59 protein-coding genes (1 of these 59 only partly in view) are annotated in these 54,060 nt (G+C 64.4%); 36 read left to right on the top strand and 23 right to left on the bottom strand.

What is annotated here, in order from left to right; all coding sequences use genetic code 11:
• From tkt to A3AS_RS0132970, 8 genes are all read left to right on the top strand, one after another.
• On the top strand, positions 1–147 hold the final stretch of the coding sequence (gene tkt / locus A3AS_RS0133015; RefSeq protein ID WP_018321764.1) for a transketolase. The gene continues 1,872 nt to the left of window position 1, outside the view; only the last 147 of its 2,019 coding nucleotides appear in the window; its start codon lies off the left edge, out of view; its stop codon occupies positions 145–147.
• 12 nt (positions 148–159) lie between these two features.
• A complete protein-coding gene (gene fba, locus A3AS_RS0133010; protein ID WP_018321763.1) occupies positions 160–1,245 on the top strand; it encodes a class II fructose-bisphosphate aldolase in 1,086 nt (361 codons plus the stop codon).
• Positions 1,246–1,283: 38 nt separating this feature from the next.
• Positions 1,284–2,744, top strand: a complete 1,461-nt coding sequence (locus A3AS_RS0133005; protein WP_018321762.1) for a form I ribulose bisphosphate carboxylase large subunit — start codon at positions 1,284–1,286, stop codon at positions 2,742–2,744.
• 11 nt (positions 2,745–2,755) lie between these two features.
• A complete protein-coding gene (locus A3AS_RS0133000; protein WP_018321761.1) occupies positions 2,756–3,160 on the top strand; it encodes a ribulose bisphosphate carboxylase small subunit in 405 nt (134 codons plus the stop codon).
• A gap of 99 nt (positions 3,161–3,259) precedes the next feature.
• The gene (gene cbbX / locus A3AS_RS0132990; RefSeq protein WP_018321759.1) at positions 3,260–4,192 is read left to right on the top strand and encodes a CbbX protein; all 933 of its coding nucleotides are present in this window, start codon (positions 3,260–3,262) and stop codon (positions 4,190–4,192) included.
• Entirely contained in the window at positions 4,189–4,926 is a 738-nt protein-coding gene (rpe, locus tag A3AS_RS0132985) for a ribulose-phosphate 3-epimerase (RefSeq protein ID WP_018321758.1), read from the top strand. The genes cbbX and rpe overlap by 4 nt, the downstream gene beginning before the upstream one ends.
• Before the next feature lie 272 nt (positions 4,927–5,198).
• Positions 5,199–7,049, top strand: a complete 1,851-nt coding sequence (locus A3AS_RS0132975; protein ID WP_245283340.1) for a bifunctional diguanylate cyclase/phosphodiesterase — start codon at positions 5,199–5,201, stop codon at positions 7,047–7,049.
• Between the two features lie 276 nt (positions 7,050–7,325).
• Positions 7,326–7,538: a hypothetical protein gene (locus tag A3AS_RS0132970; RefSeq protein ID WP_018321755.1), complete on the top strand. Its 213-nt coding sequence runs from the start codon at positions 7,326–7,328 to the stop codon at positions 7,536–7,538.
• A 20-nt stretch (positions 7,539–7,558) separates the two neighbouring features.
• Here the strand turns inward: A3AS_RS0132970 and A3AS_RS0132965 are convergent, their stop codons facing one another.
• A complete protein-coding gene (locus tag A3AS_RS0132965) occupies positions 7,559–8,395 on the bottom strand; it encodes a universal stress protein (protein ID WP_018321754.1) in 837 nt (278 codons plus the stop codon).
• Between the two features lie 208 nt (positions 8,396–8,603).
• Here A3AS_RS0132965 and A3AS_RS0132960 point away from each other — a divergent pair, with 208 nt between their 5' ends.
• Together A3AS_RS0132960 and A3AS_RS0132950 are read left to right on the top strand one after the other, a co-directional pair.
• On the top strand, positions 8,604–10,139 hold the full coding sequence (locus A3AS_RS0132960; RefSeq protein ID WP_026202614.1) for a Do family serine endopeptidase: 1,536 nt from the start codon (positions 8,604–8,606) through the stop codon (positions 10,137–10,139).
• A 271-nt stretch (positions 10,140–10,410) separates the two neighbouring features.
• Positions 10,411–10,773, top strand: a complete 363-nt coding sequence (locus tag A3AS_RS0132950) for a hypothetical protein (protein WP_026202613.1) — start codon at positions 10,411–10,413, stop codon at positions 10,771–10,773.
• A 12-nt stretch (positions 10,774–10,785) separates the two neighbouring features.
• Here the strand turns inward: A3AS_RS0132950 and A3AS_RS0132945 are convergent, their stop codons facing one another.
• A complete protein-coding gene (locus A3AS_RS0132945; protein ID WP_018321750.1) occupies positions 10,786–11,073 on the bottom strand; it encodes a DUF6496 domain-containing protein in 288 nt (95 codons plus the stop codon).
• An 80-nt stretch (positions 11,074–11,153) separates the two neighbouring features.
• The gene (locus A3AS_RS0132940) at positions 11,154–11,348 is read right to left on the bottom strand and encodes a DUF3072 domain-containing protein (protein WP_018321749.1); all 195 of its coding nucleotides are present in this window, start codon (positions 11,346–11,348) and stop codon (positions 11,154–11,156) included.
• 115 nt (positions 11,349–11,463) lie between these two features.
• On the opposite strand from A3AS_RS0132940, the gene A3AS_RS0132935 reads away from it, so the two are divergent.
• The gene (locus A3AS_RS0132935; RefSeq protein WP_018321748.1) at positions 11,464–11,685 is read left to right on the top strand and encodes a hypothetical protein; all 222 of its coding nucleotides are present in this window, start codon (positions 11,464–11,466) and stop codon (positions 11,683–11,685) included.
• Between the two features lie 17 nt (positions 11,686–11,702).
• On the top strand, positions 11,703–11,909 hold the full coding sequence (locus A3AS_RS0132930) for a hypothetical protein (RefSeq protein ID WP_018321747.1): 207 nt from the start codon (positions 11,703–11,705) through the stop codon (positions 11,907–11,909).
• Between the two features lie 112 nt (positions 11,910–12,021).
• Here A3AS_RS0132930 and A3AS_RS0132925 read toward each other — a convergent pair whose 3' ends face one another.
• Together A3AS_RS0132925 and A3AS_RS0132920 are read right to left on the bottom strand one after the other, a co-directional pair.
• Complete coding sequence (locus A3AS_RS0132925; RefSeq protein WP_018321746.1) at positions 12,022–12,270, bottom strand: hypothetical protein; 249 nt, start codon at positions 12,268–12,270, stop codon at positions 12,022–12,024.
• Between the two features lie 94 nt (positions 12,271–12,364).
• Positions 12,365–12,622 carry a hypothetical protein gene (locus tag A3AS_RS0132920; protein ID WP_018321745.1) on the bottom strand — a complete coding sequence of 86 codons (258 nt, stop codon included), beginning with the start codon at positions 12,620–12,622 and terminating at the stop codon, positions 12,365–12,367.
• Positions 12,623–12,764: 142 nt separating this feature from the next.
• Here A3AS_RS0132920 and A3AS_RS0132915 point away from each other — a divergent pair, with 142 nt between their 5' ends.
• Entirely contained in the window at positions 12,765–12,986 is a 222-nt protein-coding gene (locus A3AS_RS0132915; protein ID WP_026202612.1) for a hypothetical protein, read from the top strand.
• Positions 12,987–13,083: 97 nt separating this feature from the next.
• Here A3AS_RS0132915 and A3AS_RS0132910 read toward each other — a convergent pair whose 3' ends face one another.
• Positions 13,084–14,571: an HWE histidine kinase domain-containing protein gene (locus tag A3AS_RS0132910; protein ID WP_018321743.1), complete on the bottom strand. Its 1,488-nt coding sequence runs from the start codon at positions 14,569–14,571 to the stop codon at positions 13,084–13,086.
• A gap of 13 nt (positions 14,572–14,584) precedes the next feature.
• The gene (locus A3AS_RS0132905; protein WP_018321742.1) at positions 14,585–20,881 is read right to left on the bottom strand and encodes a HAMP domain-containing protein; all 6,297 of its coding nucleotides are present in this window, start codon (positions 20,879–20,881) and stop codon (positions 14,585–14,587) included.
• Between the two features lie 276 nt (positions 20,882–21,157).
• Here A3AS_RS0132905 and A3AS_RS48620 point away from each other — a divergent pair, with 276 nt between their 5' ends.
• Positions 21,158–21,451, top strand: coding sequence for a hypothetical protein (locus A3AS_RS48620; RefSeq protein WP_018321741.1), 294 nt, complete (start codon positions 21,158–21,160; stop codon positions 21,449–21,451).
• A gap of 18 nt (positions 21,452–21,469) precedes the next feature.
• Here the strand turns inward: A3AS_RS48620 and A3AS_RS0132895 are convergent, their stop codons facing one another.
• Positions 21,470–21,982, bottom strand: a complete 513-nt coding sequence (locus A3AS_RS0132895) for a DUF4142 domain-containing protein (RefSeq protein ID WP_018321740.1) — start codon at positions 21,980–21,982, stop codon at positions 21,470–21,472.
• Between the two features lie 94 nt (positions 21,983–22,076).
• Here A3AS_RS0132895 and A3AS_RS49440 point away from each other — a divergent pair, with 94 nt between their 5' ends.
• The 3 genes from A3AS_RS49440 (at position 22,077) to A3AS_RS0132885 (ending at position 22,816) form a co-directional block, all read left to right on the top strand.
• On the top strand, positions 22,077–22,271 hold the full coding sequence (locus tag A3AS_RS49440; protein WP_018321739.1) for a hypothetical protein: 195 nt from the start codon (positions 22,077–22,079) through the stop codon (positions 22,269–22,271).
• Between the two features lie 122 nt (positions 22,272–22,393).
• Positions 22,394–22,525 (top strand): hypothetical protein, encoded by a 132-nt coding sequence (locus tag A3AS_RS49865; RefSeq protein ID WP_256375115.1) that lies wholly within the window; start codon positions 22,394–22,396, stop codon positions 22,523–22,525.
• A gap of 69 nt (positions 22,526–22,594) precedes the next feature.
• A complete protein-coding gene (locus A3AS_RS0132885; RefSeq protein WP_018321738.1) occupies positions 22,595–22,816 on the top strand; it encodes a hypothetical protein in 222 nt (73 codons plus the stop codon).
• A 255-nt stretch (positions 22,817–23,071) separates the two neighbouring features.
• Here the strand turns inward: A3AS_RS0132885 and A3AS_RS0132880 are convergent, their stop codons facing one another.
• A complete protein-coding gene (locus tag A3AS_RS0132880) occupies positions 23,072–23,320 on the bottom strand; it encodes a hypothetical protein (protein WP_018321737.1) in 249 nt (82 codons plus the stop codon).
• Between the two features lie 172 nt (positions 23,321–23,492).
• Here A3AS_RS0132880 and A3AS_RS48615 point away from each other — a divergent pair, with 172 nt between their 5' ends.
• Both A3AS_RS48615 and A3AS_RS45895 read left to right on the top strand, forming a co-directional pair.
• Complete coding sequence (locus tag A3AS_RS48615) at positions 23,493–23,651, top strand: hypothetical protein (protein WP_018321736.1); 159 nt, start codon at positions 23,493–23,495, stop codon at positions 23,649–23,651.
• Positions 23,635–23,829, top strand: coding sequence for a hypothetical protein (locus A3AS_RS45895; RefSeq protein ID WP_084674962.1), 195 nt, complete (start codon positions 23,635–23,637; stop codon positions 23,827–23,829). The genes A3AS_RS48615 and A3AS_RS45895 overlap by 17 nt, the downstream gene beginning before the upstream one ends.
• On the opposite strand, the gene A3AS_RS0132870 is transcribed toward A3AS_RS45895, so the two are convergent.
• The 7 genes from A3AS_RS0132870 to A3AS_RS0132840 form a co-directional block, all read right to left on the bottom strand.
• Entirely contained in the window at positions 23,800–24,285 is a 486-nt protein-coding gene (locus A3AS_RS0132870) for a hypothetical protein (protein WP_049815055.1), read from the bottom strand. The two genes, A3AS_RS45895 and A3AS_RS0132870, sit on opposite strands and share 30 nt — an antisense overlap.
• On the bottom strand, positions 24,285–24,632 hold the full coding sequence (locus A3AS_RS0132865) for a DUF3147 family protein (RefSeq protein ID WP_018321734.1): 348 nt from the start codon (positions 24,630–24,632) through the stop codon (positions 24,285–24,287). Before A3AS_RS0132865 ends, A3AS_RS0132870 begins: the two co-directional genes overlap by 1 nt.
• Positions 24,629–25,207, bottom strand: coding sequence for a phosphatase PAP2 family protein (locus tag A3AS_RS0132860; protein ID WP_018321733.1), 579 nt, complete (start codon positions 25,205–25,207; stop codon positions 24,629–24,631). Before A3AS_RS0132860 ends, A3AS_RS0132865 begins: the two co-directional genes overlap by 4 nt.
• 90 nt (positions 25,208–25,297) lie before the next feature.
• Complete coding sequence (locus A3AS_RS0132855; RefSeq protein ID WP_018321732.1) at positions 25,298–26,188, bottom strand: SDR family oxidoreductase; 891 nt, start codon at positions 26,186–26,188, stop codon at positions 25,298–25,300.
• Positions 26,189–26,395: 207 nt separating this feature from the next.
• A complete protein-coding gene (locus tag A3AS_RS0132850; protein ID WP_018321731.1) occupies positions 26,396–26,947 on the bottom strand; it encodes a DUF4142 domain-containing protein in 552 nt (183 codons plus the stop codon).
• 88 nt (positions 26,948–27,035) lie between these two features.
• Positions 27,036–27,263, bottom strand: a complete 228-nt coding sequence (locus tag A3AS_RS0132845; protein WP_018321730.1) for a hypothetical protein — start codon at positions 27,261–27,263, stop codon at positions 27,036–27,038.
• An 8-nt stretch (positions 27,264–27,271) separates the two neighbouring features.
• Positions 27,272–29,068, bottom strand: coding sequence for a thiamine pyrophosphate-requiring protein (locus A3AS_RS0132840; RefSeq protein WP_018321729.1), 1,797 nt, complete (start codon positions 29,066–29,068; stop codon positions 27,272–27,274).
• Between the two features lie 141 nt (positions 29,069–29,209).
• Between A3AS_RS0132840 and A3AS_RS0132835 the strand changes: the two genes are divergently transcribed.
• The 8 genes from A3AS_RS0132835 (at position 29,210) to A3AS_RS0132800 (ending at position 37,304) form a co-directional block, all read left to right on the top strand.
• Positions 29,210–29,584 carry a PRC-barrel domain-containing protein gene (locus A3AS_RS0132835; protein WP_018321728.1) on the top strand — a complete coding sequence of 125 codons (375 nt, stop codon included), beginning with the start codon at positions 29,210–29,212 and terminating at the stop codon, positions 29,582–29,584.
• Positions 29,585–29,605: 21 nt separating this feature from the next.
• The gene (locus A3AS_RS48610) at positions 29,606–29,764 is read left to right on the top strand and encodes a hypothetical protein (RefSeq protein WP_018321727.1); all 159 of its coding nucleotides are present in this window, start codon (positions 29,606–29,608) and stop codon (positions 29,762–29,764) included.
• 200 nt (positions 29,765–29,964) lie between these two features.
• A complete protein-coding gene (locus A3AS_RS0132825) occupies positions 29,965–31,113 on the top strand; it encodes an HlyD family secretion protein (protein WP_026202610.1) in 1,149 nt (382 codons plus the stop codon).
• Positions 31,110–32,729, top strand: coding sequence for a DHA2 family efflux MFS transporter permease subunit (locus A3AS_RS0132820; protein WP_018321725.1), 1,620 nt, complete (start codon positions 31,110–31,112; stop codon positions 32,727–32,729). Before A3AS_RS0132825 ends, A3AS_RS0132820 begins: the two co-directional genes overlap by 4 nt.
• 315 nt (positions 32,730–33,044) lie before the next feature.
• A complete protein-coding gene (locus A3AS_RS0132815; RefSeq protein ID WP_018321724.1) occupies positions 33,045–34,046 on the top strand; it encodes a nitronate monooxygenase family protein in 1,002 nt (333 codons plus the stop codon).
• 105 nt (positions 34,047–34,151) lie between these two features.
• Complete coding sequence (locus A3AS_RS0132810; protein WP_018321723.1) at positions 34,152–34,559, top strand: hypothetical protein; 408 nt, start codon at positions 34,152–34,154, stop codon at positions 34,557–34,559.
• Between the two features lie 154 nt (positions 34,560–34,713).
• Positions 34,714–36,288 carry an alkaline phosphatase gene (locus A3AS_RS0132805; protein WP_018321722.1) on the top strand — a complete coding sequence of 525 codons (1,575 nt, stop codon included), beginning with the start codon at positions 34,714–34,716 and terminating at the stop codon, positions 36,286–36,288.
• Between the two features lie 197 nt (positions 36,289–36,485).
• The gene (locus A3AS_RS0132800) at positions 36,486–37,304 is read left to right on the top strand and encodes an aldo/keto reductase (protein WP_026202609.1); all 819 of its coding nucleotides are present in this window, start codon (positions 36,486–36,488) and stop codon (positions 37,302–37,304) included.
• Between the two features lie 178 nt (positions 37,305–37,482).
• On the opposite strand, the gene A3AS_RS0132795 is transcribed toward A3AS_RS0132800, so the two are convergent.
• Positions 37,483–37,719 (bottom strand): hypothetical protein, encoded by a 237-nt coding sequence (locus A3AS_RS0132795; RefSeq protein ID WP_026202608.1) that lies wholly within the window; start codon positions 37,717–37,719, stop codon positions 37,483–37,485.
• Between the two features lie 95 nt (positions 37,720–37,814).
• Positions 37,815–38,267 (bottom strand): hypothetical protein, encoded by a 453-nt coding sequence (locus tag A3AS_RS0132790; RefSeq protein ID WP_026202607.1) that lies wholly within the window; start codon positions 38,265–38,267, stop codon positions 37,815–37,817.
• A 158-nt stretch (positions 38,268–38,425) separates the two neighbouring features.
• Here A3AS_RS0132790 and A3AS_RS0132785 point away from each other — a divergent pair, with 158 nt between their 5' ends.
• Together A3AS_RS0132785 and hpaD are read left to right on the top strand one after the other, a co-directional pair.
• Positions 38,426–38,698, top strand: a complete 273-nt coding sequence (locus A3AS_RS0132785) for a helix-turn-helix domain-containing protein (RefSeq protein ID WP_026202606.1) — start codon at positions 38,426–38,428, stop codon at positions 38,696–38,698.
• An 18-nt stretch (positions 38,699–38,716) separates the two neighbouring features.
• The gene (gene hpaD / locus A3AS_RS0132780; RefSeq protein ID WP_026202605.1) at positions 38,717–39,571 is read left to right on the top strand and encodes a 3,4-dihydroxyphenylacetate 2,3-dioxygenase; all 855 of its coding nucleotides are present in this window, start codon (positions 38,717–38,719) and stop codon (positions 39,569–39,571) included.
• Between the two features lie 352 nt (positions 39,572–39,923).
• Here hpaD and A3AS_RS0132775 read toward each other — a convergent pair whose 3' ends face one another.
• Positions 39,924–41,159 (bottom strand): PLP-dependent aminotransferase family protein, encoded by a 1,236-nt coding sequence (locus A3AS_RS0132775; protein ID WP_018321716.1) that lies wholly within the window; start codon positions 41,157–41,159, stop codon positions 39,924–39,926.
• A gap of 88 nt (positions 41,160–41,247) precedes the next feature.
• On the bottom strand, positions 41,248–41,775 hold the full coding sequence (locus A3AS_RS0132770) for a DUF3124 domain-containing protein (RefSeq protein ID WP_026202604.1): 528 nt from the start codon (positions 41,773–41,775) through the stop codon (positions 41,248–41,250).
• Between the two features lie 67 nt (positions 41,776–41,842).
• Here A3AS_RS0132770 and A3AS_RS0132765 point away from each other — a divergent pair, with 67 nt between their 5' ends.
• The 4 genes from A3AS_RS0132765 (at position 41,843) to A3AS_RS0132750 (ending at position 47,238) form a co-directional block, all read left to right on the top strand.
• Entirely contained in the window at positions 41,843–43,573 is a 1,731-nt protein-coding gene (locus A3AS_RS0132765; protein WP_018321714.1) for a cation:proton antiporter, read from the top strand.
• Between the two features lie 177 nt (positions 43,574–43,750).
• Complete coding sequence (gene ribB, locus A3AS_RS0132760; RefSeq protein WP_018321713.1) at positions 43,751–44,827, top strand: 3,4-dihydroxy-2-butanone-4-phosphate synthase; 1,077 nt, start codon at positions 43,751–43,753, stop codon at positions 44,825–44,827.
• A 127-nt stretch (positions 44,828–44,954) separates the two neighbouring features.
• A complete protein-coding gene (locus A3AS_RS0132755) occupies positions 44,955–46,169 on the top strand; it encodes an acyl-CoA dehydrogenase (RefSeq protein WP_018321712.1) in 1,215 nt (404 codons plus the stop codon).
• A 151-nt stretch (positions 46,170–46,320) separates the two neighbouring features.
• Positions 46,321–47,238, top strand: coding sequence for an MBL fold metallo-hydrolase (locus tag A3AS_RS0132750; RefSeq protein ID WP_018321711.1), 918 nt, complete (start codon positions 46,321–46,323; stop codon positions 47,236–47,238).
• Between the two features lie 62 nt (positions 47,239–47,300).
• Here the strand turns inward: A3AS_RS0132750 and A3AS_RS0132745 are convergent, their stop codons facing one another.
• The gene (locus tag A3AS_RS0132745) at positions 47,301–48,155 is read right to left on the bottom strand and encodes a DUF1499 domain-containing protein (protein WP_018321710.1); all 855 of its coding nucleotides are present in this window, start codon (positions 48,153–48,155) and stop codon (positions 47,301–47,303) included.
• A 287-nt stretch (positions 48,156–48,442) separates the two neighbouring features.
• Positions 48,443–50,071, bottom strand: a complete 1,629-nt coding sequence (locus A3AS_RS0132740) for a fatty-acid--CoA ligase (protein ID WP_018321709.1) — start codon at positions 50,069–50,071, stop codon at positions 48,443–48,445.
• Between the two features lie 65 nt (positions 50,072–50,136).
• Here A3AS_RS0132740 and A3AS_RS0132735 point away from each other — a divergent pair, with 65 nt between their 5' ends.
• A complete protein-coding gene (locus tag A3AS_RS0132735; protein WP_018321708.1) occupies positions 50,137–51,270 on the top strand; it encodes an extensin family protein in 1,134 nt (377 codons plus the stop codon).
• Between the two features lie 36 nt (positions 51,271–51,306).
• On the opposite strand, the gene A3AS_RS0132730 is transcribed toward A3AS_RS0132735, so the two are convergent.
• Complete coding sequence (locus A3AS_RS0132730; RefSeq protein WP_018321707.1) at positions 51,307–51,993, bottom strand: L,D-transpeptidase; 687 nt, start codon at positions 51,991–51,993, stop codon at positions 51,307–51,309.
• Between the two features lie 337 nt (positions 51,994–52,330).
• On the opposite strand from A3AS_RS0132730, the gene A3AS_RS0132720 reads away from it, so the two are divergent.
• The gene (locus tag A3AS_RS0132720; protein ID WP_018321705.1) at positions 52,331–53,308 is read left to right on the top strand and encodes a magnesium transporter CorA family protein; all 978 of its coding nucleotides are present in this window, start codon (positions 52,331–52,333) and stop codon (positions 53,306–53,308) included.
• 204 nt (positions 53,309–53,512) lie between these two features.
• Positions 53,513–53,731 carry a hypothetical protein gene (locus A3AS_RS45890; protein ID WP_038972668.1) on the top strand — a complete coding sequence of 73 codons (219 nt, stop codon included), beginning with the start codon at positions 53,513–53,515 and terminating at the stop codon, positions 53,729–53,731.
• Positions 53,732–54,060 lie beyond the last annotated feature (329 nt).

Here is a 54,060-nt window from a genome sequence, read left to right as displayed (position 1 = left end):
CGCTGGATCGGCACTGAGGGCGAATTCGTCGGCATGCGCGGCTTCGGCGCCTCGGCGCCGGCGCCGGTGCTGTACCGCGAATTCGGCATCACACCGCAAAGCATTGCGGAAGCCGCCCGCCGGGCGATCGCTCGCAAGCGACAATAAGGAGGACTTCACGTGGCCCGTATCACCCTTCGCCAACTGCTCGACCACGCCGCCTCTCACGGCTATGCGGTGCCGGCGTTCAACATCAACAATATGGAGCAGGGCATCGCGATCATGCAGGCGGCGGCCGAGGTCGATGCGCCCGTCATCATCCAGGCCTCGCGTGGCGCGCGCAGCTACGCCGGCGATCTCATGCTCTCGCACATGATCGATGCGCTGGAGCGGACCTATCCGGACATCCCGCTCTGCATGCACCAGGACCACGGCAATGACGAAGCGACCTGCGCCTCCGCCATTGCGCACGGCTTCACCTCCGTCATGATGGACGGCTCGCTCAAGGCCGATGCCAAGACGGCGGCCGATTACGATTACAACGTCGCGATCACCCGCCGCGTCGTCGATCTCGCCCACTGGGTCGGCGCCTCCGTCGAAGGCGAGCTCGGCGTGCTCGGCTCGCTCGAGCACGGCGGCGGCGAGCAGGAGGATGGCCACGGCGTCGAGGGCACGGTCAGCCATGATCAGCTCTTGACCGATCCCGACCAGGCGGTCGACTTCGTTCGGGCCACCAAGGTCGATGCGCTCGCCATCGCGATGGGCACCTCGCACGGCGCCTACAAGTTCAGCCGCAAGCCGGACGGCGACATCCTGGCGATGCGCGTGGTCGAGGAGATCCATCGCCGCCTGCCGAATACGCACCTCGTCATGCACGGCTCGTCCTCGGTGCCGCAGCCGCTGCAGGACATGTTCAACCAGTTCGGCGGAGAGATGCCCCAGACCTGGGGCGTGCCGGTCGAGGAGATCGTCCGTGGCATCAAGAGCGGCGTGCGCAAGGTCAATATCGACACCGACTGCCGCCTCGCGATGACGGCCGTGTTCCGCAAGGTCGCCGCTCAAACGCGCTCCGAGTTCGACCCGCGCAAATTCCTCAAGCCCGCAATGGACGCGATGCGCGAGCTCTGTCGTGATCGTTTCGAGCAGTTCGGCACCGCCGGCCACGCCAGCAGGATCAAGGTCATTCCCTTGAGCGAGATGGCGCGGCGCTATCGCGCCGCCGAGCTCGATCCGCGCATCGATGCCCGCGAGCCCGTTGCGGCTTAGTCAATCGGAAACAACAGAGAAAACAACAGGAGAGAGACATGAACGCACATGCAGGCACGGTTCGCGGCAAAGAGCGCTATCGCTCCGGTGTGATGGAATACAAGCGCATGGGCTATTGGGAGCCCGATTACACGCCAAAGGACACCGACGTCATCGCGCTGTTCCGCGTGACACCGCAGGAGGGCGTCGACCCGATCGAGGCCTCGGCTGCGGTGGCAGGTGAATCCTCGACCGCGACCTGGACCGTGGTGTGGACCGATCGCCTGACCGCGGCGGAGAAGTATCGCGCGAAATGCTACCGCGTCGATCCCGTGCCGGGCACGCCGGGCTCGTATTTCGCCTACATCGCCTACGACCTCGACCTGTTCGAGCCGGGCTCGATCGCGAACCTCTCGGCCTCGATCATCGGCAACGTGTTCGGCTTCAAGCCGCTCAAGGCGCTGCGGCTGGAAGACATGCGTTTCCCTGTCGCCTATGTGAAGACCTTCCAGGGGCCGGCGACCGGCATCGTGGTCGAGCGCGAACGGCTGGATAAGTTCGGCCGGCCGCTGCTAGGCGCGACGGTGAAGCCGAAGCTCGGGCTTTCGGGCCGCAACTATGGCCGCGTGGTGTACGAGGCGCTGAAGGGCGGACTCGACTTCACCAAGGACGACGAGAATATCAACTCGCAGCCCTTCATGCACTGGCGCGACCGTTTCCTCTACTGCATGGAGGCGGTGAACCGCGCGCAGGCGGCTTCGGGCGAGGTCAAAGGCACTTACCTGAACGTCACCGCGGGTACGATGGAGGACATGTACGAGCGTGCGGAGTTCGCCAAGGAGCTCGGATCGTGCATCGTCATGATCGACCTCGTGATCGGCTACACCGCGATCCAGTCGATGGCCAAATGGGCGCGGCGCAACGACATGATCCTGCATCTGCATCGCGCCGGTCACTCCACCTATACGCGGCAGAAGAGCCATGGCGTGTCGTTCCGCGTCATCGCCAAGTGGATGCGGCTCGCGGGTGTCGATCACATCCATGCCGGCACGGTGGTCGGCAAGCTGGAAGGCGACCCCAACACCACGCGCGGCTATTACGATGTCTGCCGCGAGGACTTCAATCCGACCAAGCTCGAGCACGGCCTGTTCTTCGACCAGAACTGGGCGAGCCTGAACAAGATGATGCCGGTCGCCTCCGGCGGCATCCATGCCGGCCAGATGCATCAGCTGCTCGACCTGCTCGGCGAAGACGTCGTGCTGCAATTCGGCGGCGGCACCATCGGCCATCCCATGGGCATTGCGGCCGGCGCGATCGCCAACCGCGTGGCGCTGGAAGCGATGATCCTCGCCCGCAATGAGGGCCGCGACTACGTCCACGAGGGTCCCGAGATCCTGGCCAGGGCGGCCGAGACCTGCACACCGCTGAAGGCCGCGCTCGAGGTCTGGAAGGACGTGACGTTCAATTATCAATCCACCGACACGCCGGACTTCGTGCCGACCGCGCTCGAAACCGTCTAGGGAGACGCAGCATGAAACTCACTCAGGGTTGCTTTTCGTTCCTGCCCGATCTCACCGACGACCAGATCTATAAGCAGGTGCAGTATTGCCTTGGCAACGGCTGGGCGGTGAATATCGAATTCACCGACGATCCTCATCCCCGCAACACCTATTGGGAGATGTGGGGCCTGCCGATGTTCGACCTCCAGGACGCCGCCGGCGTGATGATGGAGCTCGCGGAGTGCCGCAGGGTGTATGGCAACAAGTACATCCGCATCAGCGGCTTCGATTCCAGTCATGGCTGGGAATCGGTGCGGATCTCCTTCCTCGTCAATCGGCCTCCGCATGAGGCGGAGTTCGAGCTGGTGCGGCAAGAGGTGGGCGGCCGCGCGATCCGTTACACCACTGTGCGGAAACCAGCCCACGCGTCGACTTAACGATCCGCTTCCGCGCGGAGCTCTCCCTGCTCCGCATCCTTGGCGGACCAACTGCTTCGCCGCTCCCCCGCGGCGAAGCTCTTTTCTTCGAGGGTAGCCATGCTCGATGTTCCCCACGCAACCACGACTGAGCCCAACGAGACCCAATTCGATCTCCGCAAGGAAGCCGAGGCGGCCGGGATCACCGACACGCTGCAGCAGCTCGAGCAGGAGTTGATCGGATTGAAGCCGGTGAAGAACCGCGTGCGCCAGATCGCCTCGCTGCTGCTGATCGAGCGCATCAGGCAGCGCGCGGGCCTGGCATCGGCTCCGCCGACGCTGCACATGTCGTTCACCGGCAATCCCGGCACCGGCAAGACGACCGTCGCGCTGCGCATGGCCAAGATCCTGCACGGGCTCGGCTTCGTGCGGCGCGGGCAGGTGATCTCGGTGACGCGCGACGATCTCGTCGGCCAATATATCGGCCACACTGCGCCGAAGACCAAGGAGATCCTGAAGAAGGCGATGGGCGGCGTGCTTTTCATCGACGAAGCCTATTATCTGCATCGCCCCGACAACGAGCGCGACTACGGTCAGGAGGCCATCGAGATCCTGCTCCAGGTGATGGAGAACCAGCGCGAAGACCTCGTCGTGATCCTCGCCGGCTATGGCGAGCGCATGACGAGCTTCTTCGCCTCCAACCCCGGCTTCCGCTCCCGCATTGCCCACCACATCGAATTCCCTGATTATGCCGAAGCCGAGCTGCTCGTCATTGCCGAGCTGATGCTGAAGGAGCGGGGCTATCGCTTTTCGGCCACGGCCCGCGAGGCGTTCGAGAAATATATCGCATTGCGCCGGACCCAGCCGTTCTTCTCCAATGCGCGTTCGATCCGCAACGCCGTCGACCGCATCCGCTTGCGGCAGGCCGATCGCCTGGTGTCCGACCTCGACCGTATGCTCGATGTCGACGATCTCGAAACTATCGATCCCATGGACGTCCTGGCGAGCCGCGTCTTCAGCGGCGGCGCCGATGCGCGGAGTGCAAAGCCATGACCAGAGAGATCATGATTGCTCCCTCGATCCTGGCCGCGGATTTCGCGCGCCTCGGCGAGGAGATCGCCGCAATCGACACGGCCGGCGCCGATTGGATCCATTGCGACGTCATGGATGGACACTTCGTGCCCAACATCAGCTTCGGTGCCGATGTCATCAAGGCGATCCGCCCGACGACGAAGAAGATATTCGACGTGCATCTCATGATCGCGCCTGTCGATCCCTATCTCGAGGCGTTCGCAAAGGCCGGGGCTGACGTCATCACGATTCACGCCGAAGCCGGCGCCCATCTCGACCGCTCGCTGCAGGCCATCCGTGCCCTCGGCAAGAAAGCCGGCGTCAGCCTGTGTCCCGCGACTCACGAGAGCGCGATCGAATATGTGCTCGACCGCATCGATCTCGTGCTGGTGATGACGGTCAATCCGGGATTTGGCGGCCAGTCCTTCCTCGAATCCCAGCTCGAGAAGATCGAACGGATCAAAGCCATGATCGGCGACCGGCCGATCCGGCTCGAGGTCGATGGAGGTGTCACGCGCGACAATGCCGCTGCCGTGGCGGCAGCGGGTGCCGATACGCTGGTGGCGGGTTCCGCCGTGTTCCGCGGCAAGAGCGTTGCCGAATATGCCGCAAATATCGAGGCCATTCGCATGGCCGCCGAGACGGGCCGGATTACTAAGCTGCAAGATATTTCTACGCAGCCGCTGCGCGTCAGCGAGGCAGGCCGTAGCCGGTAGACTACGGAAGGCGCAAGCCGTGGAAGATCCGCCCGTGCCGGTTGTCCCACGGCGTGGCACTTATCTCGGGGGTTCCACGGAGGTTGCGGCAAAAAGCGATCGCGTCTTTCAGGTCGGGGTAACCAACGCATTCGAGGCGAAAATTCGATTAACGCCCGCGCAATGCTGTGCATCGCAACCTGCGTGCAGGAATGCCAAGAGAGCGCGGGGATGCGGATCAAGGCTATTGCCAGGCATGAGGCCTGCACGCGGCATGGGGCGATGGCGTGAGCATGCATCGCTTGTTCGCCGAGCAGCTTCGCTGCGCGACCGATGCGGCCGGACATGTCGACGTCCTCAAGCTGGGCGAGCTTGTCAGCGCGGCCTATGACGCGAGCGATCGCGACCGCCAGCGGATGACCGACGCACGCGCTCACACGCACGATGAGGTCGAGCTTGATCTGCTGCGAACCCAGGAATTCCTCGACACCATCGTCGAGAACATTCCGATCGCCGTCTTCGCGAAATGCGCGAAGAGTTCGCGCTATATCCTGCTCAACCGCGCCGGGGAAGACTATTACGGCGTGCCGCGCGAACAGATGCTCGGCCGAACACCTGAAGAGATATTCCCGGCCGACGTCGCGCGCGTGGTCATTGAACAGGATCGTCGAGTCGTTGCCAGCGGCATGCCGATGTTCCTCGAGGAGCATCTGCTCGACATCGGCGTCAAGGGCCACGACCGTGTGGTCAATTCACGCAAGATGCTGATCGCGGATGACGCCGGCGAACCGCAATATCTGGTCGGTGTGATCGAGGACGTCACCGAGCGCGTCACCACCCGCGAACGCATCAGCCATCTTGCGCATCATGATGCGTTGACCGACCTGCCGAACCGCAGCGCCTTCAACGCCGTGCTCGGCGAACGGCTGGAGCGGGCGCAGGAGGCGGCGACCAGTTTTGCCGTGCTCAGCCTCGATCTCGATCGCTTCAAGGAAGTCAACGACGTGTTCGGCCACCCCGTCGGCGATCTGCTGATGCGGGCAGCGGCGGACCGCCTTGCCGAGGAAGCCGACAGCGCCTTCGTCGCCCGTATCGGCGGCGACGAGTTCATGATCCTGATGCCCGATGACATCAGCCGCGATGACGTTCTGGCGCTCGCCGAGCGCCTGGTCGAGAGCATCGGCCAGGAGCTGGAGGTCGACGACTATCTCTCCCATGTCGGCCTTAGCGTCGGCATCGCGTTCTATCCGGACGACGGCGTGAATGCCGCCACGCTGCTCGCCAACGCCGACTCGGCGCTCTATCGTGCCAAGCGCGAGGGCAGGGGCCGGGTGCGCTTCTTCGAATCCGAGATGGACCAGGAGCTGCGCGACCGCAGGCTGTTGCAGCACGATCTGCGACAAGCGCTGGAGCAGAACCAGTTCCTGGTCTACTTCCAGCCGCAGGCGCGGGTGGATGGCGAGGTCATCGGCTTCGAGGCTCTGCTGCGCTGGAACCACCCGACGCGCGGCTTCGTGCCGCCGGACCAGTTCATTCCGCTCGCCGAAGAGAACGGGCTGATCGTCCAGATCGGCGAATGGGTCTTGCGCGAAGCCTGCCGCGAGGCGGCATCCTGGCCGCGGCCGCTGCAGGTCGCCGTCAATCTGTCGCCGATCCAGTTCCAGGCCGGCGATCTCGAACGTTCGATCCACCAGATCCTGCTGGAGACGGGGCTGACGCCGACGCGGCTCGAGGTCGAAATCACCGAGGGCGTGCTGATCGGCGATTTCACCCGCGCGCTCAATCTGCTGCGGCGGCTGAAGGCGCTCGGCATCCGCATCGCGATGGACGATTTCGGCACCGGCTATTCCTCGCTGTCCTATCTCCAGTCGTTCCCGTTCGACAAGATCAAGATCGATCGCAGCTTCATCTCCAATCTCGAGGCGACGCCGCAATCGGCCGAGATCGTCCGCGCGGTCCTGAGCCTCGCGCACGCGCTGCATATCCCGGTCATTGCCGAGGGGGTGGAGACGGAAGCGCAGCGTGCCTTCCTGGCGGGGGAGGCCTGCGAGGAGATGCAGGGCTATCTGGTCGGCCGACCCGCCCTGATCGAGCGCTATCTCGACCTGGTCGGCATGACCGTGGAGAGCCGGCTCTACGCCTAGAGCGCGATGCGATTAGAATGAATCGTCATCGCGCTTTAGGTTGTTATTTAAGTATAATCCGGAATACCGCTGCGCACTTTTCCGGATCATGCTTTAGTCCCTGGCTCCGGTGGCGGGTTACCGAGTTAGTCATCGACATTTGGAACCTTCCCGGATACGCGCTTCCCAAGAACGAGCCGAGGTCAGGCGCGCGACGCGCAGCAAATCTTTTGCACAATCGCCATCGGCCTGACGCAAATCGGGGCAATAAGCCTTGTGAGTGCGAGGGAGGGTCTCATGGAGAACGTACGTCGCTACCGGGCGCTGGCGTCCCTCTGTCGTCAGCAGGCGGCCTACCGGCCGCTTCAGAACTGGGAACTCCTCGGCCAGGCCGAACATTTCGAATATCTCGCTGAGGTCGAGCTCAAGGCGCATTTCGACGCGTGCAATGTGCAACACGAAGAGGGCGCTGCCGCGCCCGCGACGTGGGAGACCCCGGTCGCGGCGTGACGGCGCCGGGCCGGCCCGGCTCAATGCGACATCAGCGTCGGGACCGTCATGGCCTGCAGCATGGCGCGGGTGACGCCGCCGAGAACGCGCTCCTGCAACCGCGAATGGCCGTAGCCGCCCATCACCAGGAGATCGAGCCCCTCATCGGCCGCCAGTGACAGGATGGTCGGCTGGATGTCGGCGCGCGTCGCTGACAGGCCGACCGCGCGGGTCGACAGTCCGCGCCGGCCGAGGTGTCTTGCCAGACCGTTCGCTGAAGCTTCGTCGGAGACCGCGGCGGCCTCGTTGATGGTGATGATCACGATCGCATCGGCGCGCGCCAGGAACGGCGCCGCGTCGTGCACGGCGCGAGCCGCGAGGCGGCTGCCGTCCCAGCAGATGCCGATCCGGTTCGCCTTGAAAGGTCCATGGAAGGTGTAGGGCAGGAACAGCACCGGGCTGCCCGCCTGGAACAGGATCTCGCCCGGCACGTCGTTGTCGAACGAGCTTTGCGCCGGATCTGGCTGCAGCACGACGGTGAGGTCGTGCAGTCGCGCCATCTCACCGAGCGAGCCGGCCGCATCCACCGGGATCGCGCCCAGCGCGCGGCAGCCGTAGGAGATGCCGGCGTTCGCCGCTTCGATGCCAAACACCGCGAGCGCGGCCTCGGCCCGCTCGACTGCGCGCTCGCGCTCCAGTTCGAACACGGCCGCCACCGCGGCGCCGCCTTCCATTACGTAAGCCGCACTGGTTGCGACATAGCCGATCGCAACTGCGTCGAGATGGGCGTTGACCTGCGCCGCGAGCGAAATCGAGCCTTCGATCGCGCTGCGCATGGGGCGTTCGGTGGGGATGTGAACGAGAATGTCCTTGTACATGGCGCGCCTCCGATGAACATCAGCCGGTGGCCGCAGTTTTTCACCGCCGGAAGGGCCCGCGTTGAGCTGCATCAAATGCGCAGGGGAGGACTTCCGCTGGGGCGCGCGCATTGTTTGCCAAGATTTAATCGGATGGACGGGACGTCGTAAGGTGACGATGGCCATGTTGGAGGCAAGGCGACACCTTATCCAACATGGACATTTCGACATGAACGATCGCGTCAATTCCGACACCACGACGTCCCGCAGAATCTTGAGGCCCCGCCGGCTTGCGCTGCTCGGCACCGTGGCCGCGCTCGGCGTGGCCGTGCTGGCGGCTGCTCCCGGCTCGTCGCCGTTCGGTCCGAGCTCCTTCATTACCCCGGCCCAGGCCGCCGAATCCGCCGCGACGCCGCCTGGCTTCGGTGACCTGGTCAGCAAGGTCAAACCTGCCGTCATCTCGGTGCGGGTCAAGATCGACCAGGACAACGACAAGAGCGCGATGCTGCAGCAGAACCGGATGGATCAGGACGAGGACACCCCGTTCGACCAGTTCTCGCGGCAGTTCGGCTTCCGTGGCCCGGGCGGCATGAACGGCATGCCGCGCCAGCGCCATCAGATGATTACGGGCGAAGGCTCCGGCTTCTTCATCTCCGCCGACGGCTATGCCGTGACCAACAACCACGTCGTCGACCATGCCGAGTCGGTGCAGGTGACCATGGATGACGGCACGAGCTACACCGCCAAGGTCGTCGGCACCGATCCGAAGACCGATCTCGCGCTGATCAAGGTCGACGGCAAGAAGGATTTTCCGTTCGTCAAATTCTCCGACCAGAAGCCGCGCATCGGCGACTGGGTGGTCGCGGTCGGCAATCCCTTCGGCCTCGGCGGCACCGTGACTGCCGGCATCGTCTCGGCCAGCGGCCGTGACATCGGCAACGGCCCCTATGACGACTTCATCCAGATCGATGCGCCCATCAACAAGGGCAATTCCGGCGGCCCGGCCTTCGACATGAACGGCAACGTGATCGGCGTGAACACTGCGATCTTCTCGCCCTCCGGCGGTTCGGTCGGCATCGGCTTCGACATTCCGGCCTCGACCGCAAAGCTCGTCGTCGCGCAGCTGAAGGACAAGGGCGCGGTGACCCGTGGCTGGCTCGGCGTGCAAGTGCAGCCGGTTACCGCCGAGATTGCCGACAGCCTCGGCCTGAAGGAGGCGCGCGGTGCGATCGTCGACAATCCCCAGGATGGCAGCCCGGCGGCGAAGGCCGGCATCGAGGCGGGTGACGTCATCACCGCCGTCAACGGCACCGCGATCAGGGATTCCCGCGACCTCGCCCGCACGATCGCGACCCTTGCGCCTGGCAGCTCAGTGAAGCTCGACGTCTTCCACAAAGGCGACAGCAAGACGGTGACGCTCGCGCTCGGCGAACTGCCGAACGAAAGGCAGGCCAAGGCCGATGTTGGCAAGGACCAGCCCGGCCCCGGCACGCCGCGCCTCGGTCTTGCTTTGGCTCCGGCCGGTGACGTCCAGGGCGCTGGCCAGAAGGGCGTTGTCGTCACCGAAGTCGATCCGCAAGGGCCTGCGGCGCAGCGCGGCATCCAGACTGGCGACGTCATCCTCAATGTCGGCGGCAAGGCCGTCGCCAATGTCGGCGACGTCCGTTCCGAGCTGGCGCAGGCCAAATCGTCCGGCAAGCGTAGCGTGCTGTTGCAGGTCAGAGGCGCACAGGCGACCCGCTTCGTCGCGGTCCCACTCGCCTGAGGCGAACCTCGATCGGCATAGATCAAGAAAGGCGGCCCTCGTGGCCGCCTTTTCCGTTCGGCTTCAGGACTGCCGGGAAGCGATCGATAACATTCTCGTTAACGGCAGCGACGATGACGCGGTTCGTCCGAAAAAGCCGTGTTCGCTCATCAAAGTTCCGAACCGTGCAGGTCGCCGGTGGCAACGATGCCACCGGGACGCAAGCGTGGAACTTCGAACTTGCCGCCGGCTTCTGGAACTGGCCGCTGGTTCGCATTTGATCGGTGCCGACATGGATCGATTGAAGCTCTCGCTGAGGAGTGCGCTGCTCGTGGCGCCATTCGTGCTGTGGGGCGGAGACGCTCTCGGGCGGGACGACGGCCGCTACGCGGATTCACCCCTGAAGCCCTGGTTCGACAGTTTGCGCAGCCACCTTGGTCCGTGCTGCTCGGATGCGGATGGCTTTGCCGTCGCCGATCCCGACTGGGAGTCGCATAACGGGCATTATCGCGTGCGTCTCGACGGCGAGTGGATCGAGGTGCCGGACGAAGCCGTCATCACCGAGCCGAACCGGGCCGGCCGCACCATGGTGTGGCCGGTGAAGACCGCGTTCGGGGTTTCGATCCGCTGCTTCATGCCGGGCAGCATGATCTGACGCGGGCCACCGTCAGCGCTTGCTGGATTTGCGCTTCGACGATTTCTTGCTTGTCTTCTTCGTCGTCCTCTTCTTCGACGTCTTCTTGGAAGTCTTCTTGGCAGCCTTCTTCGGGACCTTCTTGCCCTTCTTGCGTGCCTTCGACAGTCCGATCGCGATCGCCTGCTTGCGGCTCTTCACGCGTCCGCCTCGGCCTTTGCGACCGCTCTTTGCCGTGCCCTTCTTGTAGCGTCGCATCTCGCTTTCGACATCGCTGCCGGAGCTGCGCGAGTAGCGGCGTTTCTTTGCCTTGCGTGCCATGCATGTTCTCCCTTGGCCGGGGAGAACCATTCGACACGGGCATGGTTCCCGAAGGACGCGGACAGCGTTCCAGGCGCAGCCTAGAAGGAATTCGCCAGCTCGATCTCGGCTTCCAGCACCTGGATGCGACGTGCGGCCTCGCTGAAGGACAGATCGCGCGCATATTGTGCGGGCTGATACGCTTCTTCACTCAGCCGTTTCAGCCTGAGCCCCTGCGTCCGTGTCATCTGCTCGGCGAGGAAAACCCTGGCGTCGTATTTGCCTTGAACCTGCATGTCGCTTCTCCGCTCTGAAATCGTGACTTGACTATATGTTCTTAGTTTGTTCTAACAAGCCATGGACAACAGAATTAATGAAATTCGACGTCAAATCAGCGCCTTGAGGGTTGAGATGGCCGGCGTCGAGGCCTCCGTGCGCGATCTCATCAACGGCGATCGAGATTGCGCCGCGCAGGCCCTGGCGCAGATGGATTTGCGCCGGAAGGTCAATTTGCTGATCGGCGAATGGAAGGCTGCCGGCGGCGGCGATGTCCTGCCTGACGTTCGCGACCGGGTGCGCCTTCGTCTCGTGAAGACAGTCGTTAGTCCCGAGCGCGCGAGCACGCGGCGCTGAACCTTTTGGGGGGCGCCATGGAGGAAGACCCGGACACTTACCGGATCTTGAGGTTGCGCGCCGAGATTCTCGAATTGGGCTCGGCCATCCGGCAATTGCAGCGTGCCGGTCTCGATGATGCTGCGGCCCAACTTCTGATCGGACGCAAGCGGGCGCAGCTCGAACAACTCGTGAAGACGAATGCTGCGGGCCGCGCGCTCAACTCTGAAACGCGTCGCCCGTAACGAGCTGACGCGGGCGCTCGACGGTGTGGCGGCTCGATTGCCGATCGGCATCAAGAAACAAGAAAAAAGCCCCGCGTCGCGGCGGGGCTTTTGATGTCGTGTCGGCCTGAGCTCACTTGGTATTGCTCATGCCCTTGCTGCTCTGGTTCGTCATGGTGCCGCCCTGGTCCGAGCCGGGACCGGAGCCGCCCTGGCCGGAAGGATCCGCGCCCTTCGAGGCCTTGGTGTTGGCGCCCGTGGTCTGCGAGGACGACATCGATGATCCGTGTTTCGCCTTGTGCGACTTGGCCTGTGCGGCGAGCGGCGCGGCGGCGAGGCCGGTGGCCAACATTGCGGTGAGAACGAGCTTGGCCGTTGTCATGCGGGGAACTCCCTGAGTTAAATTGACGCAGGCAGCCAACCTCCATTTGCCGAAGGAGTTCCCGACAAACGCATCTGCCGCGCGCACGCGCGCTTCAAGATTGCTTGTCCTCAGCGAGGATGAACACGACGCCGGTCAGTGTCGCGCCGATCGCGAACGTCGTCACCAATGTGAGGGCGAAGACGATTACGGCCTGGCTTCCGCCGTGATCGAGCAGCTTGGCGACGGCGGGATTGGACAGGATCAGCGCGAGGCTGAAGGCGAGGCCGAGGGCTGCGCCCATCATCGCATGCGTCATCAGCTTGATGAGGCCGGTGGGAGAGATCAGGTCCGACGACTTTTTTGCGCGCATGGGAACTGCATCCCGAACTGACATGCAAACGCGGACGATATTCACCGGTTCCAAATGCATGAAGGAATTGTCATCACCGGCTTCATCCGACGTTCATGCCGGGCCTGCGAGGATAAGCGTCGGCAAAACGGGAACATTCGATATGGGTAAGGTAGTCTTTCTTTACCGCTCGCTGGCCTATCGCAACGCGGCTGCGGACATGCTGCGCAAGGCCCGCAAACTGCCGCGCGGCGCGGAGCGAAGTGCGGCCCGCCGCTACGCGAGGGCGCTACGCGATCTCGCTCAGACGGAAGCCTGGCTCGAAGGCCGCCTTGCCGAGGAAGCGCGGCCGGCGCGGCAAACCAGGATGGCGGCGTCGGGCTAAAGCATGATCCGGAAAAGTGTGCAGCGGTTTTCCGAAAAGATCATGCTCGAATAACGACCCAAAGCGCGATGACGATTCATCCTGATCGCATCGCGCTTCAGCCCGAGGCGCGTTGCAATTCGGCGGAGCCGGGGGCGTCGAATTTTCCGGGTGCCGTCGTCGCCATCTTGCGTGTCAGCGGCACCTCGAGGCGGCACAACAGTCCTTCGGCTCGCCAATCGAATTGCGCCTGTCCACCGAGCTGGGACTCGACGCTCGCAAGCAGGCTCCGCGTGCCGAAGCCGCGAGATTTCGGGGTCATGACGAGCGGACCGCCGGACTCTTCCCACCTCAACGTCAGCAGCTGGTCCTCGACCTGCCAGCCGATCATGAGCCGTCCCGACCTGGTCGAGAGTGCGCCATACTTGGCCGAGTTGGTGAAGAGCTCGTGCAACGCGAGCGCCAGCGTCTGAGCCGTCGCCGGCACCAACTGGACCTCCGGACCCGCCAATACGATCTGGCCGCCGAGCGAATAGGGCGCAAGCTCCTCGTCGATCAGCTTGGAGAGCTCCGCGCCCTGCCAGCTCGACAGCGACAGGATGGTGTGCACGCGCGCCAGCGCGTTGATGCGTCCCTCGACGGCGTTGACATAGGCCTTGACCTCGTCGGCACGGGTGAGACGCACGATGGACTGCGCCAGCGCCAGCGCATTCTTGGCGCGATGATCGACCTCCCGCGCCAGCAGATTCTGCCGTTCCTCGGCTCGCTTGCGTTCGGTGATGTCCACGGTGACACCGCTCACGCGCACGACACGACCGCTGTCGTCGACCGTCGCGGCCGCCGTGCCGACGCACCAGCGCACCTCACCGTCGGGCCGCACAATGCGAAACTCGGTCTCATAGGCCCGCGTGCCCTTGTTGAACTCGGCGATCGCCTTGCGCAACTGATCGACGTCGTCGGGATGCAACAGCGCCTGAACGTTGGCCGGATTGACCTCGAAGCTCTCCGCGCCGACGCCAAAGATGCGATATTGCCCCTCGTCCCACATCCAGTCGCCGCTGATCCAGTCCCAATCCCAGGAGCCCATCTTGCCGGCGGCGATCGCCATGCTGCGCCGCTGCTCGCTTTCGCGCAGCTTCGCGGTGGAGTTCTCCAGTTCCGCGGTGCGCGCGCGGACGCGGTCCTCGAGCTCCTGGTTCAGCCGTTCCAGCTCGCGGGTCTTGCGGTACAGCTCGGCAAACACCTTGATCTTGGCGCGCAGCACTTCCGGTACGACCGGGACCGGCACGTAGTCGACCGCGCCCATCTCGTAGCCGCGCAACCGGTCGATGTCGCTGACCTGGATGGCGGAGATGAAGATCATCGCGGTCTTCTGGAAGCGCGGATGCTCGCGGATCATCGCGGCGAGCTCGAAGCCGTCGAGCTCGGGCATGCAGACGTCGACCAGGATCACCGCGATCTCGGTCTTGAGCAGCACCTCCAGCGCCTCGCGTCCGGACGAAGCGATCACGAGGTTCTCGCCGAGTTCCTTCAGGATCACCTCATAGGCGAGCAGCTTGGCCGGCTGGTCGTCGACGAGCAGGATGTTGACCTTTTCGTGGTCCATTCGCGGGCCCAACTCAGCGGTGCAGCCACATGCGGATCGCAAGCAGCAATTGATCGGTGTTGACGGGTTTGGCGAGGTAATCGGACGCGCCGGCTTCGAGGCATTTTTCCCGGTCACCCTTCATCGCCTTGGCGGTCAGCGCGATGATCGGAAGGCGGGCGAAGGCCGGGTTTTCGCGAATGACGCCGATGGTCTGGTAGCCATCCATCTGCGGCATCATGATGTCCATCAGAACGATGGCGATCTCCGGGTTGGATTCGACCAGGGTGACGGCTTCACTGCCGGTCGTGGCGGTCAGCACCTTCATGCCGCGCCGTTCCAGCACGCTCGACAGCGCGAAGATGTTGCGGGCGTCGTCGTCGACGAGAAGCGCGGTCTTGCCGATCAAATCCTCGTCGGAACTGTTCAGCTTCTCCAGCATGCGCTGCTTCTCGACCGGAAGCTCCGTGATCACGCGGTGCAGGAACAGCGCGGTCTCGTCGAGCAGGCGCTCGGGCGATTCCACGCCCTTGACCACGATGCTGCGCGCCATGGTGTGGAGTTCCGCATCCTCCTCCGCCGAAAGCTCGCGGCCGGTGAAGACGACGACCGGAACGTTCGACAGCGCCTCGTCGTTGCGGATCTGGTCCAGCACCTCGAAGCCGCTCATGTCGGGCAGCCTGAGGTCGAGCACCACGCAGTCGCAGGGCGCCTCGCGCAGCGTCGACAGCGCGCCGGCGCCGGTGTCGGTCGTCACGATCTCGATGTCGTCGTGGTGCAGCAGCTCGCGGATCGAAAGCTGCTCGGCCTCGTTGTCCTCGACGATCAGGAGCCGCTTGCGCCTGGGACGCGCATATTCCTTGATCTGCGTCAGCGCCGCCGAGACGCCTTCGGTCGTCGTCGGCTTGTTGACGAAGGAGAACGCGCCACGGGCCAGCGCATGCTGGCGGTCCTCGTCGAGCGTGATGATCTGCACGGGGATGTGGCGGGTCAGCGGGTTGTGCTTGAGCTGGCTCAGCACGGTCCAGCCGAGCATGTCAGGCAGGAACACGTCGAGCGAGACTGCTCTCGGCTGGTACTGCTTGGCAAGCTCCAGCGCCTCGGCGCCGCGGCCGGCGACCAGGACCTTGAATCCCTTGTCGCGCGCGAGGTCGACCAGCACACGTGCATAATGCGGGTCGTCCTCGACGATCAGGAGGATGCTGTCGCCAGGCTCGAGGTTGAGCCGGTCGTCGGGAAGCTGCTCGATGACGCGCTGCTGCTCCGGCGCGGCCGGCTGCAGCGCCGGCGGCTGGTTGTATTGCTGCGGCGCGGGTGCGGCGCGCGGCGCGAGCGTCGGGCCGGAATATTTGAGCGGCAGATACAGCGTGAACGACGAGCCCTTGCCTGGCGAGCTGCGCAGATGAATCTCGCCGCCGAGCAGGCTTGCCAGTTCGCGACTGATCGCAAGCCCAAGGCCGGTGCCGCCATATTTCCGGCTGGTGCCGGCGTCGGCCTGCTGGAACGCCTCGAAGATCAGCTTCTGCTTCTCCAGGGGAATGCCGATGCCGGTGTCGGACACTTCGAACGCGATCACCGCCGGCGCGGAGTTCAGTACCGGATGATCCGTTCCCCAGCCGCCGACCGCGGCGGCGACATTGAGGCGCACCTCGCCTTCGGCGGTGAACTTGAAGGCGTTGGAGAGCAGGTTCTTCAGCACCTGTTGCAGGCGCTTGGAGTCGGTGACGATGCTGCGTGGGAGGGCCGGATCGACGTCGATCTTGAATGACAGATTGCGGTTGTCCGCCTCATGCCGGAACGGCCGTCCGACGGTCTCCAGCAGGTTCGCGGTCAGGATTTCCTCGGCGTCGACCGTCACCGTGCCGGATTCGATCTTGGACAGATCCAGAATGTCGCTGATCAGATTGAGCAGGTCGGTGCCGGCGCCGTGGATGGTGCGGGCGAATTCGACCTGCTTGGCCGAGAGGTTGCCGTCCGGATTGTCGGTGAGCTGCTGTCCCAGGATCAGGATCGAGTTCAGCGGCGTGCGCAGCTCGTGGCTCATATTGGCGAGGAATTCGGACTTGTACTTCGAGGTCAGCGCGAGCTCGGTCGCCTTTTCCTCGAGGGCGCGGCGGGCCTGCTCGATCTCCTGATTCTTGCGCTCGACCTCGACGTTGCGCTCGGCGAGCTGCTGTGCCTTCTGTTCGAGCTGGTCGTTGGTCTGCTGCAATTCGCGCTGCTGGGTCTGGAGTTCGCCGGCAAGCTGCTGCGACTGCTTGAGCAGGCCTTCGGTCTGCATGGTCGCTTCGATCGAATTGAGCACGATGCCGATGGAGTCGGTGAGCTGCTCCAGGAAAGTCATCTGCGAGGTCGTGAAGGAGACGAGCGAGGCGAGCTCGATCACGGCCTTGACCTGGCCCTCGAACAGCACCGGTAGCACGACGAGGTTCTTCGGCGCGACCCGGAACAGCGCCGAGTTGATCGGCACCGCGTCGGACGGAATGTCGGCGACCACGCGCGGCCGCTTGTCGAGCGCGCACTGGCCGATCAAGCCGTCGCCGAACTGCAGCACGCGCTGATACGGGTAGATGCCGTCACTGGCATAGGAGGCCAGCAGCAGGAGCTGCGGATTGTCCTCGCTCTCGACCTGGTAGATCACGCCGGTATGGGCGTTCACCAGCGGCGACAGCTCGGTGAGCAGCAGCCGGCCCACCGTGGTGAGGTCGCGCTGGCCTTGCAGCATGTTGGTGAATTTGGCGAGGTTGGTCTTCAGCCAGTCCTGCTCGGTGTTCACGTCCGTCGTGAGACGGAGGTTCGTGATCATCGTGTTGATGTTGTCTTTCAGCTCGGCGAGCTCGCCGCGGGCGTCGACCTGGATCGACCGCGTCAGATCGCCTTTGGTCACGGCGGTCGCGACTTCCGCGATCGCGCGCACCTGCGAGGTGAGGTTGGCCGCGAGCAGGTTGACGTTACCAGTGAGGTCCTTCCAGGTGCCGGCGGCGCGGGGCACGTCGGCCTGGCCGCCGAGCCGGCCTTCGACGCCGACCTCGCGTGCCACCGACGTCACCTGGTCGGCGAAGGTCGCGAGCGTCTCGGTCATGTTGTTGATGGTATCGGCGAGAGCGGCGACTTCGCCCTTGGATTTCACAGTGAGGTTCTGCTTGAGGTCGCCGTTGGCGACCGCGGTCACAACCTTGACGATGCCGCGGACCTGCTCGGTCAGGTTCGCCGCCATGAAGTTGACGGTGTCGGTGAGATCCTTCCAGGTGCCGGCGACGCCGGGCACCTGGGCCTGGCCGCCGAGCTCGCCCTCGGTGCCGACCTCGCGCGCCACGCGCGTGACTTCGCCGGCGAAGGCGTTGAGCTGGTCCACCATGGTGTTGATGGTGTTCTTCAGCTCGAGGATTTCGCCCTTCACGTCGACGGTGATCTTGCGCGACAAGTCGCCGCGCGCGACCGCCGTGGTCACTTCGGCGATGTTGCGGACCTGGGTGGTGAGGTTCGCCGCCAAAAGGTTGACGTTGTCGGTCAGATCCTTCCACGTGCCGCCGACGCCGGGCACGACGGCCTGACCGCCGAGCCGGCCTTCGGTGCCGACCTCGCGCGCGACGCGCGTCACTTCGGCGGCGAAGGAGCGCAGCTGCTCGACCATGGTGTTCAAGGTGTCCTTGAGCAGCAGGATCTCGCCGCGCACGTCCACCGTGATCTTCTTCGACAGGTCGCCGCCGGCGATGGCAGTCGCGACCTCCGCGATGTTGCGGACCTGGGCCGTCAGGTTCGAGGCCATGAAGTTGACGTTGTCGGTGAGGTCCTTCCAGGTGCCGGCGACGCCGGGCACTTCAGCCTGGCCGCCGAGCTTGCCTTCGGTGCCGACCTCGCGCGCCACACGCGTGACTTCGCCGGCAAAGCCGTTGAGCTGGTCCACCATGGTGTTGATGGTGTTCTTGAGCTCGAGGATTTCGCCCTTCACGTCGACGGTGATCTTGCGCGACAGGTCGCCGCGCGCCACGGCGGTGGTCACTTCGGCGATGTTGCGGACCTGGGCGGTGAGGTTGCCCGCCATCGAATTCACGCTGTCGGTGAGGTCCTTCCAGGTGCCGGCGACGCCGGGCACGTTGGCCTGACCACCGAGGCGGCCTTCGGTACCGACCTCGCGCGCCACGCGCGTCACCTCGCCCGCGAAGCGGTTGAGCTGGTCGACCATCGTGTTCAGCGTGTCCTTGAGCTGCAGGATCTCGCCGCGCACGTCCACGGTGATCTTGCGCGACAGGTCGCCGCCGGCGATCGCGGTCGCGACCTCGGCGATGTTGCGGACCTGGGCGGTGAGGTTGCCCGCCATCGAGTTCACGGAGTCCGTCAAGTCCTTCCAGGTGCCGGCGACGCCGGGCACGCCGGCCTGGCCGCCGAGCTTGCCGTCGGTGCCGACCTCGCGCGCGACGCGCGTGACTTCGCCGGCGAAGGCGTTGAGCTGGTCGACCATGGTGTTGAGCGTTTCCTTCAGCTGAAGGATTTCGCCCGACACGTTCACCGTGATCTTCTTGGACAAATCGCCTTTCGCCACGGCGGTCGCGACCTCGGCGATGTTGCGGACCTGGCCGGTGAGGTTCGAGGCCATCGAGTTGACGCTGTCGGTGAGGTCCTTCCAGGTGCCGCCGACGCCGCGCACGACGGCCTGGCCGCCGAGCTTGCCTTCGGTGCCGACCTCGCGGGCGACGCGCGTGACCTCGCCGGCGAAGGCGTTGAGCTGGTCCACCATGGTGTTGATGGTGTCCTTCAGCTCCAGGATCTCGCCGCGCACGTCCACGGTGATCTTCTTCGACAAGTCGCCGCCGGCGACCGCGGTGGTCACCTCGGCGATGTTGCGGACCTGGGCCGTCAGGTTCGACGCCATCGAGTTGACGCTTTCGGTGAGGTCCTTCCAGGTGCCGGCGACGCCGAGCACGTTGGCCTGGCCGCCGAGCCGGCCCTCGGTACCGACCTCGCGCGCCACGCGCGTCACTTCGCCGGCAAACGCGTTGAGCTGGTCGACCATGGTGTTGAGCGTCTCCTTCAACTGAAGGATTTCGCCCGAGACGTTCACCGTGATCTTCTTCGAGAGGTCGCCGCTCGCGATCGCGGTGGCGACGTCGGCGATGTTGCGGACCTGCGCCGTCAGGTTCGAGGCCATGAAGTTGACGTTGTCGGTGAGGTCCTTCCAGGTGCCGGCGACGCCAGGCACCTGCGCCTGGCCACCGAGCTTTCCTTCGGTGCCGACCTCGCGGGCGACGCGCGTCACCTCCGAAGCGAACGAGTTGAGCTGGTCCACCATGGTGTTGATGGTGTCCTTTAGCTCCAGGATCTCGCCGCGCACGTCCACCGTGATCTTGCGCGAGAGGTCGCCGCGCGCCACGGCGGTGGTGACGTTGGCGATGTTGCGGACCTGCGCGGTCAGGTTGCCGCACATCGCGTTGACGGAGTCGGTCAGGTCCTTCCAGGTGCCGGCGACGCCGGGCACGATCGCCTGGCCGCCGAGCTTGCCGTCGGTGCCGACCTCGCGCGCCACGCGCGTCACTTCGGAGGCGAAGGAGCGGAGCTGGTCCACCATCGTGTTGATGGCTTCCTTGAGCTGAAGGATCTCGCCGCGGACGTCGACCGTGATCTTCTTGGAGAGGTCGCCGTTGGCGACCGCGATCGTCACCTCGGCGATGTTGCGAACCTGGTTGGTCAGGTTGTTCGCCATCGAGTTGACGCTCTCGGTAAGGTCCTTCCAGACGCCGGTCACCTCAGGCACCTGGGCCTGGCCGCCGAGCTTGCCTTCGGTGCCGACCTCGCGCGCCACGCGCGTCACCTCGGAGGTGAACACGCCGAGCTGCTTGATCATGGTGTTGACGATGGTCGCCGACTGCAGGAATTCGCCCCGGAGCGGACGGCCATCGACGTCGAGCTTGACGGTCTGAAGCAGGTCGCCTTGCGCCACCGCGGCGACCGCACGCGTCACCTCGCGGGTCGGCCACAGCAGGTCGTCGATCAGCGTGTTGACGGAGCCTTCCATGTCGGCCCAGGAGCCGGAGGCGAGGCCGAATTTCACGCGCTGGCGCGTCTTGCCTTCGCGGCCGACCACCTGGCCGACCAGCTCGAGCTGCTGCGCCATGCGCTGGTTGGCGGCGATGATTTCATTAAAAGTGTCGGCGATCTTGCCGTCGATGCCGAGATAGTCGCCGCTCATCCGGACGGAGAAATCGCCGCTGCGCATGGCCTGCAGGGCGAGCAGCAATTCGGCCCGGGAATCCGGATCCGATACACCGTTGGGTTTTGGCTTTGGGACGCGACGACCGGACCGTGATGCAGATCCGGGATCGAGGTCGCTCATACTGATTCCCCCGCAGGTGTCGGCCGAATCCACGGCAAGACGCAATTGTCAAAATAGAGCGTCAGCCAAATTCGAAATCAAGCGCCAACGTGTGACGCGAGGTATGGAACCTGTCTTGCTCAGCCCGACGGCAATAACCGCAATCCGCTGAATTGGTTCCATTGGGGTTCAAAAAAGAAACGGCATCGGCGACCCGCCCCATTGTCGATCCCCGGAAGGCCCCTTCGGAACGGAGCGCCGAGCCTCGCGGTTAGCCCCAAAACAGGGAGAAGGAATATGAAAGCAGGACTTGCTGCGATCGTCGTCATGCTGTTTGCCGGGTCAGCCTTGGCGCAGGGCGGAGCGCCCAGCGGCCGCGGGGCGGTGACCGGCGATCCCGCCGCGAGCTCCGCCAGCCCGAAGGCGGATTCACCGACCACGGGGGCGGCGACCCGGTCGAACCCGAGCGGAAGCGGCACCTCATCTTCGGGCGGCAAGGATGACAATGGCGATGCGGGTCGGGACAAGATGCCGGAGAGCGATCGCACCGTGCGGCCGCAGAGCCAGCAACATCATCCGAACTCCAAGTAAGAACTCCAAGTAACGAGGCTACTTGTCCGCCATGGTGCGCTCGGCGTTCTTGACCTGCGCGCGCAGCATCGGGAGCTGCTCGCGCGCAAACGTTGCGAGCGCCGCATTGTCGGGCGCCTTCAGGTAGCTTTCGAGCAGCTTGATGGCCGATTCGTATTCCGGAATCTGCGAGGCATAGAAGCTTCGGACGTAAGTCGGTCCGTCCGAGGTTTCGGGCTCGATCAGGCTGGCGCCGACGGACGTCGTCTTGCCGACGCGCGGCTCCGCGCCGATCGCCTCCTGGATCTGCTTCAGCGCCTTGTCGCGCTTGGCAGCTTCCTCGGCACGCAAGGCGGCGAGGTTCTTGACCTCGGCGTTGCCCTTCAGATCGGTGCTCTCCAGGAGGCCCTGCTGGAAGCGGCTGAAATCATAGAGGCCGCTGATGACGTCGGTCGCGCTCGGAGGGCGGTCGCCAGACTTTCGTTCACCGGTGCTGTCGGCAAGCGCGGCGGTGCTGATGAATGCCAGAACGATCGCGACAGGAACACGCATCGATATCAAACAGCGAATCGCGGGCGAAGTTCCCTGAACATTACGATCCGGAAAGCGGGTTGCGACGCGAGAGTTCCGTCCCCACGTCTTCAACATGAAACAGTCTGACATCTTCAGGGATAATGCCGATAACTGTCTTCAGCTCGCTGAGCGCGCCGAGGGACAACCCGCTCATAAGCGCTTTTCGCGCATGGCGGACGCCTGGACGGCGCTCGCTCACGAGCAGGATTGGCTCGATGGCGAAATTCCGCCCGTCGTGGTCCGTTTCCCTCAAAAGCGGGATGCGTGAGCGCTCTCCTTTCTTTTCGTGAATCCGCGTGTGAGACCGCTCACGGAACACAAGTGACCAATCCAGAATGATCAGGGAATAGTCGATCGCGTTGGTTTTCGCTTCCAGAAGGAGGTTTTGTGATGGCTCCACGTCTGGCTCTTCTTTCACTCATTCTCGCCTTTGGTGTCTCGGTTGCGTTCGCGACGGTGACGACGGTGCGCCAGGTTCATCTGGAGAAGGCATCGGCTCCAATCCACGCGGCACACAGCTAGCGCCGCGCCGGAACATTCGACGCCGTAGTGCGTAACCGCTTCGACACATCAGGAGAGGCGAAGCACATCATGGCCCATTCCGACCACGGCATCGTCAAGGACAAACGGGCGGAGGAGCAGCCGCGCGACAAGCAGCGCGCGCAGTCCGTGCACAAGGCGGATCCGCAAAAGGCGGGTTCGAAAGGCTCACCGTCGCGAGAGGCGACGCGCGATCCCAAGCTGAACGACAACAGCAAGACCCCGGGCTCAGGCATGACGCCGGACGATTCCGGCGACGCGCCGAGCGGCTAAAGCATGATCCGGAGAAGCGCGCAGCGGTCTTCCGGAAAGGATCATGCCTAAACAACAACCTAAAGCGCGATGACGATTCATCCTCATCGCATCGCGCTTTAGACGCAACGGATTAGCGCGAGGAACAAATCCTCGCGCGAGGCGTCGACAGGTTGCTTCCGGTTGTCATGCCCCCGGTGCGCCGGAAGCAATCTCCAAGGACGGCCCTGGCACCCACCGTGCCGGGGTCGTTCGCTTATGGACGGTTCTTGCGAGTCAGCCCCCGGTGCCGTTCTCGGGATCTTCCTGCGTATGTCCGTCGGGTCCGCGCCCGAACACGCCAAAGCTGCTCGACTTCACACCCGCGGCTGCGTCGACGCCGACGGCGGCCAGTCCGAACTTGAGCAGTTCGCGGACCGCTGCCGCTCGGGTCGGCATGCGATGCTTGAACCGGAAATCGTCAACGGCGGCCAACTCGTCCGGCGAGAGCATGACCTGAAGGCGCTCGGCGCGAAGGTCGTTCATGGTCGATCACGCAATTGAGTAGATTGAGTAGGTTACTCAACAAACTAACTTGGCGGGAGTTCCATAAGAGTCGAAAAAGACGCCAAATGAGTAGGAAAATATAGCAAAATCAATAGGTTATTATTGAAACGACTTTGGCGGTGGCGCATTCTCTTGGAAAGGGAGAGAAGCCATGACCGACGAAGTCAGGTTGCCCCGAAAGCTTTCCGAAGAGCCGGAAGCCCCCAAGCCGGTGCGTCCCAGCCACCAGAAGGTCATCGAACAAGTCGAGCGCTGGGCCAACAGCCCGGGGCTGCAGCCACCGAGGACGGAAGATGCGAAGACGATCTGAGCCACATACATTCGAGCAGCGTCTCGGGGCGCAGAAGCTGCGGCTCGAGCACGAACTGTCGGGCCTGCCGGACGGCCGCCAGCGTGACGTTGTTCTCGCGCGCATCGATCAGCTTCAGACGGCCGCCGAGATGTATGGATTTCTGATGCTACGGGAAGAGGCCGCGGCCCCTCGCTGATGGCCCCATGCGTTCGGTCTGCGTGGTGCGCGAGGTGATGCGAAGCTTTCGCCGCAGCCACCACGCCGACACCGACACGGCCGCCCATACCACGATGGCGGCCACGAATGCGCCGATCACGGTTGTCGAAACCACGACGTAAAAGACTGCAGCAAATGCCGCCAGGCCGATGCTTCCAAGGCCGGCACCGGCGGCATCGAGCGCCGCGGCCTGCTGCCCGCGTCTGTCTCCGCTGAGGCCGGCCTTTTCCTTGGCGCGGCGCTCATGGCTTTCGATCAGCGTTGCGCTGGCGCAGAAGATGGCGGGGAGCGCGAGGAAGAGGCCGCCGACGGAGACGCCGAAACCTGTGGTCACGGCCCCCGCGAGGACGGTCGCCAGTCCGCCGAGCAGAAAGCGGATACCATACTCGTACCACCGCGTCTGTTTGAGCGCCGATGTAGACAGTTTGACCAGCATCAGACAGCACCTCCGAAACCCGCGAGCAGAGCGAAGGCGACGACGAGCCATGCGGCAAAAGCGAGGGTGGTGGCTGGCAGAGCGGAGAAGTGAAACCTCATCAGGAGATGGCAGACGACGAGGCTGTAGCAGCCGAGTGCGATGGCACCATAGATCATCGTCCAGCTTTCGGCGGCGACATATCGCGGGCCGTGCTGGACGACGGCTATGCTGAGGGTGGCCAGCGCGACCGACGGCGCCGCGCCGAGCAGGCCGGCAAAGCTCTTCGGTCGCAGCATGTCGCCCAGGATCGCGAAGGCAGAGACGATCAGGCCGCCGGCGATGAAGCGCAGGAGATATTCGGTCATGACCGGACCCGCGAGGCTTTAGGCCGCCGTTTCGCCAGCGTGAACGGCCTGAACAGTCGCTCGACGGCGACGCCGAGCGTAAAGCCCGCCACCACATCGCTGGCCCAATGCGCAAGCACCACGACGCGCGTCAACGATAGCACCACGGCAAGGGCGCGGACCGCCCGACGCCGGGCAGGCGGCAACAGGCCGGCCGCCGAGGCGAGAGCGCCCATATGCACGGCGTGACCGGAGGGAAATGCGTCGCGGGATCGCCCCGAGAAGGGGACGCCGCGCCAATGGCCGGTGACGGTCAGCCGGTCCGGCCTGGTCTGATCGAACACGGACTTCAGAACATGCGGCAGTATGGCCGTCGCCAGCGAGACCATCAGAACGTGATCTGCAACGGGACGCTGCTGCGGGTGCCGCAGCCGGGTGTAGAGCCATCCCGCAGCGGCCAGCGCGATGAGCACATGCTCGTCGGCCCCCCAGGTCAATATCTGGGTGGTACGCTCGAGCCCCGAGTTGGTGTTGTGTGCGATCTCGTTCGCGATCGCCGTATCGATCCGGGTGGGTTTGACTGTTACGAGCGCCATCGGTGAGCCGGCGATATTTCCTCCATGACAGATTTGTAAAAGCTTGGAGACAAAGATGGTTCCTGAGCTCCAGCGAGCGTCCCAGCTCTGCTAAGGCTGCCCCGATCCACCCGCCGCCCCGTAAACCTGGCCGGTCGCATAGCTGGCGTCGGCGGCGGCAAGCTGCACGTAGATCGAGGCGAGCTCGACCGGCTGGCCGGGGCGGCCGAGCGGCGTCATGCCGCCGAATTTTTCGAGCTTCTCCATCGTGGCGCCGCCGGAGACCTGAAGCGGCGTCCAGATCGGCCCGGGCGCCACGCCGTTGACGCGGATGCCCTTCGACGCCAGCTGCTTGGCCAGTGCCTTCACATAGTTCATCGTCGCTGCCTTGGTCTGCGCATAATCGTAGAGATCGGGCGAGGGATCGTAAGCCTGCTCGGAGGTCGTGCCGATGATGCAGGATCCGGGCTTGAGATGCGGCAGCGCCGCCTTGATGATCCAGAATGGCGCGTAGATGTTGGTCTTCATGGTCGCGTCGAAGTCCTCCGAGGAGACGTCGAGGATGGAGGCGCGCGCCTGCTGCCGGGCGGCATTGTTGACGATGATGTCGAGACCGCCAAGGCCTTGCACGGTCTGCTCGACCAGCCTTTTGCAGAAGGCTTCCTCCTGGAGATCGCCGGGGATCGCCAGCCCGGTGCGACCTTCCTTCTTGATCAGCGCGATCACCTCCTGCGCATCCTGCTCTTCCGCCGCCAGGTAATTGATGGCGACGTCGGCTCCTTCACGCGCATAGGCAATGGCGGCGGCGCGGCCCATGCCGGAATCGCCGCCGGTGATCAGCGCCTTGCGGCCGGCGAGCCGACCGGAGCCCCTGTAGCTGGTCTCGCCATGGTCCGGCCGCGGCTCCATCTTGCCGGCGAGGCCCGGCCAGGGCTGCGACTGCTTTTTGAACGGCGGCTTCGGAAAGCGGCCGACGGGATCGATCAGCGGCTGCTCGGCCATGTGCGGATCTCCTTTCGCGGTCGAAGACGCCAGCGTGCCGCGGCGAGCGACATGCTCGCGGCGCGAACGACGTGCCGGCTGGATATTGGGGGCCTGTCCTGCTGGGCCACGATGCTCTCCGCGACGTCCGTGATCGCAACGCGCGGGAGCCAGGCATCGTTGCCGGGACGCAGAGGACGCCGGCCAAGCCGGCGCCCGCGTTCGAGGTTACTTCGTCTGGCCGACGCTCGGCGCCTTGCCGAGCTCCTTGGCCATGTCGAGATGGTGCTTGAGCGCCGGCAGAGTCTTGCCGGCCCAATCCTTCAGCGTGGAATTGTCGCCGCCCTTGGCGTAGCGCTCGAACAGCGACACGGCATCCTCATGGGCGCTCACCTGATAGGAGTTGTAGTCCGAGCTGAAGTCCTTGCCATTCGCACTCTTGAGCTTGTCGAGCTTGCTCTGGTGCGAGCTGTCGAGCGCCGTCGGCAGGGTCGCCTGCACCTTGCCGTCACCGACGAGGCCCTTGAGCTCGGTGCTAGTCTTGGTGTGGTCGGTCACCATCTGTTGCGCGAAGCTCTTCTCCTGCGCGTTGCCCTTTTGCGTGGCAAGTTTGCTCGACTCGATCTCGAACATGTCGCTGATGGCGACCTGCTTGACGAAGTCGGCAGTCGTTGGCGCGACGCCGAGCGCCGAATTGACGCCGGTCTTCTCGCCCAGCGACTGGGCGATCGCGGGCCCGGCGACAAGCACGCAGGCAAGGGCGATGATGGCACGTTTCATGGTTCGGTCCCTCCGAGTGGGGCGCGCGGCCTCTTGCCGCGCGGTGTTGCGCCGATCAACACGTCGCATGCGCCGAGGTTCCTAACGACTAATCCGTCGGATTCCGCCCGGTGCGCGGATTGATCGGATCGGTCGGTTTGCGTCGAAGCCGCTCGGGCAGAAACGGCTCGGCGGGGGCGGCCGTGGCGTCGGCACGCACATCGGCATGGTGCTGTGCACGCTCATGCGGAGTCTTGTTGTCGTTGAAATGGTATTTCACGTCGACGCCGTCGACGGGATCGTTGACGCCGTGCTGGATGTCGCGAAAGTCACTCATGGTTGACCTCACTGCTTTCCGGGCAGGATCGTTTCGAGCACCTGCCGCGCTGCTCCCTTGATCATCCCGCTTTCGTTCGGATCGCCCTTCAAGAGGGCGAGCGAGAAGTTCTTGGCCTGCTGAAGCGTGATATGCGGCGGCAGCGGCGGCACTTCGGGATCGGTCTTCACCTCCAGCACGACGGGCATCTCGCTTCCCAGCGCCTGCTCCCAGGCCGAGCCGAGCAGCTGTGGGCTGTCGACGAAGATGCCGCGCAGGCCGATGAGCTCGGCGAAGCGGGAATAGGAGACGTCGGGAATGCGCTGCGAGGCTTCGAATTTGGGATCGCCATTGATGATGCGCTGCTCCCAGGTCACCTGGTTGAGATCCTCGTTGTTGAAGACGCAGACGATGAAGCGCGGGTCGCGCCACGAGCGCCAGTATTTCGCGGCGGTGATCAGTTCGGCCATGTTGTTCATCTGCATCGCGCCGTCGCCGACGAGGGCAATCACCGGACGGTCCGGATGGGCGTACTTCGCGGCGAGCGCATAGGGCACCGCGGCGCCCATCGAGGCGAGGCCGCCGGAGAGCGAGGCGATCATGCCGCGCCGCATCTTCAGGTCGCGGGCGAACCAGTTGGCGCAGGAGCCGGAATCGCTGGTGATGATCGCGCGGTCGGGCAGGCGCGGGGACAATTCCCAGGCGACGAGCTGCGGATTGACCGGCGCTGCCGGCTGATGTGCCCGGCCATCCAGCGTCTTCCACCATGTCGTGACGTCGTCTTCGATACCCTGGCGCCAGGCGCCGTCGCTCTTGGGTTTCAGCCGCGGCAACAGAGCGCGCAACGTCTCGGCGGCGTCGCCCACGAGGCCGACCTCCATGGGAAAGCGGATCGACATCATGCCGGCGTCGATGTCGATCTGCACGCCCCGCGCCGCGCCTTCCTTCGGCAGGAACTCGGCGTAGGGGAAGGCCGAGCCGACCATCAGCAGCGTGTCGCACTCCATCATCATGTTGTAGCTGGGCTCGGTGCCGAGCAGGCCGATCGAGCCGGTGACCCACGGCAGGTCGTCGGGCAGCGCTGCCTTGCCGAGCAGCGCCTTGGCGCAGCCGGCCGAGAGCCGGTCAGCGACCGCAATCACCTCGTCGGTGGCGCCAAGTGCGCCGGCGCCGACGAGCATCGCGACCTTCTTGCCGGCATTCAGCACTTCCGCGGCGCGATCGAGATCGGCCTCACGCGGCATGATGCTGGGCGCGCTGTAACCAATGCCGGAATGCAGCGTGCCGTGTGCACGTGGGGGGCTCTCGAAGGCTTCTTCCTGCAGGTCGTTGGGCAGGATGATCACGGTCGGGGTCCGCCGCGCCAGCGCGATCCGCACCGCTCGGTCGATCAGGTGTCGCACTTGCGCAGGCGAGGATGCCTGCATGACGTAGGCGCCGGCGACGTCCTTGAACATCGAGAGAAGGTCGAGCTCCTGCTGATAGTGTCCGCCGAGAGCGTTGCGGGCCTGCTGGCCGACAATCGCCAGCACCGGCTGGTGATCGAGCAGCGCATCGTAGAGCCCGGTGATGAGATGCGAGGCACCTGGGCCCGAGGTCGCGATGCAGACGCCGAGTTGCCCAGAGAATTTTGCGTAGGCGCTGGCCATGAATGCCGCCATCTCCTCGTGCCGCGCCTGCACGAAGCCGATCTCTTCTTCCTTGCCTTGGGCCCGGCTCATCGCGCCGAACACGCCGTTGATGCCGTCGCCGGGATAGCCGAAGATGTGTCGCACGCCCCATTGATGCAGACGCTGGACGATGAAGTCGGAGACGGTCTGGGACATCGCGCGTGGCTCTCGGTTGTGCGTGAAGTTCAGAGAACGGCTCCTTCCCTGCGATGTTCCTGGCTCGCTTCCGGGAACATCTGCGCCGGAACGATCGCTTGCTCATCCGGTTGATTCATATTGGCTGAGTGGAGGATTAAGATGCTGAATCAAGGCGAGCTGGGCCGCAGCGAGATGGGACGGCTGATCGGCAGCGACAAGGTCGAGGGAACGTCGGTCTACGGCGCCGACCGCAACCGGATCGGTTCGATCGAACGCGTGATGATCGACAAGGTCAGCGGCAGGGTGTCTTACGCCGTGCTTGGCTTCGGCGGATTCCTGGGCCTCGGCAACGACCACTACCCGTTGCCCTGGCAGTCGCTGAAATACGACACGGAGCTTGGCGGGTACGTCACCGGCATCACCACCAAGGAACTGGAAGGGGCCCCGAAATATGGCGAACGAAGCGATTGGAACTGGGGTGATGACGCAACTGTGCGCGGCATCAACTCCTATTACGGTGTTCCCTTCGCTTGACGTTCCCGGAAAGGGAGATCGATGAGCAAGGAACGGCCCAACGACGATCCTCGGCAGCAGAACGACTGGGGTTCGCACCGGCAGACGGACAAGCCCTGGAAGGGCAATCCGGAGAAGGAGCAGGGATCGGACGAGGAGAAGCCCGATCTCGAGAAATGGCACGAGACGAAGACGCACTGAGACAGGCGGGCTTCCCGTGGGACGTCAGAGACGAGCGCGGCACGCAACTGTGCCGCGCTTCCTTTTTGAGCAGGCATTCACGAATGGCGGCGGGCCTCTCGCGATGCGGAACCATGCTTCGGTGCTGCGGTTAGGCTCGCGGCGGGCGAGGCGGCTCGTTGCCACCTGCCGCCGGTTGAGTCCCGAGAAAGGTGTTGGCCGTGGATGCTCAAACCCGGGAGCGTGGGCCGTCCGCGGAGCAGCCGCAGAGGGCGAAGGAAGCTCCAAAAACGCCTCCCGATCATACAAGCGAGACCAGTCAGCCGGCGAAGGCGCCGTCGCTGCGAGACCGGCTTCGTCAGCATTGGCTGCTGGCAACCGCCGGCGCCTTCGTGCTGATCGCCGCACTCATTGGCGGTCTGCTCTATTGGCTGCAGGCGCGCCACTATGAATCCACCGACGATGCCTTCGTCGCCGCACGCAGCTTTTCGGTGGCCTCGAAAGTCGGCGGCTACGTGACCGACATCCCGGTGACGGACAACCAGCACGTCAGTGCGGGCGATCTCCTCGCCAGGATCGACGAGCGCGACTACCGTATCGCCATCGATCAGGCCAATGCGCAAGTCGCCAGCGCCAAGGCGAACGTCGCCAACGTCGAGGCGCAGATCGATTCGCAGCAGGAACAGATCAAGCAGGCCCAGGCACAGCTCGAACAGGCGCAGGCTCAGCTGCAATTCTCGCAAGAGGAGTTCAAGCGCGCCGAGGATCTCGTCGAGAAGGGGGCCGGCACCGTGCAGCGCCAGCAGCAGACCCGTTCCGACCTTCAGGCCCAGCAGGCCAACACCGAGCGCGCCAAGACCGCGGTGACGGCGGCGCAACTCGGCATCAAGACGCTGCAAGCCCAGCTCGAAGGCGCCAAGGCGCAGCTTGAGCAGTCGCAGGCGCAGCTCGATCAAGCCAAGCTGAACTTGCAGTACACCAACGTCGTCGCGGCGCAATCGGGCCGTGTCGTCAAGCTCTCGGGCGCCAAGGGCACCTTCGTGACGGCGGGGCAGAGCCTGATGATGTTTGTGCCCGACGAGGTCTGGATCGTCGCCAACTACAAGGAGACGCAGCTGAACGACATGCGTCCGGGCCAGCCGGTCGAGATCCGCATCGATGCCTATCCCGGCCGCAAGCTTACCGGCCATGTCGATTCCGTGCAGCCGGGCTCCGGCACCGCGTTCAGCCTGCTGCCGGCGGAGAACGCGACCGGCAACTACGTCAAGGTGGTGCAGCGCGTGCCGGTGAAGATCGTGGTCGACAACTGGCCGGCCGATCTGCCGGTCGGTCCCGGCATGTCGGTCGTGCCCTGGACCAGGGTGCGATGACGGACGCTGCGCAAGGCGGCGCATCCGCAGGCGGCTGGTCGCCGGAGCGCTCCGCGGCCGGCGGGCACAATCCCTATTTGATCGCCTTCGTGGTCTCGATCGCGACCTTCATGGAGGTGCTCGACACCACCATCGCCAATGTCGCGCTTCGCCACATCGCCGGTGGCCTCGCGGTCGGCATCGACGAGAGCACCTATGTCATCACCAGCTATCTCGTCGCCAACGCGATCGTGCTGTCGATCTCGGGCTGGCTGTCGACGGTGATCGGCCGCAAGCGCTTCTACATGATATGCGTCGCGATCTTCTCGATCGCATCGCTGCTGTGCGGTTTCGCCTGGAATCTGCAATCGCTGGTGCTGTTTCGCATCCTGCAGGGGCTCGGCGGCGGCGGCATGGCCACCAGCGAGCAGGCGATCCTTGCCGACTCCTTCCCGCCGCACAAGCGCGGCCAGGCTTTCGCCATCTACGGCGTCGCCGTCGTGGTCGCGCCGGTGATCGGTCCGACGCTCGGCGGCTGGATCACCGATACCTACAGCTGGCACTGGGTGTTCCTGATCAACGTGCCGATGGGGCTGCTCTCGCTGTTCCTGGTCGGTACGCTGGTCAAGGAGCCGTCGGGCGCGGAGGAGGAGAGGGAGAAGCTGCTGAGCAAGGGCCTGCGCGTCGACTATGTCGGCTTCCTGCTGGTCGCGATCGGGCTCGGCTCGCTCGAATTCGTCCTCGACGAGGGTCAGCGCAACGACTGGTTCGGGTCGAACATGATCGTCGTCTTCGCGGTGCTGGCCGCGGTCTCGCTGCTCGCGCTGATCCCGTGGGAGCTGACGCGGGAAGATCCCATCGTTGATCTTCGCTTGCTCGGCCGGCGCCAGTTCGCCGCCTGCTTCCTGGTCATGCTCGGCACGGGCGCGGTGCTGATCTCGACCACCCAGCTGCTGCCGCAACTGCTCCAGACCGAGCTGAACTACACGGCGATGCTGGCCGGCCTCGCGCTGTCGCCCGGCGGCATCGCGACCCTGGTGCTGATGCCGGTGGTCGGCCGCCTCGTCAGCACGGTGCAGCCGAAATATCTGATCATGTTCGGCGCTGCCATCGTCGCGTTCTCGATGTGGCATCTCACCGGGCTCACCGGCGACATCACCTATGGCTATGCGGCGCTGTCGCGCATCTTCCTCGCGCTGGGCCTGCCATTCCTGTTCCTGCCGGTGACGACCGCGTCCTATGACGGCGTGCCGCCTGACAAGACCAACCAGGCCTCCGCGCTGATCAACGTCGCCCGCAACATCGGCGGATCCATGGGCGTCGCGCTGGCGCAGACGGTTCTGGCGCAGCGCCAGCAATTCCACCAGAGCCGACTGATCGAGCACGCCGCGCCATCCGACCTCGGCTATCAGCAGACCATCGACGCGATGACGCGCTACTTCCAGGCCCAGGGCTCGAACGCGAGCGATGCCGCGTCACAGGCGCTCGCCTGGGTCGGCCGCACCTTGCAGCAGCAGGTTGATTTGCTCGCCTATATCGACGTGTTCTGGACGTTGGCGATCATTGCGGTGCTGATGATCCCCACGGCGGCGGTGCTGCGGCCGATCAAGCTGGGCGCGCCGGCGCGGGGACATTGAGAGTATGCACTGTGGCTTGGTCTTACCGCGATTGACGCTGTCTCCCCGTCACCCTGAGGTGGCCGCTTCTTCAGCGGCCCTCGAAGGGCGACGGCCCGGCTCGCAGCTGGGCCGTACATCCTTCGAGGCTCACCTAGCGGCGCGCCTGCGCCGCTAGGATCGCACCTCAGGATGACGGGACTTGCAACCAGACTTGGTGTCTCGACTCACCTCCTCGGCTCCTTTGGCCCGCTCCCTCGGAGAGAAATGGTGACCGCGGCGCAAAAGTCCGGCTAGACTGAACCCAACCTGAGCAAATTCCGGGAGGCGAATTAAGTGAAGACCGCGATCACCGAGCTGTTCGGCATCGAGCACCCCATCATCCAGGGCGGCATGCATTTCGTCGGCTTTGCCGAGCTGGCCGCTGCCGTCTCCAATGCCGGCGGGCTCGGCATCATCACCGGCCTCACGCAGAAGACGCCGGAATTGCTCGCCAAGGAAATCGCGCGCTGCCGCGACATGACCGACAAGCCGTTCGGCGTGAACCTCACCTTCCTGCCGACCTTCGCGGCGCCGCCCTATCCGGAATACATCGCGGCCATTGTCGAGGGCGGCATCAAGGCGGTGGAGACGGCGGGCCGCAGCCCCGAACAATACATGCCGGCGCTGAAGGCGGCGGGCATCAAGGTCATCCACAAATGCACCTCGGTGCGTCACTCACTCAAGGCCGAGCGGATCGGCTGCGACGCTGTCAGCGTCGACGGCTTCGAGTGCGGCGGTCATCCCGGCGAGGATGACATTCCCAACATGATCCTGCTGCCGCGCGCGGCGGAGGAATTGAAGATCCCGTTCGTCGCCTCCGGCGGCATGGCCGACGGGCGCAGCCTCGTCGCGGCATTGTCGCTGGGTGCCGCCGGCATGAACATGGGCACGCGCTTCATCGCCACCAAGGAAGCGCCCGTGCATCAGAACGTGAAGAATGCGCTGGTCGCGGCGACCGAGCTCGACACCCGCCTGATCATGCGGAGCCTGCGCAACACCGAACGCGTGCTGAGGAACGCCAATGTCGATCGCCTCATCGAGATCGAGCGCGAGAAGGGCGACAAGCTGAAGATCGATGACATCCACGACCAGGTCGCGGGCGTATATCCCAGGATCATGCTGGAGGGACAGATGGACGCCGGCGCCTGGAGCTGCGGCATGGTCGCAGGGTTGATCCATGACATCCCCTCCTGCAAGGAACTCGTCGATCGCATCATGAGCGAGGCGGAACAGATCATCCGCAGCCGTCTGATGGGGTTCCTGGATGGGACGGGGGCGACGCGAAAGGTCGCCTGACACCGCCAAACTTCTTAACCACGGCGGCAAATGGACGCTGGAATCGCGCGCGAGGCCTCCTAAATAAGGATAAAATACCTTCAAAATCAATTTCAGGAGGCGTCCGTGGTCCTGAAAAGCGTTTCTTTTGCAGTTGCCGTTGCCCTCGTGATCGCATGGGGCGGCTTCGCGCGCGCTGACGACTACAAGCCAGACGAATATCTCGGCCTCGACCTTTCGAAGGCAGTTCTGTCGCCGAAGCGGCTCGGGCCCGAGACGCAGTTTGCGCCGGTCGCACTCGAGGCGAAGGGTGGCAACGAGGCGCAGGCCCGCGCCGAGCCGGTCGACGTGCCGAAGAAGGTCGCAGCCGAGCGCGTGCACGTGGCCGAGCCGAAGGTCGCGCACGCCAAGCCGCGCGCAGCCCGCGCCAAGCTCGCGCACCGCCGCGGCAATCCGCTGGATGCACAGGCGAGAGATACCCGCATCCAGACCTGGCCCTGCCGTTCCGGCGGCATCTGCAACTGGCAGCGCTAGAGGCTTCGTGTCTCTACGCCTCTCCCCGCCTGCGGGGCTATCTCGCCCCGTCATCCGCGCGTCGCAAAACCGTAGGCGCGGAGTCAAGAAACCGTAAGGGTAGGAGTCAAGGAGCGCAGGCACCTTCCGTCGCGATTCGACGAAGGTTTCCTGAATGGCAACGCTCCGCGCTTCGCGCGCATGGACCCGGCGGCAATTCCTGGTCCGCTCGACCTCCAGCCTCGCCGTCGCCTCGCTCGGCACGCTCGCAATGCCGCACCTCAGCCGCGCCGCCGACCGGCCGCAGATCGCGGGCGGTATTCAGTCCGGCGATGTCTCTGGCGACTCCGCCGTGATCTGGGCGCGCGCCGACCGGCCCGCGCGGATGCAGGTGGAATGCTCGACCGTCGAGAGCTTCAAGACCATCATTGCGTCAGCTTCGCGCGACGCTCTGCTTGATGCGGATTTCACCGCAAAGCTGCTGCTGAACGATCTGCCGCCCGGCCAGGATATCTTCTACCGCGTGCGCTTCGACGACGTCGCGACCGGCATTGCCGGCGAAAGCCGCGTCGGCCATTTTCGCACCGCGCCGTCCGCTGCCCGCTCGATCTCGTTCCTGTGGTCCGGGGATGTCGCGGGACAGGGCTGGGGCATCGACATTTCGCGCGGCGGCTATCGCAGCTATCGCACCATGCTCGACAACCGCCCGGATTTCTTCATCCACTCCGGCGATCACATCTACGCCGACTGCACGGTTCCTTCCGAGCAGAAGCTGCCGAACGGCGAGATCTGGCGCAACCTCGTGACCGAGGAAAAGTCCGAGGTCGCGCACACGCTGGCGCAGTTTCGCGGCAATTACAAATACAACCATCTCGACGAGAACTTTCGCGCCTTCCACGCCGAGGTGCCGATGTTCGCGCAGTGGGACGACCACGAGGTCACCAACGACTGGTCGCCGACCGGCAGCCACGACGAGGCGGGCTATGAGGACGACGGCACCCCGCGCCTGATTGCGCGCGCCCGCCGCGCCTTCTTCGACTTCATGCCGATCCGCGATATCGGCGCGCAGCAAGGCCGGGTCTATCGCAAGATCGCCTACGGCCCGCTGCTCGACGTCTTCATGATCGACATGCGCAGCTATCGCGACGACAGCTGGAACAAGGGCGGCGATCACCGCGGTTGGATCTTGGGTGCCGAGCAACTCGCCTGGCTGAAGCGTGAGCTCGCGGCCTCGCGCGCAACCTGGAAGGTGATTGCGGCTGATCTTCCGATCGGCCTGATCAGTCTCGACGCCGTCGCGCTCGGCGATGGTCCGCCCGACCGGCGCGAGCACGAGATCGCCGACCTTCTGGCCTCCATCAAGCGCGCCGGCGTGCGCAATATCGTCTGGCTCACCGCCGATATGCACTACACCGCCGCGCATTATTACGATCCCGGCAAGGCGCAGTTTCAAGACTTCGAGCCGTTCTGGGAGTTCGTTTCCGGCCCGCTACACGCCGGCACCTGGGGCCCGGGTGAGCTGGACGACACCTTTGGTCCGGTCGCGATGTACCAGAACGGCTGCAGTGCGGCGCAGGGCGAGAATTTGGCGCCGTGCTTCGGACTGCAATTCTTCGGCCGCGTCGACATCGACGGCGCCAGCGGCGTGATGACCGTGACCTTGAAGGACGTCGACAATCGCGACCTCTGGTCGGTCGACATCGTGCCGCAACCGCAGATTCGCCCGGCCGTGGTGGCGCAGCATTCGTGAGGGGCGATACTCTGTGCGCGGATCCGGCCATGACGAAGGATAGGCATGGCGCGCCGCTAACCCGATCTTGATTGGCCGCGCTGCCCATGCCGGGCTATGCTGCTCGCTCCCGCCATCTCTTTTCCATCACCGAAGAGTCCGCCCACGCGGCAACGCCGCGTGCTTCCAGCGGGTTGAACGACGTCAGGAGCCTGTTCATGGACAATCTGAAGACCCAGGGCATCAGCATGCCCAAGCTCGGCCTCGGCACCTTCCGCCTGCAGGGCGATGCCTGCCGCGCCGCGGTCGAGAGCGCGCTGTCGATCGGCTATCGCCACATCGACACCGCCGAGATGTACGCCAACGAAGAACCCATCGGCGCTGCCCTTGCCGCGGCTCGCCTTCCGCGCGGCGAGCTGCACGTCACGACCAAGGTCTGGCATGAGAACCTCAGCCCCGACGCGATCCGGCGGGCCTTCGATGCCAGCCTGAACAAGCTCAGGCTCGATCATGTCGATCTCTATCTCGTGCACTGGCCGTCGAAGGCTGCGAACTGGGGTGCGGTGTTCGAGACACTGATGAAGCTGAAGCAGGAGGGGCGCACGCGGGCGATTGGCGTTGCCAATTTTACCACGGCACTGCTCAAGACCGTGGTCGAGGACATCAGGGCGCCGATCGCCTGCAACCAGATCGAATATCACGCCATGCTCGATCAATCGAAGGTGCTGGCCTATCTCGCCGCGAAGTCGATCCCGCTGGTGGCCTATTGCCCGCTCGCGCAAGGCCGCATCGCTTCGGAGCCGGTGCTGGCGGAGATCGGCGCCAGGCACAACGCGACCGCCGCGCAGGTGGCGCTGAAATGGCTGCTCGATCAGGACGGCGTCGCCGCGATTCCGAAGGCCTCGCGCCGGGAGAGCCAGCAGGCCAATCTCGATGCGCTGAAGATCACGCTCGACGATGCCGACCGCAACAAGATCGCGGCGCTGCCGAAGGACCGCCGCTGCGTCAATCCGGGCTTTGCGCCGGCTTGGGATTAGCTTCGTTTCAAACGCGCATGGCAGGCTCGTAGGGTGGGCAAAGGCGCACTTGCGCCGTGCCCACCACCTCTCAATCACTATGGAAGCGGTGGGCACGCTTCGCTTTGCCCACCCTACAAGACTGACGACACGCAAAAGAAATGGCCCCGTGAGGGGCCATTTCCATATGCGCACTGCATTAGTCCCAGTGATGGTGACGATGGCTGCGCTTGATCACCACGACCTTGTCGCGATGGTGGCCGCGATGCCAGCCGTAGTCGCGATGGCCGCGGAATTCGGCGCGAGCGCCGTACGGCCCGTGATGATGGTGGTGGTAGCCGCCGCGCTTGATCACCACCGTCTCCGCGCTCGCCAGCGTCGGCGCCGCGATCACGAGCGCACCCAGGGCCGCAACCACATAACCAAGCTTCTTCATGATGTCCTCCTCCAATCGAATGCAAATCTAAACCGCGCATTCGCGCGAACGTTCCGGAGGAAACGCGGGAGAATTCTGAACAGCTGTTCAGGTGACTAATCGCAGCGTTGCTGCGCCGGCGTCGGCGCGCCTGTCGCGACGTACTTGCCGTCCCTGATCGTGTACTCGCCGCGCTCGCTGCGATTGTAGATCGCGCGCAGGCTGCCATCCTTCGCCAGCAGCAGCCCGAACTCACGCGCCTGGTGCAGCGAGGGGAAGTACACCATCACATTAAGCAGGCCCTCGGCGCCGAGGGTGGCCGACACCACCTCGTTCTCGTCATTGGCCTCGCCGAAATTGCGCCGGTACATCACCCGGCCGTCCTTCCGGATTTCGTAAGTCAGGAGCGCGCCCTTGTCACGGTCGGGCCGGACGGCGCAATCGACCGCCCACGAGCCGAGAAGGCCCCATTGCTCGACCGTCGCGGTCAACGTCTCGGCACCTGCCGTGGAGGTGATCGCCGCCCACAGCATCGCAGCCGCGATCCAGCGGCTCAAACAACGCGTCATGTCCTGAAGAAACCCCGCCTCGAAGAATTCCAAGTGTAGCATCCCGCCCGCTTCCGTCCATGGCTGCGGCCGATCGCTCGCGAATTTGATCCGCGTCAATGAGGCCGGTCTTTTCCGGAGTAGGATGGCGTTTCCCGAAGGCGAACCTGGATAGACCAATGCTGAATCAAGTCATGGATTTTGCGGGCGAAGTGCTGCCGGGGAGCTGTGCCGTGCCGCCCTATTCCGAGACCGCGTTTCTGACCGAGCTGGGCGATCGCTTGAGGTCCTCGCGCATGCGCTGCGACCTGTCGCGCCGCGAGCTGGCCCGCCGTTCCGGGATTTCCGAGCGCTATATCGCCCAGATCGAAGCCGGCAAGGGCAACGTCTCGATCGTCCTCTTGCTGCGGCTGGCCTCCGCGATCCACGGCAGCCAGCCACAGGCGGCCTGACGCTTCGAGGTGACCGCCATGGGGCAACTCGTATTCGCGGCCAAGGTTACCCACGTTCCATCGCTGATGCTGTCGGAGCTATCAGGCAGCCCGTTACGCGACGCGCGCAAAGCCGCCGTCGATTCGCTGCGCGAGCTCGGCCGGCGGGCGAAAGAGCGCGGCGTCACCTGCTTCGTGGTGTTCGACACCCACTGGCTCTCCAATTTCGGCTACCACATCAATGCCAATGCGCTGCATTGCGGCTCGTTCACGAGCCACGAGGCGCCGCATATGATCCAGGATCTGCGCTACGATTTGCCGGGTGACACGCGCCTGGCCGCAGCCATCGCCGATAGGGCCGGGGACGCCGGCCTGAACGTGATTGCCCATCAGGTGGCCAGCCTCGGGCTCGAATACGGCACCGTCGTGCCGATGCACTACCTGAACCGGGACGGCTTCGCGAAGGTCGTCTCGGTCGCCTCGCCGCTCTTCACCTCATTCGAGGAGAGCCGGATCCTCGGTGAAGCGACCCGCCGTGCGATCGATGAATCCGGTGAACGGGTCGCCATCCTCGCCAGCGGTTCGCTCTCGCACCGGCTCTGGCCGAACAAGAAGCTGGGCCCCGAGGCGTGGACCTCGGTCGCCAGCGAGTTCAACCGTCAGGTCGATTTGCGCGTGCTCGAGCTGTGGCAGAGCCGCCGCTACCGCGAATTCCTCGACATGCTTCCGGATTACGCCACCAAGTGCAACGGCGAAGGCGGCATGGCCGACACGATCATGCTGTTCGCCGCGCTCGGCTGGTACGACTATCGCGGCGCCGCCGAGCAGCTCTGCGACTATTTTCCGTCCTCCGGGAGCGGCCAGGTCAACGTGGAGTTTCACGTCGAGGCGTGAGGCCATCTCAGCGCCGCTCATACGGTTCGAAGCTTCCATCGCGGCCTACTGACCAAGCTTCCGAATTGGATGGGAAGTACCGGACCATGGTGACGATCTGATCTCCATTCGAGCGATTCTTCCAAAGAAATCCATAGGTCCGTTCTGGCGATCTGATTCTTTGTGGCCCTTCAAACTGGTCGGGAGCGATCCCGCGTCTTTCACACTCTTGTCGAAAGGCAAGCCGAGCTTCTTCACGAGCGCTCGCTTCAGTGCGCGTTGCGAAGTCCAGCAGTTCAGAGGCGGCGACCACGAGACCGAGCGCGACACAGATTCCGAGTATCCATCGCGCGATTCGTGCCACACGTCTCATCTACGCCTTCGCCCTCTCGACATTGGCACTCCGGGCCGGCACGCCGAATTCCTTGCGGCAGACTTCGGCCAGCACGGCGACGCCCTCGCGGATTTGCTGATGCGTCGGACTTGCAAAGCACAGTCTCAGCCGTGAGGCGGAATGGCCCTTGCTAGTCGACCATTCCGGTCCCGGATTGATCGAGACCCCGGCGGCGAGTGCGGCCTGATAGAGTTTCAGCGTATCGACCTGGTCGGGCAGCTTGACCCAGAGGAAGATGCCGCCCTTCGGCTCTTCGAATTCCGCTGCCGTGCCGAACTGCTCGTTCAGCGCCTCCATCAGCGTGTCGAGCTTGGTGCGCAGCGCCTTGGTCAGCGCCGGCACATGGCTTGCGAAATGCGGCTTGCAATAGGCGGCGAGCACCATCTGCTCCAGCGCGCCGGAGCCGGCATCGGTCTTCAGCGCCAGCATCCGCGACATCACCGCCCAGGGCGCCACGATGAAGCCGACGCGCAGCGCCGGCGCGATCGATTTCGAGAACGAGCCGATATGGATCACGCCGCCGTTTGGGCTCATCGCATGGATCGCCGGCGGCCGCTGCCCCGACCAGACGAGGTCGGCATAGCAATCGTCTTCGAAGATCGGCACGCCATACTCGGTCGCGAGCCGTACCAGCTCAGTGCGGCGGCTCTCGGGCATGATGCTGCCGGTCGGATTCTGCACCGTCGGAATCGTGTAGATGTATTTGGGACGGATGCCGCGGCTCTTCAGGTCGGCCAGCGTCGAAGCCAGCAGGTCCATCCGCATGCCGTCCTTGTCGAGGGGGACGCCGACCACGTTGACACCGAGTCGCGCCAGGCGGGTCAGGGAGCCCTGATAGCTGTCCTGCTCGAAGATCACGGTATCGCCGCGGGTCAGCAGCGTCGCGTTGACGAGGTCGAGCGCTTGCAGCGAGCCGGAGACGATCAGGAGATCGTCGACGGTGCAGTTGATGCCGGCATCGCGCTTGAGCTTCGTCACCAGGAATTCGCGCAAGGGAAGGTAGCCCTGCGGCCCATGCGCCAGCCCGTAGGTCGCGAGCGACCGGCCTTCGCGCTGTAAAGCTGAGGTGGTCGCCTCGATCAGGCCCTCGAGCGGCAGTTGCTCGGAATCGTTGTTGCCGCCGACGAAACTGTACTTGGCAAGGCCCGTCCAGCGCGCAGAAGGGGCCGGCAGCCCTGCCGGAAACAGGGGTGCGAAATCGAAGCTGGACGTCATGGGGGTGTTCCTCGTTTTGTTCTTGTTGAGCCAGCCGGTGTTGCGCCGGCCAGCCTTACTTCTTGCCAGCCGTCCGGGTCGGACGGACTCACTTCTTTGTGGCCGTCCTGGTCGGACGGCCCTGGCTGATGAAAGCGTAATGCGCATTGGCGACGCCGCCAACCATCAGCGCCTCGACGACGGGCTCGGCGATCTCGCCCGTCGCAGCCCAGTCGACCAGGAAATTGGCCCCGGTCCCGCCACGCACGTCGTCGGTCGGAATGAAGATCGAGACGGTGGCAAGTGGCCTCAAGGCCACGGGCGCCTTCAGATAACTCTCGACCTGCTTGCCTGCGGTGTCGAAATAGGCGATGCGTTTGATCACCAGTGCTTGCGTCTCGGAGGCGTTGTGAACACTCAAGGTCACCGAGAAGTCGACGCGCAGCTTGCCCTGGCTCATTGCGACGCTGGAATAGGCAGGCACGTAGAATCCACCGGAGATTGCGAGTTCCTCCTTCGGCAGCGCGGCGAGGGAATCGGCAAAGTTCTGTTCAATATTGACCTTGGATTGTGCGGCGGCGGGCACGGCAAAGGCGAGGGGGCATAACAGCATTGCTGCGAACAGCCCTTTTCGCATGTGACGAATTGCTCGCTTGCCGCGCCGCAACCCGTCTCTAGGGTGCGGCAAAACGGACCAATTTGGCATGCACGAGCTCATTCGCGACATCACTCTCTGTATTCTGTTTGCCTGGATGCTGGGCCTTCTCGCCCATTTCTCCCGGCAGCCGCTCATTCTGGCCTATCTTATCGCCGGCTTTTGCATAGGTCCATTCGGCGCCGGCTGGGTCCATTCGCAGGAATCGATCGGCGTCATCTCCGAGCTCGGCCTGATCTTCATGCTGTTCATGATCGGGCTAGAGATCGACCTGAAGAAGATCGTGCGGGCCGGAAAGGTGATCCTGTTCGCGGCAGGGGGCCAGCTCCTCGGCGGCTGCCTGCTCGGGGTGCTGTTCTTCGTCGGCATCGGCCTGTCGCTCGGCGGCGGGCAGTTCGATGCGGTCTATCTCTGCGTCGCCTGCGCGCTGTCGAGCACCGTCATCATCGTCAAGGTGCTCTACGAGAAGCGCGAGCTCGACACGCTGCCAGGGCGCATCACGCTCGGCGTGCTGGTGCTGCAGGACATCTTCGCCATCCTGTTCCTGGCGGTGCAGCCGAGCCTTGCCAATCTGCAAGCCAGCGTCATCCTGCTCTCGATCGGCCGTGTCGCGGTGCTGGTCGCCGCAGCTCTGCTGATCAGCCGCTACGTGCTGCCGCGGCTGTTCCACCAGATCGCCCGGCGGCCCGAGCTGATCCTGCTCGGCGCGCTGGCCTGGTGCTTTCTCGTCGCCGAGACCGCCGAGCGGCTGTCGCTGTCGCGCGAGATGGGCGCCCTGATCGCCGGCGTCTCGCTCTCGACCTTTCCCTACGCGCTCGACGTCACCGCCAAGGTCACCACGCTGCGCGACTTCTTCATCACGCTGTTCTTCGTCGCGCTTGGCATGACCATTCCCGTGCCCGGCCTCTCCGTGATCGGGCTGGCGCTGATGATCGCGGCTTTCACGGTGGTGAGCCGCCTCGTCACCACCTTCACGCCGCTCTATCTGATGAAGCAGGGCTTGCGCGCCAGCCTGTTGCCGGCGCTGAACCTCGCGCAGATCTCCGAGTTCTCGCTGGTGGTGATCCAGACCGGCGTTGCCGATCACCATATCGCAGCGCAGACGGCGAATGCCGCCTCCTTCGCCTTCGTGGTGCTCGCGGTGCTCTCGACCTTCGCGATGAGCCGCAGCGACGAGATCACCCGCTGGGCCATCGGCCCCCTGAAGCGGATCGGCCTGCGCGATCTCGACCACGGCAACGGCCATGCCGAGGAGGGGCACGAGGGCGGCCATGGCGAGGCCCGCCGTATCGTCATCCTCGGCTTTTTCCGTGCGGCGAGCGCGCTGCTGGCCGAGATCGAACGGCAGGCGCCGGTGCTGCTCGAGCAGATCACCGTGGTCGATTTCAACCCCAATGTGTACCAGACGTTGCTGTCGCGCGGCCTGCACGTGATCTATGGCGACATCAGCAGCGCGGATACGCTGCTCCATGCCGGCGTCGGCAAGTCCGAGATGATCATCCTCAGCGTGCCGGATTCGCTGCTGAAGGGCGCCAGCAACGAGAAGCTGGTCCGCCACGTCCGAGCGCTCAATCCCACCGCCCTGATCGTGGCCACGGCCGATCTCCTGTCGGACGTGGACGAGCTCTATGCGGCCGGCGCCAGCTACGTCACCGTGACCCGCCTCAGCGACGCTCATGAGCTGTTTACCGTGATCGAGGCCGCGCAGGCCGGCCTGCTGACCGACAAGCGCGCCGAGCTCGACCAGCGGCTCGGCGAGCGCCGCGAAGTGCTGCCCTGACGCGGGGACCGGCCGTCTTCCTTCCCGGCATTCCGCGCCTATATCCCTGGTATCTTCGGTGCAAGCCTGCCCACCTTGGCAGGCCTGCCGTCAGGCATATGCGGTTGCGTCCAGGACACTAGCGCCCCGGCCCAAGTCCGGCTAAGCCTCCCGCCCATAACCGATAGAGATTGGGACATGCCCGATAGCGTCCAGGAAGTCTTGCAGGCCTTTGCCCGGGGTGAGCTCGTGGTCGTCACCGACGACGAGGACCGTGAGGGCGAGGGCGATCTGATCGTCGCCGCCTCGCTCTGCACCGCCGAGAAGATGGCGTTCATCATCCGCCATACGTCAGGCATCGTCTGCGCGCCGGTGACCACCGAGGACGCGCGCCGCCTGCGGCTCGATCCGATGGTGGCCCACAACGATTCCGCGCACACCACCGCCTTCACGGTGTCGATCGACTACAAGCCCGATGGCGGCACCGGCATCTCCGCCGAGGAGCGCGCCTCCTGCTGCCGCGCGCTGTCCAATCCCAATGTCGGCGCCAATGATTTCGCCCGGCCCGGCCACATCTTCCCGCTGATCGCCAAGGATGGCGGCGTGCTGCTGCGCTCGGGCCATACCGAGGCCGCCGTCGATCTGTGCAAGCTCTCCGGCCTGCCGCCGGTCGGCGTCATCAGCGAATTGATGAACGACGACGGCAGCGTGATGAAGGGCGAGCAGGTCGCGCAGTTCGCGGCCAGGCACAAGCTCAAGCACGTCACCATCGCCGACATGATCGCCTACCGCCAGGCGCGCGAGAAGCTGATCGAGCGGGTCTCGACCTTCGTCACCGAAAGCCCGATCGGACCCTTGCAGGGCTATGCCTATCGTTCGCCGTTCGATTCCATCGCCCACGTCGCGTTCGTCTACAATGGCGTCGGTGACGGCAAGAACGTGCTGACGCGCTTCCACAAGCCGAACATCGTCAAGGACACCTTCACCGGCCACAAGCGCATGGCGGCCGTGCTCGAGCATTTCAAGAAATCAGGCCGCGGCGTCCTGGTTTACTTGCGCGACGGCGCGGCCGGTGTCCCCGTGTCCCCGTTGCCCGACGAGAGCGCGACCGAGGCCGACCGCAACCGCCAGTGGCGCGAGGTCGGCGTCGGCGCGCAGATCCTGCGCGATCTCGGCGTCACCTCGATCCGGCATCTCACCTCCTCGGTGCACGACTACAAGGGCCTGTCCGGCTTCGGCATCGAGATCGTTGCCAACGAGCAGCTCGAAACCTGACAACGGCATTTCCGGTTCGTCGGTGTTGCGCCCCGGAACGACCGAAACCAGGATGCAATTGCACTTGTTGCCGCTGCGCTTTACTTTGTCGGGCAAATTTTGACGGAACCAGACGAAAGGACGTTTCATGAGCGTGCGCCCTCAGGCCAAGGACAAGCCGGCTGCGGCTTCTTTCCAGTGGGACGATCCGTTCCTGCTCGACGAGCAGCTGACCGAAGACGAGCGCATGGTGCGCGACACCGCCCGCGCCTACGCCCAGGACAAGCTGCTGCCGCGCGTCTCCAAGGCCTATCTCGAAGAGAAGACCGACCGCGAGATCTTCAACGAGATGGGCGAGCTCGGCCTGATCGGCATCACGCTGCCGGAGGAATATGGCTGCGCCAATGCGAGCTACGTCGCCTATGGCCTCGTCGCGCGGGAGATCGAGCGGGTCGATTCCGGCTATCGCTCGATGAACTCGGTGCAGTCCTCGCTGGTGATGTACCCGATCTACGCCTATGGCGACGAGAACCAGCGCAAGAAGTACCTGCCGAAGCTCGCCAGCGGCGAGTGGGTCGGCTGCTTCGGCCTGACCGAGCCCGATGCCGGCTCCGATCCGGCCGGCATGAAGACCCGCGCCGAGAAGGTCGCGGACGGCTATCGCCTCACCGGCAGCAAGATGTGGATATCGAACGCGCCGATCGCCGACGTGTTCGTGGTCTGGGCCAAGTCGGCCGCGCATGACAACCAGATCCGCGGCTTCGTGCTGGAAAAGGGCATGAAGGGCCTGTCCGCGCCGAAGATTGGCGGCAAGCTCTCGCTTCGCGCCTCCATCACCGGTGAGGTCGTGATGGACGGCGTTGTGGTTCCGGAAGATGCCCTGCTGCCCAACGTCTCCGGTCTCAAGGGTCCGTTCGGCTGCCTCAACCGTGCCCGCTACGGCATCTCCTGGGGCGCGCTCGGCGCCGCCGAGGACTGCATGCACCGCGCGCGCCAGTACACGCTCGACCGCAAGCAGTTCGGCAAGCCGCTTGCCGCGACCCAGCTCGTGCAGAAAAAGCTCGCCGACATGGAGACCGAGATCGCGCTCGGCCTTCAGGGCTCGCTTCGCGTCGGCCGCCTGATGGACGAGGGCAAGTTCGCGCCCGAGATGATCTCGATCATGAAGCGCAACAATTGCGGCAAGGCCCTCGACATCGCCCGTGTCGCGCGCGACATGCACGGCGGCAACGGCATCTCGATCGAGTACCACGTGATGCGCCACGTCCATAACCTCGAGACGGTCAACACCTATGAGGGGACGCACGACGTCCACGCGCTGATCCTGGGGCGCGCCATCACGGGCATTCAGGCGTTTTTCTGAGCGGCTACGCGGTGAACGCGTGAGGCACGAGAACTCTCCAACTGCGTCATGGCCGGGCTTGTCCCGGCCATCCACGTCTTAAGCCACGCGAAGAACGTGAATGCCCGGCACAAGGCCGGGCATGACGAAGTCAGCAAGGAATGAGCAAGCCATGTCCGACAATGACGACGTCCCGTTCAACCGCAACTTTCCGCTGAAGCCGGGCGTCGTCGAGGAAGTCCGGCCCGGCGTGCGCCGCGTGCTCTGCAACAATCCGAGCCCGTTCACCTTCACCGGCACGGTCAGCTATATCGTTGGCAAGGGCAATGTCGCGATCATCGATCCCGGTCCGGACGATGCGGCGCATGCGGCTGCGCTGCTCGATGCCGTGCGCGGCGAGACGGTGAGCCATATCTTCGTCACCCACACCCATCGCGACCATTCGCCGAACACCGCGCGGATCAAGCAGGCGACCGGCGCGCCGGTTTATGCCGAGGGCCCGCACCGGGCCTCGCGCCCGCGTTTCGAGAGCGAGAAGCACAATCCGGAATCCGGCTCCGATCGCGACTTCGTACCCGACATCCGGATCGCGCATGGCGATGTCGTCGAGGGCGACGGCTGGCGGCTCGAGGCCGTTGCGACGCCCGGCCACACCGCCAATCATCTGGCATTCGCCTGGCCGGAGCGAAAGTTCAACTTCGTCGGCGATCACGTGATGGGCTGGTCCACCTCGATCGTGGCGCCGCCCGACGGCTCGATGATCGACTACATGGACTCGCTCGACCGGCTCGCCGCACGCGAGGAAGATCTCTATTTCTCCGGCCACGGCCCCGAGATCCCCGACGGCCAGCGCTTCGTGCGCTTCCTGATCCGGCACCGCAAGGCGCGCGAGGCCTCGATCCTGCACCGCCTCGCCAAGGGCGAGACCGACATCCCGACCATGGTCCGCGCGATCTATATCGGTATCGATCCCAGGCTGACGACGGCCGCCGGCTATTCCGTGCTGGCGCACCTGGAAGACTTGGTCGCCCGCGGGGTGGTGGCGACCGACGGCGATCCCGTGATCGGCGGGACGTATCGGATGACGTAGGGGCGAATAGCGAGTGGGGAGTAGCGTTCCATTCGCAATTCGCTACTCGCCATTCGCCAGTTTCATTTCTTCACCGTCTTTGCCGGCGCCTTCGGCGGCGCCACCGGGGTCTTCTTCACCGGCTTGAGCGCGTCGGCATCGGCGGCGGTGTTGAGATCGTCGATGAATTTCTTGACGCGCGCGGCATTGCTGCCGAGATCGCTGTCGAAATTGCGCGAGGCCGAGCGGATGTCGACGCGGGAATCATCGCCGTCCGGCACGAACCTTATCGAAATGTCCTCGCGAAACCCCATGATCGGCGTGCGCGCCACCGCCTCGATGCGGCCGATGCGGCGCGGCGGCTGCGGTGCGCGCTCGTCGATGATGATCCATTTGCGCTTGTTGACGAGCTGGAGCGCGATCGCATAGGCGCGGTCGACGGAGATCTCGAGCTCGACGGGCTCGATATCAGGGTAGAAGTGGCGCTGCTGCTCCGCCGAATAGAGGCCGGCATAGACGGCGGTGTTGGTGCCCTCGCCGGTGCGCAGGCGCGCCAGCGCGTCGAAACGCGGCGGATCGATCGGGTCGGTGGTGATGTCGTAGATCGCCGGCAGCTTGCGATATTGCAGGGCCAGATAGGCGGGATAGGCGAGGATCGCCCCGTCGATCAGCAAAGCGAGCAGGATGCGCGCCATGCCACGCGAGCCGTTCTGCCAGATCGCGGCAAAGCCGGCGAGCCCGAACAGGATCGACAGGCCTGATATCGCGAGCCCGCCGAAGAAGGTCGCAAGGGCCGGCTTCGGCTCCAGGAAATCGAAGCGGACGATGATGATCGAGACCACCACCGCCACCACCGCGAACACGGCCAGATTGCGCGCCCAGCTCGCGAGGCTGGACACGGGCTCCGACTGATAGGGAGCGGAAAACCTGCGGGCCATCGAGTGAGCTCTGCCGGGGTTGGCGATGCCGGCCAGTTCGGCGCGACGATGGGCCGTTGAGACCACGGCGCGGGGGCAAATTCAAGGGTCGATCACCCTCCCCTGGAGGGGGAGGGTCGATCGCGCGAAGCGCGAGCGGGGCGGGGTGACAGTCTTTCCCTTGAGGCGGTGCCCGTGTGGAGAGATCACCCCACCCCCGTCTCACGTTCCGCTTCGCTCCATGTGAGCCGACCCCCGGGCGAGCTCCGCTTCTCCCGGACCCTCCAGGGGAGGGTCGCACCGAGCCGCTACGCCGCCGCGTTCGGGAAGCGATAATCCCTAAACTGGTCGCGCAGCGCCGTCTTCAGGATCTTGCCGGTGGCCGTATGCGGAATGCCCTCGACGAAGGCGACGTCGTCGGGCATCCACCATTTGGCGATCTTGCCGTCCATGTATTTGAGGATGTCCTCGCGGGTGGCCTGCTGGCCCTGCTTGAGCTGCACGATCAGGAGCGGCCGCTCGTCCCATTTGGGGTGGAACACGCCGATCACGGCGGCTTCCGCCACGGCCGGATGGCCGACCGCGAGGTTTTCGAGGTCGATCGAGGAGATCCACTCGCCGCCGGACTTGATCACGTCCTTGGAGCGGTCGGTGATCCGCATGTAGCCGTCCTCGTCGATGGTCGAGACGTCGCCGGTGTCGAAGAAGCCGTCCTCGTCGAGGATGTCGGTGTCGACGCGGTAATAGGCCTTGGCGACGGCGGGGCCGGAGACCTTGAGGCGGCCGAAGGTCTTGCCGTCCCAGGGCAGCTCCTTGCCGGCATCGTCGGTGATCTTCATCTCGACCGCGAAGGGCGCGTAGCCCTGCATCTGCAGCACGTCGAGCCGCGCATCCCCGGTGGCGTTCTGGAACGGCGGCTTCAGTGCCGCGACGCTGCCGATCGGGCTCATTTCGGTCATGCCCCAGGCGTGACGCACGTTCGAGCCCATGTCGAGGAAGGCCTTGATCATCGAGCGCGGCATCGCCGAGCCGCCGCAGATCACCATCTTCAGGTCCGGCAGCTTGAGATTATTGGCGGTCATGTGCTGGAGCAGCATCAGCCACACCGTGGGCACGCCGGCGGTGTGCGTCACCTTCTCGGTCGAGAGCAGCTCGTAGACCGAGGCGCCGTCGAGCTTGGCGCCGGGCATGACCAGCTTGGTGCCCTGCGAAGGCGCGGAGAAGGCGATGCCCCAGCTGTTGGCATGGAACAGCGGAACCACCGGCAGCATCGTCTCGGACGCACTGGTGCCGAGCGCGTCGACATTGTTGGCCATTAGCGCGTGCAGCACGTTGGAGCGATGCGAATACAGCACACCCTTCGGGTCACCGGTCGTGCCCGACGTGTAGCACATCGCGGCTGCCGTGTTCTCGTCAAAGTCCTTCCATTTGAATTTGCCGTCGGCCTCCGCAATCCAGTCCTCGTAGGCGACCACATTCTTCAGCGTCGTCTGCGGCATGTGCGCCTTGTCGGTGAGCACGACGTAGCGTTCCACGCTGGTCAGCTTGTCGGCGATCTTCTCCAGGACCGGAACGAAGGTGATGTCGGTCATCACGATGCGGTCCTGCGCATGGTTGATGATCCAGGCAATCTGCTCGGGGAAAAGGCGGGGATTGACGGTATGGCAGATGGCGCCGATCCCCATGATGCCGTACCACACCTCGAGATGGCGCCAGGTGTTCCAGGCGATCGTCGCGACACGGTCGCCGAGCTTGATGCCGTCGCGCTCCAGCATCTGCGAGACCTTGAGCGCGCGCTTGTGGATCTCGGCGTAATTGGTGCGATGAATCGGTCCCTCGACCGAGCGGGTAACCACCTCCTGCTTGCCGTGAATTTTGGCGGCATGTTCGATGATCCGGTGGCAGAGCAGGGGCCAATCTTGCATCAAACCAAGCATTCCGACGTTCCTCCGAGAAGTCGCTGGGCGCGTTGTCGCTCTCAGCGTTGGGCCAAAGAATTGTCATGAGTTTTAGCCTGCCGGACTTTCGCCGCAAATGGTCTTGTCGCGGCTATATGTCCGCTGGCGTGGCAATGGTTACCGCTGCGCTCGGGCTGTCGCTCGTCCTCGCCGAGAGGGCAGAGGCGCGAAAATACACATCCCCGCTGGATATCTTCGGTATCGCCGCACCACGGCCGCGCCCCGCGGTTCATTCCGCCAGGATCCCGCTGCCGAGACCGCGCCCCGAGGAGGCGCCCAAGGCAACGGACAAGGCATCGGACAAGGCATCGGACGAGGCTCCGCCGGACGCGGACGGCAAGCCTTCGGCGGACAAGCCCGGCGCCGACAAGCCCGCCGAGGCTGCGGCACCAGCCCAGAAGCCGGTCTCGGCCTGTCGTCTTGCGCTGACCGAGGAAATCGCGATCGCGCCCTCGATTCCGGATATCCGCGGCCCCGGCGCCTGTGGCGGCGAGGATCTGGTGCGGCTGGAAGCCGTCGTTCTGCCGGACAAGCGCAAGGTGGCGGTCAAGCCGGCGGCGATCCTTCGCTGCACCATGGCGTCGGCGATCGCCGATTGGCTGCGCAAGGACATGGCGCCGCTGGCCACCAGCCTTGGCTCGACCATTGGCGAACTCGACAATTTCGACAGCTTCGAGTGCCGCGGCCGCAACCGCGTCGTCGGCGCGCTGCTGTCGGAGCACGGCAAGGCCAACGCCCTCGACGTCCGGGCCATCAAGCTGGCCAATGGGCAGTCGATCGGCCTCACCGACCGCAGCATGTCGCGCGAGGTGCGCGAGCGCGTGCTGCATTCGGTCTGCGCACGCTTTTCCACCGTGCTCGGCCCGGGCTCAGACTGGTACCACGAGGACCATATCCATCTCGACCTGGCGCAGCGGCGCAACGACTACCGGATCTGCCAGTGGAACGTCTGGGATCCCCTGCCGCAGGTCGCCCCGCTGCTGCCGGCGGAACGCCCCGAGGAGGCGCCACCGCGCGAGGTCGCGGCCAAGCCCGAGACCAAGCCCGAGGCCAAGCCCGAAGAAAAGGAAGGAACTGACGACGAGGCGGTGGAGAAGTCTCCGGCGCCTGCGAAAAAGCCGGCGGCCGATGCCAGCAAGTCCCAGCCGCGCAAGCCGGCAACAAAAAAGCGCCGGTGAAACCGGCGCTTTTGGATCTCAGGGATCAGCAGGCGATCAGTAGCTGCCCGCCTGGCCGGTCTGGCTGCCACCGAGCGCAAGCCGCGAATTGTAGGGCGAATCGCCGTGCTTCGGCTCGAGCACCACGACGAGGGTGCCGAGCTTGACGCGATCATAGAGATCGATCGCATCCTCGTTGGTCAGGCGGATGCAGCCAGACGAGATCGAGGCGCCGATATATTCCGGCTGGTTGGTGCCGTGGATGCGGAACAACGTGTCTTTCCCGCCGGAATAGAGGTAAATCGCGCGAGAGCCCATCGGATTGTCCGGGCCGGGTGCGACATAGGTCGGCACGCCCAGGCGCGAAATTTCGCCGGGGGTGGGGTGCCAGGCCGGCCACTCGGTCTTGCTGCCCACCTTGGCGATGCCCGACCAAGCCATGGCCTCTTCGCCAACGGTGATGCCGTAACGGATCGCCTTGCCGCCATCCAGCACGTAATAGAGATAGTGATTGTCGGAATCGACCACGATCGAGCCCGGCGATTCCTTGCGGTGGTATTGGACGATGGCGCGGCGGAACGGCTCGGCAACCGGGGTGTTCTCGTACCGAACTTTGGCGAGCAGTTCCTTGTCCTTCGGCTTGAAGGCTTTGGTGTCGGTCGCCTCGAAATGCGTGGCCTGCATGCAGCCCGACAGCATCAGGCCGGCGGCCAGAATTCCCAACTTAACTTTCAGCGACGACATGATTTGGTTCCAATCAAAACAATACCGTGCGGAAGGCCTGAGCCTACTGCCCAAGTTCCTCGACTCCGTTAATCGCATTATCGTTGAAATCTGCCACAATTCCAGCACTGAAGGCCTTATCCCGCGCTGCGAGACCCAAGCTGTGGCTTTTCTGCCGCAAGTTTTGCGGCCCCGTGAAGATTTTTGGGCCAAAGGGGGCCGGACTGTCGATTCCGTGCCACAGTTGAGCCATGGCCGCGCCACAAATGCAAACGCTCCATTAATGTGGTTGTCATCGTGAACTTGTCAGAATCGCGCTAAGGGCTGTCATTCTGCCGCAGGTTCTCTGGAGTCGTGCATGTTTTCGGTGTTTGTTCCCTCCGAGTCTGTCCTGAAGAAGGTTGTCATCGAAGATCTTGCCGCGGTGCCCGAAAGCGCGGTCTGGATCGACCTCGTCAACCCCACCGCGGCCGAGGACAAGGCAGTGGAGCGGCTCGCCGGCATCGCCATCCCGACCCGGGAGGACATGCAGGAGATCGAGATCTCCAGCCGCCTCTATATGGAGAACGGCGCGCGCTACATGACTGCGACGCTGATGTGCCACTCCGATACCGACATGCCCCGGACCACGGCGGTGACCTTCATCCTCGCCGACCACCGCCTTGTGACGGTGCGCTACGACCTGCCGAAGCCTTTCGCCCTGGTCGAGGCCAAACTGGCCCGCTCCTGCACGCCTTCCATCACCGGCGAGATGGTGCTGATGGAGCTGCTGGACGCCGTGATCGATCGCTGTGCCGACATTCTGGAGCGTTGCGGCACCGAGATCGATCAGGTCAGCCACGACATCTTCGAGCCCGAGAGCGAGCGCCACGGGCAGGCAAAGAGATATTCCCAGATCCTGATCTCGATCGGCCGCAAGGGCGATCTGACCTCGAAGGTTCGCGAGAGTCTGGTGTCGATCGGCCGCGTCGTGACGTTCCTGTCCGCGGTGGTCGAGGGCGTGAAATGGTCGAAGGACATGCGCGAGCAGCTCAAGACCATGCAGCGCGACGTTTCCTCGCTGACCGACCACGCCTCCTATCTCTCCAGCAAGATCACCTTCGTGCTCGACGCCATGCTCGGTGTGGTCAATCTCGAGCAGAACAACATCATCAAGCTGTTTTCGGTCATGGCTGTTGTCCTGATGCCGCCGACGCTGATCGCCTCGATCTACGGCATGAACTTCGAGGTGATGCCGGAACTGAAATGGGTCCACGGCTATCCGATGGCGCTGGTGATGATGCTGATCGCCGCGATCGTCCCGTATTGGATCTTCAAGTGGAAGAAGTGGCTCTGATCCCGTCGCGCTCGGAAAATAGCTACCGAGACCTTACGCCGGTCGCACAGACACGGTGAATCGTGTCGCAGAATAGATCGGGATTGAGGCCGCGCCGTGATGTGTGCGTCGTGCCGCAATTCCTCCGGTAAAATTTGAGCGGTGGGCTGAACGTTTGCGCGAAACTTGTCTGCGATAAGCAGTGCGTAGCCGCGAGGAACAACCATGGTTGAAAAACACATAACGTCGCCCCGCAACGTCATCGACCTGGCGAACTATCGTCAGGTCCTGGCGAGCGGCAAGGCGTCGTCGATGTCGGCACGCATGTGCCGGCACTGTGGTGCTCCGCTGCTCGACGGTGAGAACGACGACGACTGCTCGACCGCATTCAGCACGGCCGCTCCACGGCCGCGCGACAGGTCACGTCGGATTCGAATCGATTGAGGAACGGAAGGCGAGGGCGATCCAGGTCTTGCGGCGGCGTTGTCTGGATCGCCTTGCTTCCCTTCTGTTCAGGACAATCGGCTGTGACGTCCGATTGGCGGGTGCGTTAGAGACCGGCTGAACCCCCATCCAGCCAAAACGGGGCCTGTGTCGCGCTCTGTCAATCCGCCTCGCTAAAAATATTCCACTTTACCGAAATTCGGTTTCGGCGTATGTGTCGCGCATCCCGGCTCACCAAGAGGGGCGACGATGTGGTCGTCACTGTCGCGAGCCGGGCTTGCGGTGGACGCGGCAGCGTCGGCACGAGAGGCGCGGGCAGGGCGGGTTGT

The organism is Bradyrhizobium sp. WSM2793, from assembly GCF_000379585.1.
Lineage (GTDB): Bacteria > Pseudomonadota > Alphaproteobacteria > Rhizobiales > Xanthobacteraceae > Bradyrhizobium.
Note: the sequence above shows the minus strand (reverse complement) of the source record. Positions and strands in the feature narration are given on the sequence as shown.

What these genes read in the sequence shown, in the direction of transcription:
- A3AS_RS0132735 (WP_018321708.1), top strand. Translation starts at nt 50,137, where the DNA reads ATGAGTTTTAGCCTGCCGGACTTTCGCCGCAAATGGTCTTGTCGCGGC.
- hpaD (WP_026202605.1), top strand. Translation starts at nt 38,717, where the DNA reads ATGGGGCAACTCGTATTCGCGGCCAAGGTTACCCACGTTCCATCGCTG.
- A3AS_RS0132835 (WP_018321728.1), top strand. Translation starts at nt 29,210, where the DNA reads ATGCTGAATCAAGGCGAGCTGGGCCGCAGCGAGATGGGACGGCTGATC.
- A3AS_RS0132765 (WP_018321714.1), top strand. Translation starts at nt 41,843, where the DNA reads ATGCACGAGCTCATTCGCGACATCACTCTCTGTATTCTGTTTGCCTGG.
- A3AS_RS49440 (WP_018321739.1), top strand. Translation starts at nt 22,077, where the DNA reads ATGAAACAGTCTGACATCTTCAGGGATAATGCCGATAACTGTCTTCAG.
- A3AS_RS0132745 (WP_018321710.1), bottom strand. Translation starts at nt 48,155, where the DNA reads ATGGCCCGCAGGTTTTCCGCTCCCTATCAGTCGGAGCCCGTGTCCAGC.
- A3AS_RS0132960 (WP_026202614.1), top strand. Translation starts at nt 8,604, where the DNA reads ATGAACGATCGCGTCAATTCCGACACCACGACGTCCCGCAGAATCTTG.
- A3AS_RS0132770 (WP_026202604.1), bottom strand. Translation starts at nt 41,775, where the DNA reads ATGCGAAAAGGGCTGTTCGCAGCAATGCTGTTATGCCCCCTCGCCTTT.
- A3AS_RS0132970 (WP_018321755.1), top strand. Translation starts at nt 7,326, where the DNA reads ATGGAGAACGTACGTCGCTACCGGGCGCTGGCGTCCCTCTGTCGTCAG.
- A3AS_RS0132905 (WP_018321742.1), bottom strand. Translation starts at nt 20,881, where the DNA reads ATGAGCGACCTCGATCCCGGATCTGCATCACGGTCCGGTCGTCGCGTC.
- A3AS_RS0132850 (WP_018321731.1), bottom strand. Translation starts at nt 26,947, where the DNA reads ATGAAACGTGCCATCATCGCCCTTGCCTGCGTGCTTGTCGCCGGGCCC.
- A3AS_RS49865 (WP_256375115.1), top strand. Translation starts at nt 22,394, where the DNA reads ATGGCTCCACGTCTGGCTCTTCTTTCACTCATTCTCGCCTTTGGTGTC.
- A3AS_RS0132915 (WP_026202612.1), top strand. Translation starts at nt 12,765, where the DNA reads ATGGGTAAGGTAGTCTTTCTTTACCGCTCGCTGGCCTATCGCAACGCG.
- A3AS_RS45895 (WP_084674962.1), top strand. Translation starts at nt 23,635, where the DNA reads ATGCGAAGACGATCTGAGCCACATACATTCGAGCAGCGTCTCGGGGCG.
- A3AS_RS0132845 (WP_018321730.1), bottom strand. Translation starts at nt 27,263, where the DNA reads ATGAGTGACTTTCGCGACATCCAGCACGGCGTCAACGATCCCGTCGAC.
- A3AS_RS0132795 (WP_026202608.1), bottom strand. Translation starts at nt 37,719, where the DNA reads ATGAAGAAGCTTGGTTATGTGGTTGCGGCCCTGGGTGCGCTCGTGATC.
- A3AS_RS0132790 (WP_026202607.1), bottom strand. Translation starts at nt 38,267, where the DNA reads ATGACGCGTTGTTTGAGCCGCTGGATCGCGGCTGCGATGCTGTGGGCG.
- A3AS_RS0132730 (WP_018321707.1), bottom strand. Translation starts at nt 51,993, where the DNA reads ATGTCGTCGCTGAAAGTTAAGTTGGGAATTCTGGCCGCCGGCCTGATG.
- A3AS_RS0132750 (WP_018321711.1), top strand. Translation starts at nt 46,321, where the DNA reads ATGTCCGACAATGACGACGTCCCGTTCAACCGCAACTTTCCGCTGAAG.
- A3AS_RS0132910 (WP_018321743.1), bottom strand. Translation starts at nt 14,571, where the DNA reads ATGGACCACGAAAAGGTCAACATCCTGCTCGTCGACGACCAGCCGGCC.
- A3AS_RS0132860 (WP_018321733.1), bottom strand. Translation starts at nt 25,207, where the DNA reads ATGGCGCTCGTAACAGTCAAACCCACCCGGATCGATACGGCGATCGCG.
- A3AS_RS0132885 (WP_018321738.1), top strand. Translation starts at nt 22,595, where the DNA reads ATGGCCCATTCCGACCACGGCATCGTCAAGGACAAACGGGCGGAGGAG.
- A3AS_RS0132870 (WP_049815055.1), bottom strand. Translation starts at nt 24,285, where the DNA reads ATGCTGGTCAAACTGTCTACATCGGCGCTCAAACAGACGCGGTGGTAC.
- A3AS_RS0132950 (WP_026202613.1), top strand. Translation starts at nt 10,411, where the DNA reads ATGGATCGATTGAAGCTCTCGCTGAGGAGTGCGCTGCTCGTGGCGCCA.
- A3AS_RS48620 (WP_018321741.1), top strand. Translation starts at nt 21,158, where the DNA reads ATGAAAGCAGGACTTGCTGCGATCGTCGTCATGCTGTTTGCCGGGTCA.
- A3AS_RS0132755 (WP_018321712.1), top strand. Translation starts at nt 44,955, where the DNA reads ATGAGCGTGCGCCCTCAGGCCAAGGACAAGCCGGCTGCGGCTTCTTTC.
- A3AS_RS0133005 (WP_018321762.1), top strand. Translation starts at nt 1,284, where the DNA reads ATGAACGCACATGCAGGCACGGTTCGCGGCAAAGAGCGCTATCGCTCC.
- ribB (WP_018321713.1), top strand. Translation starts at nt 43,751, where the DNA reads ATGCCCGATAGCGTCCAGGAAGTCTTGCAGGCCTTTGCCCGGGGTGAG.
- rpe (WP_018321758.1), top strand. Translation starts at nt 4,189, where the DNA reads ATGACCAGAGAGATCATGATTGCTCCCTCGATCCTGGCCGCGGATTTC.
- A3AS_RS0132855 (WP_018321732.1), bottom strand. Translation starts at nt 26,188, where the DNA reads ATGGCCGAGCAGCCGCTGATCGATCCCGTCGGCCGCTTTCCGAAGCCG.
- A3AS_RS0132805 (WP_018321722.1), top strand. Translation starts at nt 34,714, where the DNA reads ATGGCAACGCTCCGCGCTTCGCGCGCATGGACCCGGCGGCAATTCCTG.
- A3AS_RS0132740 (WP_018321709.1), bottom strand. Translation starts at nt 50,071, where the DNA reads ATGCTTGGTTTGATGCAAGATTGGCCCCTGCTCTGCCACCGGATCATC.
- A3AS_RS0132840 (WP_018321729.1), bottom strand. Translation starts at nt 29,068, where the DNA reads ATGTCCCAGACCGTCTCCGACTTCATCGTCCAGCGTCTGCATCAATGG.
- A3AS_RS0132975 (WP_245283340.1), top strand. Translation starts at nt 5,199, where the DNA reads ATGCATCGCTTGTTCGCCGAGCAGCTTCGCTGCGCGACCGATGCGGCC.
- A3AS_RS45890 (WP_038972668.1), top strand. Translation starts at nt 53,513, where the DNA reads ATGGTTGAAAAACACATAACGTCGCCCCGCAACGTCATCGACCTGGCG.
- A3AS_RS0132895 (WP_018321740.1), bottom strand. Translation starts at nt 21,982, where the DNA reads ATGCGTGTTCCTGTCGCGATCGTTCTGGCATTCATCAGCACCGCCGCG.
- cbbX (WP_018321759.1), top strand. Translation starts at nt 3,260, where the DNA reads ATGCTCGATGTTCCCCACGCAACCACGACTGAGCCCAACGAGACCCAA.
- A3AS_RS0132785 (WP_026202606.1), top strand. Translation starts at nt 38,426, where the DNA reads ATGCTGAATCAAGTCATGGATTTTGCGGGCGAAGTGCTGCCGGGGAGC.
- A3AS_RS0132880 (WP_018321737.1), bottom strand. Translation starts at nt 23,320, where the DNA reads ATGAACGACCTTCGCGCCGAGCGCCTTCAGGTCATGCTCTCGCCGGAC.
- A3AS_RS0132720 (WP_018321705.1), top strand. Translation starts at nt 52,331, where the DNA reads ATGTTTTCGGTGTTTGTTCCCTCCGAGTCTGTCCTGAAGAAGGTTGTC.
- A3AS_RS0132925 (WP_018321746.1), bottom strand. Translation starts at nt 12,270, where the DNA reads ATGACAACGGCCAAGCTCGTTCTCACCGCAATGTTGGCCACCGGCCTC.
- A3AS_RS0132965 (WP_018321754.1), bottom strand. Translation starts at nt 8,395, where the DNA reads ATGTACAAGGACATTCTCGTTCACATCCCCACCGAACGCCCCATGCGC.
- A3AS_RS0132865 (WP_018321734.1), bottom strand. Translation starts at nt 24,632, where the DNA reads ATGACCGAATATCTCCTGCGCTTCATCGCCGGCGGCCTGATCGTCTCT.
- A3AS_RS48610 (WP_018321727.1), top strand. Translation starts at nt 29,606, where the DNA reads ATGAGCAAGGAACGGCCCAACGACGATCCTCGGCAGCAGAACGACTGG.
- A3AS_RS0132940 (WP_018321749.1), bottom strand. Translation starts at nt 11,348, where the DNA reads ATGCAGGTTCAAGGCAAATACGACGCCAGGGTTTTCCTCGCCGAGCAG.
- A3AS_RS0132775 (WP_018321716.1), bottom strand. Translation starts at nt 41,159, where the DNA reads ATGACGTCCAGCTTCGATTTCGCACCCCTGTTTCCGGCAGGGCTGCCG.
- A3AS_RS0133000 (WP_018321761.1), top strand. Translation starts at nt 2,756, where the DNA reads ATGAAACTCACTCAGGGTTGCTTTTCGTTCCTGCCCGATCTCACCGAC.
- A3AS_RS0132820 (WP_018321725.1), top strand. Translation starts at nt 31,110, where the DNA reads ATGACGGACGCTGCGCAAGGCGGCGCATCCGCAGGCGGCTGGTCGCCG.
- A3AS_RS0132945 (WP_018321750.1), bottom strand. Translation starts at nt 11,073, where the DNA reads ATGGCACGCAAGGCAAAGAAACGCCGCTACTCGCGCAGCTCCGGCAGC.
- A3AS_RS0132930 (WP_018321747.1), top strand. Translation starts at nt 11,703, where the DNA reads ATGGAGGAAGACCCGGACACTTACCGGATCTTGAGGTTGCGCGCCGAG.
- A3AS_RS48615 (WP_018321736.1), top strand. Translation starts at nt 23,493, where the DNA reads ATGACCGACGAAGTCAGGTTGCCCCGAAAGCTTTCCGAAGAGCCGGAA.
- A3AS_RS0132935 (WP_018321748.1), top strand. Translation starts at nt 11,464, where the DNA reads ATGGCCGGCGTCGAGGCCTCCGTGCGCGATCTCATCAACGGCGATCGA.
- A3AS_RS0132800 (WP_026202609.1), top strand. Translation starts at nt 36,486, where the DNA reads ATGGACAATCTGAAGACCCAGGGCATCAGCATGCCCAAGCTCGGCCTC.
- A3AS_RS0132920 (WP_018321745.1), bottom strand. Translation starts at nt 12,622, where the DNA reads ATGCGCGCAAAAAAGTCGTCGGACCTGATCTCTCCCACCGGCCTCATC.